This is a genomic window from Galactobacter valiniphilus (assembly GCF_003575975.1).
In the GTDB taxonomy this organism is placed as follows: Bacteria; Actinomycetota; Actinomycetes; order Actinomycetales; family Micrococcaceae; genus Galactobacter; species Galactobacter valiniphilus.
Map to the genome: position 1 here is coordinate 56412 of NZ_QQXK01000009.1, position 57671 is coordinate 114082.

The window sequence follows — 57671 nt, forward strand, 5'->3', positions numbered from 1 at the left end:
TGCCGGCGGTCGGCAGGCCGTAGGCGCGCCCGGCCTCGAGGTTTGAGGTGGTGGTGAAGCCGGCGATGATCGCGGCGCGGGCGGCGGCCACGGCGGCGGACTCGTGCGTGCGGCGCGAGCCCATCTCGATGCACGGGCGGCCGTCGGCCACCGCGATCATGCGGGAGGCCGCGGAGGCCACGGCCGTGTCGAAGTTCAGGATGGAGAGCAGGTAGGTCTCCAGGAGGCAGGCCTCGGCGAAGGTCGACTCGACCTGCAGCAGCGGGGAACCCGGGAAGTAGATCTCGCCCTCGGCGTAGCCCGTGATGGTGCCGGAGAAGCGGAAGTCGGCGAGCCAGTTCAGGGTCTGCTCGTTGACGACCTTGCGCTCGGCGAGGAACTCGAGTTCCTCGGGGCCGAAGCGGAAGTCCGCGAGCCCCTCGAGCAGGCGGCCCGTGCCGGCGAGCAGTCCGTAGCGGCGCCCCTCCGGCAGGCGGCGGGCGAACACCTCGAACACGCTCTTGCGCTGGGCGGTTCCGGCGGCGAGGGCCGCCTCCACCATCGTCAGCTCATAGTGGTCGGTGAGCAGGGACGTGGCCGGTGCCATGCAGGTCCTCCTGGGTGACGAGGCCGCAGCCTCACAGTTCTCGCTTGCGCTCAGCTTATGCTCCCGGCGCCGGGAAGGTGGGCAGGCGGTGGGCGGGCGGCGGTCGGCGAACCCGCCCAGGGCCCGCCCGCGCGGTGGCTTGCCTCACCCCTTCGCCCGCGCCGGGCCCGAAGCGACCTAGAATCGAGGCATGACCGTCACCGCCTCCCCGGTGGCCTCCCCGCGCGAGGACACCGAGCTCTCCGTGCAGCACGAGCGCCCCTATCTGCTCATCGTGTGGGACGACCCGGTGAACCTCATGTCTTATGTTGCCTTCGTCTTCCGCAGCTACTTCGGCTTCAGCGCCGAGCGCGCCGACGAGCTGATGCTGCGCGTCCACCACGACGGGCAGGCCGTCGTCGCCTCCGGTTCCAAGGAGCGCATGGAGGCCGACGTCGTGGCCATGCACGGTTACGGCCTCCAGGCCACCCTGCGGCAGGTGGACGCCTGATGGCGCGCGGCTTCCGGCCCGTGGGCGGCGCCTACATCGCCGAGCTCGACGAGGCCGAGTCCAAGCTCGTGGCCCAGCTGGCGCTGGACGTCAAGGAAATGCTGGACACCCGCGCCGAACTGACGGGGGACCTGGTCCCCGATCAAGAGCACGACGACGCCGCGCCCGGCCCGGATGCCCCCGCGCCCTCCGGCGCGGGGCGGCAGGGCGACGACGCGCCGGGCGCCCCCGCCGCGGGCGGGGAGAAGTGGTGGGAGGAGCTGGGCCTGAGCCCGGCCGATCTCGGGGTGGGCCCCGACGGCGAACTCCTGCCGGACAACGAGGCGCTCCCGGGCGTCGGCGCCCCCGGCACGGGGGGAGAGGCACCCAGGCCCACCACGCGCCGTCGTGCACGTCCCGCCGATCCGGCCCTGGCCCGGCTCCTGCCGGACCTCGTGGCGCACGGCGAGGCCGCCGACGGCGAGGCCGAGCGCCTGCGTGCCCTGACCGAGCCCGGCCTCGTGGCCGGCAAGCGAGCCAACCTGGCCGAGGCCGCCGCCCTGCTCTCCATGGATCCGCTGCGCGTGCCGGCGGCCGACGCCCCGCGCTTCGCCTCGGCCCTCAACGACATCCGGCTCGTGCTGGCCCAGCGCCTCGGCATCGAAACGGAGGAGGACGCAGAGCGCGTCGCCGCCGCCGAGGAGAACCCGGACGACGAGCTCGAGCACTACCTTGCGCTGCTCTACGGTTTTGTTTCCTGGCTGCAGGAATCCCTCATGACCGCCCTGCTGCGCCGCAAGCACTGAACCACCACCGAAACGGAATCCTGTGACCTTCCCCGCCCAGCGCGCCACCGGCGCGGCAGCGACCTCCCACGCACCGGAGGCCGAGGCACCCATCGGCATCTTCGATTCCGGCGTGGGAGGGCTCACCGTGGCGCGGGCCGTCATCGACCAGCTGCCGCACGAGTCGACGCACTACGTGGGTGACACGGGACGCGGCCCCTACGGCCCGCTGCCGCTGGCCACCGTACGTGCCAACGCCCTCGGCATCATGGACGAGCTCGTCGACGCCGGCGTGAAGCTGCTCGTGATCGCGTGCAACACCGCCTCCGCCGCCGTGCTGCACGACGCGCGCGAGCGATACACCGTGCGCTACGGCATCCCCGTGGTGGAGGTCATCCAGCCGGCCGTGCGCCGCGCCGTGGCAGCGACCCGCAACGGCAAGATCGGCGTCATCGGCACGCAGGCGACCATCGGCTCGCGCGCCTACAACGACGCCTTCGCCGCCGCCCCGCAGCTGGAGATCGTCTCCGCCGCCTGCCCGCGCTTCGTGGAGTTTGTGGAGCAGGGCATCACCTCCGGGCCCGAGCTGATTGCCACGGCGGAGGAGTACCTGGCGCCGCTCAAGGCCGCCGGCGTGGACACGCTGGTGCTCGGCTGCACGCACTACCCGCTGCTCACGGGCGTACTGTCTTTGGTCATGGGGGACGACGTCACGCTGGTCTCGTCGGCGGAGGAGACCGCCAAGGACGTCTATCGCTCCCTCGCGCGCCTGGGGCTGGAGACCCCCGACCCGGGCACCGGCGAGCACCACTTTGTCGCCACGGGGGACGCCGCGGCGTTCGAAACCCTGGCCAGGCGCTTCCTGGGCCCCGAGGTGCGCGGCGTCGAACACGCCGACCACGTGGCCCAACACTTCCCGACCGCCGCCCTGCAGCGCATCACGCCCGAAATGATCGCGGCCGCGCGCTCCGAAGGAGACGTTTCGCCATGAAGCTGACCATCATCGGGAGCACGGGCTCCTTCCCTGGCCCGGGTTCCCCCGCGTCGTGTTACCTGCTGACCGCCCACGACGGAACGCGCCCATGGCGCATCCTCATGGACCTCGGTTCCGGTTCCCTCGGTGTGTTGCAGCGCTACATGGACCTGAAGGACATCGACGCGATCTTCATCTCCCACCTGCACCCGGATCACTGCATGGACCTGTGCGGCCTGCACGTGGCGGTGCACTGGGACCCGGCCGGCTGGGGACGCGACCGGATCCTGGTGTGGGGCCCGGCGGCCACGGGCGATCGCATGGCCGACGCGTACGGCCTGCCGCGCGATCCGGGCATGCACGAGGACTTCGACTTCCGCGCCTTCACGCCCCGGGAGACCGTCAAGGTGGGGCCGTTCAAGGTCACGCCGTACCCCGTGCGCCACCCCGTGGATGAGGCCTACGCCCTGCGCGTCGAGGCCACCGAGAAGCTCTACGGGGAGACGGCCACGTCCGTGCTCACGTACTCCGGCGACACGGACTCCTGCGACGGCCTCGTCGAGGCCGCCCACGAGGCCGACCTCTTCCTGTGCGAGGCGGCCTTCCAGGAGGGGCGCGACGACGCGATCGATGGCGTGCATCTGACCGGAAAGCGCGCCGGCGAGGCGGCCCGCGCGGCGGACGTGGAGCGCCTCTTGCTCACCCACATCCCCGTCTGGACCGACGAGGCCACCGTGCTGGAGGAGGCCAGGGGCGAGTACGACGGCGAGCTGGCCGTCGCGGTCTCCGGCGTCACCTACGGCGTGCGCACCGGCAACCGGCTCGAGGCGCCCAAGACGAGCTCGATGTCCCGCATCCCGGTCTCCCTGGCCGAGGCCCTGCGCAAGGCCGGCGGTCAGCGCGATCAGGTGCTCGGCGGCTGAGCCGTGGACCTCTTCCTCGCCGGCGAGCCGCGCCGCTTCGTGCAGATCTGGCCCAGCCTCGAGACGGGGGAGTGGATCGTCCGCGAGGGTCTGCTGGGGCGCGCGGGCAGGCTCACGGAGACGGGGTTGCGACCCGAGGCCGTGCCGCTCGAGGAACTTGCCGCCCCCGTTCTGGGGCGCGGCTTCGCGGAACACGACGATGAGCTCATGGACTGGGTCGTCATCCAGTTCCCGGCCGGGCGGAAGTCGGCGGACGAGGGCCTGCTGCGCCGTGCCGTCGAGGACGTGCAGCAGGCGCTCGAGGAACGCGGGCTCGGCTACGTGGACGGCTGGGACCGGGGCAAGCGCGCGGGAGACGGCGAGCTCGTGTGCCACGTGTTTGCGCGCAGCATGGATGGCGAGCTCGGTGCCGTTGCAGCGATGTCCGCGCTGAAGTGGCGCCGCTCCGATCCGCAGCGCGCCACGATCGCGCACCGGAGCCACGACGGCGAGGAATGGTCCGTGCGCTACGGGCGGGTCAACGGGAAGCTGCCCGGGCCGTTCGTGCTGTAGGGCCCGGCTCGCGCACCTAATGCACGAATATTCCTCCGCGTGATCCGGCGGAGACGCGGTCCCGACGGGCAGGTGCCGTCAGGTCGTTGAACCCACGTTGCAATCGGTCAAGTGCTAGTGCCTCTGCCAACGCCCTCTTCGCAAGATGGCGAGAAATTTCGCGGTGCGCCCAGCTTCGGGCCACGCGACCTCGCGGCAAATGCTGACCAGCCTGGCTGCAGATGGGGTGCGAGAGCGGTGGAAGCGAGGTTGATACGCGGTGCGGCTAGCCCTGGGTGGACTCTTGCATCGGATGGAATCGCGGCGACTCAGGCCTCGGCGTCGGCCGGTGTTGAACGCATGCCTGGTGCGCCAACAAGCCAGGCGGGCGCGCAGTCGGTTTAGGTGCCCGGCGGCGAGCTGTGGCCCGCGGAGAGGTGAAAGTTCATGCGAATACATTGTTATTGTTGTCGGCTGCTTATGGTCTGATAATTTCGTGATGATGCCTGTCTAGTAGGCGTCACCGTTATTGCTTACAGGAGGCGGAATGATGATCAATCGACAGAAGGCGGCGAAGTCAGTAGGCCTGGGCATCGCAATGCTCGCGACGTTGGCGATGGTTGCCTGCAGCCCCGCCGCGACGGATGCTGCTTCCGAAACGTCGCAGACCGCGACGAGCTCCGCGCCGCAGACCTCGGCAGCTCCGAGCACTTCAGCTGCCGCAAGCACTCCGACCCCCACACCGACTCCGGTCGAGAGCACCGAAGAGGCCACGCCGGAACCTGTGGAGACTGCTCCTGTTGGCGACAACAATCTCGGCGATGTGAGCGACCTGTCGCGCAAGGAGCGCATTAAGGCCGCAAAATCGTTGAGTGTTCGCGATCTGAACAAGCTCGTGAAAAAGCCGGACTCGAGCAAGGGCAAGTCGTTCGTGCTTTATGGGCAGGTCACGCAGTTCGATGCCGCCACTGGCGAGTGCGTGTTCCGGGCCAACGTTTCGGAATCGCGGCAGAGCAGCAAGTACAACTACGAGCACAACTCGATGCTGGTTGCTGGTGACACGGAGTCGGATTGCTCAATCCTGGACGACGTTGTTACTGACGACATCGTGAAGGTGCACGCGACGTCCATGGGCTCGTACTCATATGACACGCAGATCGGTGGAAACACTACGGTGCCCATGTTCTACGTTGACAAGATCACCGTGCTCTAGCACCCCACAGCGGGGGCGGGGTCGCGCCCGCCCCCGCACGCCCGAGCACTACGATGGAAACCATGACCAACCCCATCACGCGCGCCGACGGCCGCACCCCCGAACAGCTGCGCCCCATCACCATCACCCGCGGCTGGTCCGCGCAGGCCGAGGGCTCGGCCCTCATCGAGTTCGGCAACACCCGCGTGCTGTGCACCGCCTCCTTCACGGAGGGCGTGCCGCGCTGGCTCAAGGGCGAGGGCACCGGCTGGGTCACCTCCGAGTACGCGATGCTCCCGCGCGCCACCAACACGCGCAACACGCGCGAGGCGGTCAAGGGCAAGATCGGCGGCCGCACGCACGAGATCTCGCGCCTCATCGGCCGCTCTCTGCGCAGCATCATCGACACCAAGGCGCTCGGCGAGAACACCATCGTCCTTGATTGCGACGTCCTCCAGGCCGACGGCGGCACGCGCACCGCGTCCATCACTGGCGCCTTCGTGGCCCTGGCCGACGCCGTGACCTGGGCCCGCGAGCAGGGCCTCGTGAAGAAGAACGCCGAGGTCCTCACGGACACGGTCTCCGCGATCTCGGTGGGCATCATCGACGGCGTCCCCATGCTCGATCTTCCCTACGTCGAGGACGCCCGCGCCGAGACCGACATGAACGTCGTCGTCACGGGTTCCGGCACCTTCGTTGAGGTGCAGGGCACCGCCGAGGGCGCGCCCTTCGACCGCGACGAGCTCAACTCCCTCCTGGACCTGGCCCTCGCCGGCAACGCCGAGCTCGCCTCGATCCAGCGCAACGTGCTGGGCTGGGACAAGTGAGCGAGGCACTGCTGGTCCTGGCCACCCACAACCAGGGCAAGGTCCGCGAGCTGCGCCAGCTGCTCGACGGCGCCGTGCCCGGCCTGGACGTGGAGCGCCACGTCGTGGACGCGGCCGCCGTGGGAGCGCCGGATGTGCGCGAGACCGGCGTGACCTTCCGCGAAAACGCGCTGCTGAAGGCCCGCGAGGTCGCCGAGGCCACTGGCCTCATCGCCGTGGCCGACGACTCCGGCCTCGCCGTGGACGTCCTGGGCGGTGCGCCCGGCTTCCTCTCCGCCCGCTGGAGCGGCAAGCACGGCGACGACCAGGCCAATCTGGACCTGCTCCTGGCCCAGCTCTCCGATGTGGAGGGCGACGAGCGCCGCGGCGCCGCCTTCGTGTGCGCGGCCGCCGCCGCAGTCCCCGGTGGCGAGGACGTGGTGCACTTCGGCGAACTGCGCGGCACGCTCCTGACGGCCCCGCGCGGCGAGGGCGGCTTCGGCTACGACCCGATCCTGATGCCCGCCGGCGAGACGCGCTCCTGCGCCGAGCTCTCCAGCGAAGAGAAGAACGCCATCAGCCACCGCGGTCAGGCCTTCCGCTCCCTGCTGCCGGAGCTCGTGCGGCTGCTCTCCGCCCGCCTCGGCTGAGACGGGCGGACGCCAGCTGAACGACGACGCGCCGGTCACCTCCCGTACGGGAGGTGACCGGCGCGTCGTCGTTCTCTGTCTTTCCCCAGAATCGGAGTGGGGAAGGGGCCAGCTCAGGCGGCGGGCTCGGAATCCTTCTTGGCGGCGCGGCGAGCCTTGAGCAGCTCCACGATGATCGGCACCACCGAGATCAGCACGATCGCGATGAAGATGAGGTCGATGTTCTTGCCGACCCACGGGATCTGGCCCAGCCACACGCCGAGCAGCGTCACGAGGCCGGCCCAGGCCACGCCGCCGATCACGTTGTAGACGAAGAAGCGGCGGGCGTCCATGCGGGCCACGCCGGAGATGACGGGCACGAAGGTGCGCACGATCGGCACAAATCGGGCAAGGATCAGCGCCTTGCCGCCGTGCTTGTCGAAGAAGGCCTGCGCCTTGTCCACGTGCTCGGCCTTGAAGAACTTGGAGTCGGGGCGGTTGAAGATGGCCGGTCCGGCCTTCTTGCCGATGAGGTACCCGCTCTGGTTGCCCACGATGGCCGCCACGATGAAGAGCAGGATCGCGAGCCAGAGCGGGAACTGGATGGCGCCCGTGGCCATGAGCATGCCGGCCGTGAAGAGCATGGAGTCGCCGGGGAGGAAGAAGCCCACCAGGAGGCCCGTCTCGGCAAAGATGATCGCCACCACCACGAAGACGATGGCGGGCCCCAGCGGAGAGTTCTGCAGGAACACATTGGGGTTGAGCCAATCGGGCAGGAGCGAGCCCTGCACCAGGGAAGCGGACGCGGCGGAGGTGAGGGCGTCGAGCCCCGACGCCAGGGAATCAAGCATGGTTCAAAAGGGTACTCGCGTAGACTGGACGCTTCCCGACAGCGGCGCCGTGCGCGCCAGTTTTCCCATCCCGCGGCCACAACCCAAGGAGCACACGAGCCCCATGACCGCACTCATCCTGGCGGGCGTTGCCGCCACGGCGGCCACCGACGACTCGAACCAGTCCTTCCTTCTGCGCATCGCCAATTGGCTCGTGGAGCTGATGGAGATCATCGGTCCCGTGGGGGCCGGCATCGCGGTGGCGCTCGAGAATCTCTTCCCGCCGATCCCCTCCGAGGCGATCCTGCCGCTCGCCGGCATCGCCGCCGGCCGCGGCCTCTTCCCGCTGTGGCAGGCGCTGCTGTGGGCCACCATCGGATCCATCGTGGGCGCCTACGCCCTGTATTGGATCGGCCGGGCCCTGGGCCGTAAGCGCACCCGCTGGGTCTTCGAGCGGCTCCCGCTCGTCAAGGTCGAGGACGTGGACAAGACCGAGGCGTGGTTCGACAAGCACGGCACCAAGGCCGTGTTCTTCGGGCGCATGCTCCCGATCTTCCGTTCGCTGATCTCCATCCCGGCGGGCATCACCGGCATGCATCAGGGCAAGTTCCTGGCGCTCACCGCGGCCGGCTCGCTGATCTGGAACACCATCTTCATCATGGCCGGGTTCTGGCTGGGGGATCATTGGCACATCGTCGAGGACATCTCCGGCCTGCTGCAAAACGTGATCATCGCCGTCGTGGCGCTCCTCGTGCTCGCCTTCATCGGCTGGCGCGTGTGGAGCCTCAACCGCGCGAAGAAGATCGCCCGCACGGGCGGAGAAGACGGTTCGGCCGAGGTGCCGGACACCGAAGGGAAGTGAGCATGGCCGTCGATTTCACGGCCATCGATTTCGAGACCGCCAACGGCTTCCGTGGTTCCGCCTGCTCGGTGGGCCTCGTGAAGGTGCGCGATTCCCGAGTCGTTGACACCGACTATTGGGTCATGCGCCCCCCGGAGGGTTTCGACCACTTCGACGCGCGCAATGTGCAGATCCACGGCATCCGGCCCGAGGACGTGGAGGGCGCGCCGCGCTTCGCCGCGACGTACGAGCGCCTCGCGGCGTTCGTGGGGGACGACGTCCTGCTGGCCCACAACGCGGCCTTCGACGTGGGCGTCATCAAGGCCGGCCTGCAGGCCTCGGGCGCCGCCGGCGTCGCCGTGGACTACGGCTGCACGGTCAAGCTGGCCCGGCGCACCTACGACCTTGCCTCCTATTCGCTGCCCTTCGCCGCCGCGGCGGCCGGCTACGAGCTGACGAGCCACCACGAGGCCCTCGCCGACGCCGAGGCGTGCGCCCACATCGCGATCGACGCCGCGCGTCGTCACGGCGCGGACAGCGTCAATGCGCTGTTCGACGCCGTGGGGCTGGGTTTGGGGCACCAAGACGCCTTCGCGCCGGGCGACCCGGAGTGCGCCGAGCTCGTTGACGCGCGGGGCTGGCGGGCGGCGGGACACGTCCTGCCGAAGCAGCCGGGCAAGCCGTGGCCCACGGAGGGCCCCAACCCGGAGCCCAACGCGCAGGCAGATCCGAGCAATCCGCTCTTCGGCGAGACGCTCGTCTTCACAGGTGACCTCGGCGTTCCCCGCCCGGAGGCCAAGGTGCGCGCGGCCATCGTGGGCGCCCGCACCGCCGACCGCGTCACGCGGGCCACGACCGTCCTGGTGGTGGGCGACGGCTTTGTGCCCGAGGACCTCACGACGGGCCGCCTGACGCGCAAGGCCCGGCACGTCCTGGCGCTGCGCGATCAGGGCCGCAAGATCCATATCCTCTCCGAGCCCGAGTTCCTGCAGGCCGTGGGCGGGTCCTGGCCCGAGGGGCGCTAGGCGCCGTCAAGAGCGGGCCGCGGGCGGCGCTGCCGCCGGCCGCCCGCTCATGCCGATCCCTCCGGCGAGGCGCGGCGAGCCTACGAGCCCAGGGCCGGGCCGAGGGAGTCAGCGAGCAGGAGCGCGGCGGCGTTTTCAGCGTCGCTGACGCGGGCCGCCGGAACCTGACTCGGTCCGGTGAGCGCTCCGGCGAGGGCACCGGCCACGATCGCCGCCGCCTCGTCGTGTTCGCCGGCCGCTGCCAGCGCCCCGCTGAACGGGGAGGAGCCGGCCTCCAGGGCCGTGATGACGTGCCCGACGCCGCGGCGCAGCGCCTCGCGTGCCTCGCCCTCGCTGGGCGCGGCGAGGCTCTCGCGCAGGGCGGCGACGGGCTCGGCGCCGGTGCGCAGGGCCCGCATCAGGACGGCGGCGTCTGCCGCTGCCGCGTGGGCCGCGGGGGCGCCGTGGGAGAAGGCGGCCGACCACGTGGCCAAGCGGCGCACGTCCTCCTCGGTGGCGTGTTCAAGCAGGCCGAGCCCCAGGGCGCGGGCCAGGACACCCGGGCCGTCGGTGGAGGCCAGCTCGGGGACCGTGGCTGCCGGGCGGTTGAAGGGTCGATGCGGCTGGCTCATCTCGGGGGAACGCAGGCCCGCCAGGTTCTGGGCGTCGCCGCCCTCGGCGTCCGCCAGGGCGCCCAGCGCGGAGGCGACGCCGCGGCTGGGAGGCTCCGGCGCGCCGTCGGGCACTGCGCCGTCCACGGCCTTGACCCAGCGCAGGGCACCGAGCCAGAGGCAGGCGACGTCGTCGGCGCCCACGCCGGCCTGCGCCCATTCCACGGCATCCGCGAGCCCGTCGAGGAGGGCCACCTGCAAGGTGGCCTCGGCGCCGGGGCGAGAACCGTCGCTGCCGCGGGCGGCGGCGGAGGCGGCGGCCGTGCCGAGCAGGAGGCCGTGCAGGGCCTCGCGGGAGGGAAGGGGGGCGGGGGAGAAGGCGTTGCTCACCGCCCCAGTCTACGAAAGCCCTTCCCCTCACCGGCCCAGCCCGTGCACCGGCGGCGGGCCGCTGCCTCACGCCGTCGGGGTGCGCCCGTAGGGTGAAGGCATGCGCCTCCTGCACACCTCAGACTGGCATCTCGGCCGCACCTTCCACGGCTCCTCGCTCCTGGCCGAGCAGGAGCTCGCCATGGATCGCGTCGTCGCCGCGGTGACCGAGCACGCGGTGGACGCCGTGCTGATCGCCGGGGACGTCTACGACCGGGCCCTGCCCGCCGTGGACGTGGTCCAGCTCTTCGACCGCACGCTGGCGCGGCTCGTGGAGACGGGCGTCAAGGTCATCGTCTCGAGCGGCAACCACGACTCGGCGGTGCGCCTGGGCTTCGGCGGCCGGCTCATGGAGGCCGCGGGTGTGCATCTGCGCACGCGTCCGGAGGATCTCGACGTTCCTGTGGTGCTGGCCGGCGCCGAGGAGGACGTGCTCGTCTACGCGCTGCCGTACCTCGAACCGCGGCTGGTTGCCGCGCCGCTCGGGGTGAGCGAGCCGGGGCACACACCCGTGGTGCGCGCCGCCCTGGAGCGCGTGCGGGCGGACGCGGCGCGGCGGGCCGAGGCCGCGTCGGGGCGAGCCCAGCGCGTCGTGGTCATGGCCCACGTCTTTGCCGCCGGCGGCGAGGCGAGCGAGTCCGAACGCCCGCTCGCGGTGGGGGAGCTGGACCGCGTGCCCGCCACCCTCTTCCAGGACGTCGACTACGCGGCGCTCGGGCACCTGCACGGCGCCCAGGCGCCCCTGCCGCACGTGCGCTACTCCGGCTCCCCCCTGCCCTACTCCTTCTCCGAGGCGAGCCAACACAAGGTGGGGCTGCTCGTCGATCTGGAACCCGGGGCCCCGGCCCGGGTCACGGAGCTGCCCTGGCCCCCGCCGCGGCCCCTGGCGCGCCTGCGCGGCACCCTGGAGACGCTGCTGAGCGATCCCTCACTGGCGCATGCCGAGGACGCGTGGTGCCAGTTCACGCTCACCGATCCGCAGCGCCCCGAACGGCCCATGGAACGGCTCCGGGCCCGCTTCCCGCACGCGCTCGTGCTGCGCTGGGAGCCCGAACGCGATCGCGAGGACGCGCACCTCGGCTACCGCGAGCGCGTCCGCCGCGACGCCGCCGACCCGGCGCTCGTCGCACGCGGCTTCGTGGACCACGTCCGCCAGCGCCCCGTCAACGAGGAGGAGGACGAGCTCCTCACCTCGCTCGTCACCGCCGCCCAGCTCGAGGAGAACGCCAAGTGAGGCTCCACCGCCTGCGCCTGAACGCCTTCGGCCCCTTCCCCGGCACGGAGGCGGTCGACTTCGACGCCCTCTCCGAGGCCGGGCTCTTCCTGCTGCGCGGCGAGACCGGCGCGGGCAAGACCTCCGTGCTGGACGCCGTCTGCTTTGCGCTCTACGGGACCCTGCCCGGCGTGCGCGCCGGCTCCGAGAAGGGCGTGCGCTCGCACTACGCCACCGAGGACGCGATCCCCGAGGTGGAGCTCGAGTTTTCGGTGCGCGAGCGGCGCTTCCGCATCACGCGCAGCCCCGAATGGCAGCGGCCCAAGAAGCGCGGGACGGGCTTCACGCGCGCCAACGCCTCGGTGGCGCTCGCCGAGCTGGTGGACGGCGAGTACGCGGCGCTCTCCACGCGCCTCGACGAGGTGGGGCAGCAGATCTCCACCGTGCTCGGCATGGACGTGCATCAGTTCACGCGCGTGGCCATGCTCCCGCAGGGCGAATTCGCTGCCTTCCTGCGCTCCGACGACAAGAACCGCGAGGCGCTGCTCAAGCGGCTCTTCGACACCCGCGTCTTCGACCGCACCACGGCCTCCGCCGCCGAGCACCGCCGGCTCACCGAGCTGGCGGCGGGCGAGAAGGGGCAGATCCGCACGGCCCTCGCGGAGGACGCCGCGCGGCACGCGGGCGAGCGGCTCGGCGCCGAGGCCGTCGCCGCGGCGCTGCTTCCGCCGGCGGCGGGGGGCACACCCCGTGGCGGCGATGTGGGCGACGCCGGTGACGCCGGGGGCGGCGAGACGGCCGACCCGGTCGAGGCCGTGGAGGCCGTGGGGGAGGCCGCCGCGAGCGCCCCGGAGCCGGGCGAGGGGGCGTGGTTCGACGCCGTGCTCGGGTTGGCCGGGGAGCGGGAGGCGGCGGCGGCGCGGGCCGCTGCCGAGGGGGACGCCGAGGCCCAACGGCTGGCCGCCGAACTGGGCGCGCTGCGCACGCGCTCCGGGGACGCCATGGCGCTGAGCACCTACGAGGCACGTGCTGCCGAGCTGGCGGCCGGGAGTGAAGCGGCGGCGGAGCGCTCCGCGCGCCTCGCCCTGCATCGCACGGGGCTCTCGGTGCGTTCCGAGCTGGACGCCAGCGCCGTCGCCGCCGAGCGGGCGGGGAAGGCGGCCGAGCGGCTCGGCGCCGCTGCCGCCGCCCTGGCGGAGCTGCCGGCGCGCACCCTCACCGGCGAGGGGCTCGACGCCGAGGCGTGGGCCGATCTGCACGGGCGCCTCCGCGCGGCCTCCGCCGCGTCCTCAGCACCGGGGCAGGCCGCTGACGCCGCGGGTGCTTCAGCGCTTGCCGCGCAACTCGAGCTCTGGCGAGCCGCGGCCGCCGCCCGCGAGGAGGTGGCAGCGCAGGCGCTCAAGTCGGAGGAACGCGCGCGTGCGCTGCGCGGCTCGTCCGCGGCGCTGCAGGCCCAGCTCACCCGCTCGGCGGCCGCCGTGACGCAGACGGCCGCGGCAGTCACAGCAGCCCGGGCCGAGGCCGAGACCGCCCGGCTGGCGGCGCTCGCCCTGCCCGAGGAACCGGGCGCGCTCGAGGCCGCGACGGCCCGCGTGACGGACGCCGAGCGCGTGCTCGCCGCGGCCCAGCGCGCTGAGGAGGCCCGCGCCGCCGAGGCCACGGCAGCGGAGACGGAACGCGGGCGAGACGCCGCCCGCACCGCGGCCAGGGAGGCCGCCTACGCGCTGCGCGTCCGCCGCGAGAAGGCCATGTCGGCGATCCTGGCCAGCGGCCTGAGCGACGGCGCGGACTGCCCCGTCTGCGGTTCGACGGAACACCCGCACCCGGCCACGCAGGAGGGGCTGCAGGAGGTTTCAACCGAGGCCATCGCGGCGGCGGATGCCGCGGTGGCAGCCGCCGAGCGCTCCCACGCCGAGGCGCTGGCCGCGCACGAGGCGGCGCGCACCCTGCTCGGGGAACACGCTGCGGCCGCCGGGGGACTGGCGCCGGAGGCCGCGCGGGCGGTGCTGGATGGCGCGCGCCAGGCGGCGGCGGAGGCGAAGGAGCGCGCCGCCGCGAGGGAACGGGCGATCGAGGCGGAGCGAGCCCACGCCCAGCAGGCCCGCGAGGCCCAGCTCGCCGCCGCGGCGGCAGCCGAGGAGCACGCGCGGCGCGGCGCGGAGGCGGCGGAGGCCGAGGCGGCCGCCACGGCGGCGGAGGCCGAGCACGAGGGGGCGGCCGCGGGGCATGCAGACGTCGCGGCGCGCCGCGCCGCGGTGGCGGACCTTGCCCGCGTCGTCGACGGCGCGGCCCGCGCCCACGAGCAGTTCACCTCGGCCCGTACCGAGGCCGGGGCGGCGGCGCAACGGGCAAGCGCTCGCCTCGCCGAGGCCGGCCTGAGCGCGGAGGAAGCAACGGCGGCCGTGCTGCCCGCGGCCGCCGCCGAGGAGCTCGCGGCCGCCGTGCGTGCCCGCACCGCGCAGGAGGCGGCCGTGCTCGAGGCCTCCACCTCCGAGCCCGTCGTTCGCGCCCTCGCCGCCCGCGAGCAGGGCCTCGAGGTCCCGGGCGAGGACGCCCTCGCGCAGGCCCAGGAGCGCGCCGCCGCGGCGGCGGGGGAGCGCGATGCCCTGGCCTCCGCCGCGACGCTTGCCGCCGACCTGCGCTCCGACCTCGCCGCGCGGCGCGGCGTGATCGAGGGGTTGGACCGCGAGCTGGGCCCGCTCATGGCCAGGGCCAAGGTGGCAAAGGCCATCGCGGACCTGACCTCGGGCAACGGCGAGAACCGGCTCAACATGTCGCTCTCCACCTACGTGCTTGCGGCCCGGCTCGAGGCCGTAGCCGAGGCGGCGACCCTGCGCCTGGATGCCATGAGCGACGGCCGCTACCGGCTCGTCCACGTGGACGAGAAGCGCGGCAACAAGCGCTCGGGCCTCGGCCTGGCCGTGGAGGACGCCTGGACGGGGAGCAGGCGGGCCCCCGAGACGCTCTCCGGCGGCGAAACCTTCATGGCTTCCCTGGCCCTGGCCCTGGGCCTCGCCGACGTGGTGCAGGAGGAGGCCGGCGGCGTGGACGTCGAGACCCTCTTCGTGGACGAGGGCTTCGGCACGCTGGACCCCGAGACGCTCGAGCTGGTGCTGGACGGCCTGGACCAACTGCGCCGCGGCGGCCGCCTGGTGGGCGTGGTCTCCCACGTCGCCGAGCTGGGTCAGCGCATCGGGGCGCAGGTGCGCGTGGACAAGACGCGGCACGGTTCGTCGTTACGCCTCGTGGGCGTGGCCGGGGCGGCAGCCGAGCCGGAAGGGGAAGCGGACTAAGCCCGCTGGCACGGCGAGGTGCCGGCCCGCTCCGCCGCAGGGACGTCGCCTCGGGTGCCGCGCCGTCGCCACCCGGGGATGCCGTCCCGGGCGGAACGCGGCGGCCCCGGGTAGACTGAGCCGGTCATCCTAGGGTCCGGTGCGACGGGAGGCAGGGACGTCGCACGCCGGGCATTCCTGTGCCCGGGGAACTCCGGAGGTCCTTTCGTGGCCCAGTCCTCGCCCGCCCTCGCGGGCCTCTCCTCCCTGCTCCAGGCCGCCGGGCCGAGCTATTTCCTCGTCTCGGCGCTCGCCAGGCTCCCCCTCTCGATGCTTGTCATCGGTGCACTGACCGCCGTCGTCGGCGTCTCGGGCAACGTGGCGGCAGGCGGAGCCGTCGCCGCAATCGCCGGCATCGGCGTGGCCGTGGGCGCACCGCTCAGCGGCCTCGCCTCCGATCGCTTCGGCCAGCGCCCCACCCTCCTCGTCTCCGCCGTGCTCTACGTCGCGGCCCTCATCGCCTTCCTGCTCGCGGCCCCTGGGGCCGAGCGCGGCGTCACGCCCGCCCTCGCCCTGGCCGCCGCCGGCGCCGGTGTCGTGGTCCCGCAGGCCGGTCCCATGACGCGCGTGCGGTGGATCCGCCGCTGGGCCGGGCGCCCAGCAGACGCCCGCTCGCTCGACGCGGCCCAGGGGTACGAGTCCACCGTCGACGAGCTGAGCTTTGTGCTCGGCCCCGCGGCGGTGGGCGTCATCGCCGCGCTCTGGGGCGGCACCGTCCCGCTGCTCGTGGCACTCGTCCTCACGGCGATCTTCATCCCGTGGTTCGCCCTGCACTCCACCTCCGCCTACGGCTCCCGCGCCCACGCGGTGGAGCCGTTGCCCGGCACGCCGGCGCCGGCCGACACGGCGGGGACCGACGCCGCCCGCGCGGACGCCGCCAGCGCGGACGCCGCCGACGGGGACGTCCCGGCGGCCCCCTCCTCGCCGCGGTCCGTCCCGTGGGCGCTGCTCGGCCTCCTGCTGCTCGGCATGCTCAGCATCGGCTCGGTCTTCGGCTCGCTCGCGACGGTCTCCACGGCCCTCGCCGACGAGACGGGGCATCAAGGCACGGGCGGCCTCATCTACTCCACGCTCGGCCTGACCTCGGGCCTCGCGGCGCTGAGCGTGTCGCGTTGGCCTGCCCGCTGGAGCATTCAGGGCCGCTGGCTCGCGTGCGCCGCGCTGCTCCTGCCCGCCCTGGCCCTGCTCTGGCTCGCGCGCGAGCCGTGGCACCTCGCCGTGGCGCTGCTGATCGTGGGCGCGCCCATCGGCCCCGTGCTGGTCACGGTGTTCTCGGCGGCCGGCACCCGCACGCCGGCCCACCGCCTGGGCCTGGTCATGACGCTGCTCAGCGCCGGCATGACGCTCGGCACCTCGCTCGGCAATTGGCTCGGCGGCGAGCTCGCCCTGAGCGGCGGCCACGGCACGGCGCTGTGGGTCACCTTCGGCTCCGGCGTGGCGCTCCTGCTGGCCGGAGCGCTCTTCGCCGTGGCCTCCCAGCGCCGTCGGCGGGGGAGCGAAGTACATGCCGTGGCGGACATGCACACCGTCTCGTAGCGTTCGGCTTGCTACCGTACAGACATGACCATCCCCACTCCTCGTGGCTCAGCCCTTCTGGGCCTCGGCCACTTCCAGCCGAGCCACGTCATGACGAACCACGACATCGAGAAGCTCGTGGACACGAACGATGAGTGGATACGTACGCGCACCGGCATCATCGAGCGCCGCATCGCCACCGACGCCGACGACACGACCACCATGGCGGTCGCCGCCGCGAAGATGGCGCTCGAGGACGCCGGCGTCAGCGACGTCGACCTCGTGATCGTCGCGAGCACCACCTCGGACACGCGCAGCCCCAACGGCGCCGCCCGCGTGAGCGCCCAGCTCGGCTTCACGCGCCCGGCCGTGCTCGACATCAACACGGCCTGCTCGGGCTTCGAGTACGCCGTGGCCCTCGCAGACCAGTCGATCCGCGCCGGCGTGGCCGAGACGGCCCTCGTCATCGGTTCCGAGACGCTCTCGCGCGTCACCGACTGGACCGACCGCGCCACGTGCGTGCTCACGGCCGACGGCGCGGGCGCCGTGGTGCTCGGCGCGAGCGCCGAGCTCAAGGTCTCGCCCGTGCACTGGGGCTCCGTCCCCGGGATGGCCGACGCCGTGGTGGTCGAGGGCAACCCGCCGGTGTTCTCGCAGAACGGCCGCAACGTCATGCGCTGGGCGCTGACCGCTTCGGTCAAGGAGGCCCAGGCCGTCCTGGCCAAGGCCGGCGTCACGATGGACGACATCGACGTCCTGGCCTTCCACCAGGCGAACCTGCGCATCATCGAGCCGCTCGCCAAGGGCCTTGGCGCCACCGAGCGCCACATCGTGCTGCACGACGTCGAGTACTCGGGCAACACCTCCGCGGCCTCGGTGCCGCTGGCCCTGTCCAAGGCCTGGCACGCCGGCGAGCTGCCCCGCGGCGGCCGCGCCCTGCTCTTCGGCTTCGGCGGAGGCTTCACCTTCGCCGGCCAGGTGGTCGAGCTCCCGGCCTGATCCAGGCTCTGCAACCAACGCACCCACCACAAGGAGGGGCACGACGGCGCGTGGGCGCCGTCGTGCCCCTCCTCGCTTGGGTGCCCGGCACGCGTTGGACGGGCCCGCGCGGGGCGCGCGGCTGCGCCCGCCCGCCCGCCTAGACTGTCGCCCATGCCGACCCCCGAGACGCTAGCCCCCCGTGCCGCCGAGCTGTTGGCCGGATTGATCCGGATCCCCACGGTCTCCCGCCCCGAGGGTGAGCCGTACGACACCGCGGCGTTTGACGCCCACGTCGAGGCGCTGCGCAGCGGCTTCCCGCTGCTGGCCGCCGCGTGTGAGCGCGAGACGATCGGCGCGCACGGGCAGCTCTGGCGCTGGCCCGGGAGCGAGCCTGACCGGGCGGTCGTGTTCATGGCGCACCAGGATGTGGTGCCGGCCCTGCCAAGCGATGGGTGGAGCCGGGACCCCTTCTCCGGCGAGATCGCCGACGGGCGCGTGCACGGCCGCGGTGCGCTCGACGACAAGGGCGACCTCGTCGCCACGCTGCTCGCCGCCGAGACCCTTCTCGAGGAGGGCTACGCCCCGGGCCCCGATGTGTACTTCTGCCTCGGCGACAACGAGGAGGTGGCCGGCTCGAGCGCCGTCGCCATGGCCCAGCGCCTGGCCGCGGCCGGCGTGCGCCCCGAGTTTGTCCTGGACGAGGGCGGCGCCGTGGCCGAGGAGGCCTTCCCCGGCGTTAAGCGGCCCCAGGCCATGGTGGGCCTGGGGGAGAAGGGGCTGCTGAGCGTGCGCCTCACGGTCCGCTCGGACGGTGGGCACGCCTCGGCCCCGCCGCGGGTGGGTGCCGTCGACCGGCTCACGGAGGCCCTCGGCCGCCTGCGCCGCCGCCCGTTCCCGGCCCGACTCGCCCCGGTCACCTCGGGGCTGCTGGCCCACCTCGGTTCCCGCGCCACGGGGGCCATGGCGCCCGTGCTGCGCGCCGTGGCAGCGGCCGGGCCGCTCGGCGCCGGCCTCCTGGCCCGCCTGGGCGGCGAACCCGCCGCGCTGGTCCGCACCACGGTCGCCGTCACGCGCCTGGAGGGGTCCGAGGCCAACAACGTCCTCGCCGCGCGCGCGAGCGCCGTGCTCAACCTGCGCCTGGCGCCGTGGGACTCAGTGGACTCCGCCGTGGCCCGATTGCGCCGGGTGATCCGGGACAAGCGCGTGGAGCTGGAGATCCTCGAGTCGAACGAGCCCTCACCGGTCAGCGCTCCGGACGCGGCCCCGCTCGGGCTCCTGCGGGAGGCGCTGTCCGTCTCGCACCCGCACGCCGACCTCGCGCCGTACGTGACGCTCGCCGCCACCGACGCGCGCCGCTTCCACGGCATCAGTCGCAACGTCTACCGCCTGGCCCCACTGGAGATGGATGCCGCCGAGCGCGGGCGGATCCACGGTGTGGCCGAGTCGGTGCGCGTCGAGGCCCTCGGCCGCGGCGTGGTCTTCTACCGGGAGCTGTTCTCCCGGCTCTGAGTGCCGTCCCGACCCGGGCGGCAATAAACCCCTCTTCTTTGACCGGAAGGGCTGTTTCCCGCCCTCCATCAAGGTAGATTTCAGCGGTGATTCGTTCCCAGGCCCCGAGCCCCCGCGCCGGACATGCCGTTCCGTACTCCGTCGTGTCCGCAGTGGTCGGCGCGCTCGTCCTCGTCGAGCTCACCTCGGGCGTGCTCCAGGGCTACTACACGCCGCTGCTCACCGACATCGCCCGGGCCCTGGGCATCACCGACGCCGATGTCACGTGGCTCGAGGCCGTGCAGCTCGCGGTCTCAGCGCTCACCGTCCCGCTGCTCGCCGCGGCGGGCGACCGGGTGGGACACCGGCGGGTGCTCATCATTTCCTCGGTCGTCACGGCGGCCGCGTCGTGGGCCCTCCTGGCCACGGGAGCGCCCGTGCTCTTCTTTGCTGCGTGGGCGCTCCAGGGGCTCTACGCCGTCTGGCTCCCGGCGGAGATCGCCCTGATCCACACGCGCGCCAGGGCCCACGGCGCCCCCGGCGCGGTGACCCGGCGGGCGGCCGGCCTGCTCGTCGGAGCACTGGAGCTCGGCGTCATCGTCGGCGCCCTGGCCGGCGGTCAGCTCATCACCGTGACCGGAAACCTGAGCCTGACCCTCGCGATCCCCGCGATCGTCACGACGCTCTGCGTCGGCGTCATCGCGGTGTGGGTCAAGGATCCGGCCCCGGCTGGCGCGGCGGTGGGCGGCCCGGGGTCCGCTCCCGAGAGCCCAGCCGAGCGCGAGCGCCGCCGCGGCGACATCCTGGGCGCGAGCCTCCTCGCCCTGACGATCGCGGCGCTCATGGGCGCCCTCTCGCTCCTGCGCGTGCAGGGCCTGGGCTGGCCCGTGCTCGCCTTCGTGGCTGTGGCCCTCGTGCTCGGCTACCTCTTTGCCCGCCAGGAGCTGGGCCACGCGAGCCCCACCCTGGACCTGCGCGTGCTCAGCACCAAGCGCCAGGGGCCGGTGCAGCTCACGGCCTTCCTCTTTGGCGCTTCGATCCTCGGCGCCCAGGCGCCGCTCTCGACCTTCGCCCGGACCGACCCGGCCGTCTCAGGGCATGGCCTGGGCCTGAGCTCCGGCCAGGCCTCGTACGTCATCGGCGCGTACGTGCTCTCGCTGGCCCTGGGCGCGCTCGCGCTCGGCCCGCTCACCAAGCGGCTGGCCTTGCGGGACGCCCTGATCGCGGGAGCCCTCCTCACGGCGCTCGGCTACGCCCTCTTCCTCCCGAACCACGCCTCGCTCGCGGGCGTGATCGCGAACATGGCCGTCGCCGGCCTGGGCTCGGGCCTCCTCGTGGCGGCCCTGCCTCCCGCGGCCGCGGCCGCTGCGCCGCCCGAGCGCACCGGCATGGCGACGGGCGCCACGAATGCCATTAAGACCCTCGGCGGCGCCTTCGCCTCGGCCGTCTTTGGACTGGCGCTGGCCCACGGGGGTGCGGGCGCGGACGGCTCGGCCCCGCTCTCGGGCTACCTCACCGTGTGGGGCATCTGCGCCGGCACCTCTCTGCTCGCCGCTGCGCTGCTGTTGCGCGTGCCCCGGGCCTCGCTGCAGGACGCCTGAGCCGACTCGCCCCGAGGCTCCCGGCCGGGCGGTTGCGCACCGCCCGGCCTGCACCGGAAAAAACTTTGCCGCGCGTGATGTGCATCACGCGATCCTGTGGCATGCTGTATCGGTCGCCGTTCCTGACCGAGCGTTCGGTATGGGAACGCGGCATTTCGACACCCGCACCCTCCGGTGCCCCGAACAAGGGACACATCCATGAGCAGCACTACCGCAGCAGTTCCGGTGAGCGCAGAGCGTCGCCGCGAGCAGCGCAAGGTCCTCGCCGGCACGCTGGTCGGTACCTCCATCGAGTGGTACGACTTCTTCATCTACGCGCAGGCCGCGGGCCTCGTGCTCGGCCCCCTCTTCTTTGCCCCCGTCGCGAAGGAGAACCCGGGTCTGGCGACGATCATCTCGTTCGCCACGATCGGCATCTCCTTCCTCTTCCGCCCGCTTGGCGCCATCGTCGCCGGCCACCTGGGCGATCGCCTGGGTCGCAAGAAGATGCTCGTGCTGACGCTGATCCTGATGGGCGCCTCCACGGCCCTCATCGGCGTTCTGCCGACCTACGCCCAGATCGGCATTGCCGCTCCGATCATGCTCATGCTGCTGCGCGTGCTGCAGGGCTTCTCCGCCGGTGGTGAGTGGGGCGGCGCCGCCCTCATGGCCGTGGAGCACGCCCCCAAGGGCAAGCGCTCCTGGTTCGGCGCGTTCCCGCAGATCGGCGTGCCGATCGGCATGATCCTGGCGACGGCCGTGCTGTGGATCATCCAGCAGGTCATCGGCCAGCAGGCCTTCCTCGAGTGGGGCTGGCGCCTGCCGTTCCTCTTCTCGATCGTCCTCGTGTTTGTCGGCTGGGTCATCCGCCGCGCCGTCGAGGAGTCCCCGATCTTCGCCGAGCTGCAGGCCCGCAAGGCCGAGTCCTCCGCCCCGCTGGGCCAGCTCTTCAAGAAGAACACTAAGGAGGTGCTGCTCGCCGCGCTGATCTTCATCTCGAACAACGCCGCCGGATACCTCGTCATCGCGTTCTTCATCAGCTACCTCTCCAAGACGCTGGGCCTGCCCATGCCGTCGGTGCTGCTGACCACGGCCCTCGCCTCCTTCGGCTGGCTCATCTTCACGCTCGTGGGTGGCTACCTGGGCGACAAGTGGGGCCGCAAGCGCACCTTCCAGGTGGGCTACACGATCATTCTGCTGTGGGCCATCCCCATGTGGTTCCTGATCGACTCCAAGGACCTTGGCCTCTACTTCATCGCTGCGTTTGTCCTGACGATCGGCCTGGGCCTGTCCTACGGCCCGCAGGCGGCGCTGTACGCCGAGATGTTCCCGCCGCACATCCGCTACTCGGGCGTCTCCATCGGCTACGCCCTCGGCACCATCCTCGGCGGCGCGTTTGCCCCGATGATCTCCGAGGCCATCCTGAAGTCGACGGGCCAGTCCTGGCACATCGGCATCTACCTGGCCGGCATCACCATCATCTCCCTGATCGCCGTGAGCGTCGTCAAGGAGCGCAAGGACGTTGATCTCGGCGTCACCGCCTGATTCCCCTCGCACCCAACGCACGAGCCCGCCCGGACCGCTGGTCCGGGCGGGTTCGTGCGTTGGGTGGTCTCCAGAGAAGGGCCAGCGCACGACGGCGCGTGGCCGGCTTGTGCACACAAGTCGTCGCCGCGGTGGGGCGGCTGGGGCCCGGCTCGGCACAGTCGAGGGGCAGGCGGCGCTCAAGGGCCCGGGCGCCGCGCTGGCGATCCGCCGGCCCCCGACGACCAGCAGCTGCCCTCCGGGACGAGCAAGAAGAAGACCCTCGTCATCGGCCTGGACGGTGCTCGCTGAGCCAGATCACGGAGGCCACCGCCCAGAGCATGGCCAGGTTCGCCGCGACCGGCCTGAGTGCGGCGTCGGACCTCTACTCGACGCCCATGGCGCAGACCGTGTCCGGCGCCGGCTGGTCCACGATCGCGACGGGAGCCTGGCCCGACAAGCACAACGTCGTCGACCATTCCTTCGCCAAGCCCAACGACGAGTACTACCCCGACTCTATGTCGCGGCTCGAGGCGGCCAGCCCGCGCTCCTCCATGCTCGTGGTCGGCACGTGGAACCCGATCCCCGACACGATCTTCGGGAAGGCCACCGACCTGCGCGTGCGCGGCGGCAACGACGCAGACACCACGGCCAAGGCCGCCGATGACCTCAAGAACGGCAACCCGGACGCCACCTTTGTGCACCTTGACGACATCGACGGCGCCGGCCACAGCGCCGGCAGCTCCTCGGCCGCCTACGCCACGGCCCACACCACGGCGGCACCTCGGCGCTCGAGCGCCAGACCTTCGTCATCGCCAGCGGCAAGGGCATCAAGCCCCCGAGCCGCCAGGACGTCACGATCGTGGACCTCGCCCCCACTGGGTGGTCCATTGACAACACCCGCATGCCCGCCGGCGGCGTGACCGAGTGGGCCGGCTGGTCCTTCACGAACGACGACTTCTTCACGGCCGCCGCGCCCGGCCGGGGCCGTGAGGGCAACGTCCGCTCCCGCAATGTCTTCGCCGTGGCGGATGCGGACGAGTGGGACGACAAGGCCCTCGGTGCCGGCGAGTTCGACTCGACGCTCATCTCGGAGGCCGTGAAGCTCAACGGCGCCAAGAGCCTGCGCGTGGACTTCGTCTCCGACTACCTCGTGGACGGACCGCAGTCGGGCCAGGTGCTCGCCTCCTGAGACGCCGCGGCCCCGCAGCTGCTGAAGTCCTCCACCAAGAGCTTCAACGGCACCGAGTCGCGCGTGGTCAAGGCGCCCAGGGGCTCCTCCTCGGCCCGCGTGCACTTCCGCGACACCGGCACCAACTCGGCCTTCTGGGCCGTTGACCAGGTGAAGATCACGGCGCAGAAGAAGGCCTGATCCGACGAACGGCGCCCCTCGTCTCACCGGGACGAGGGGCGCCGTTGCGCTGCGTGCGGCGGCGGGGGAGGTGGGCCCTAGTGGGGCAGGACCACCCCGCCGGTGGAGGTCGGCGGCTCGGCCGCGTGGCGCCCGCGCGAGGGGCGGGGCAGGCCCGTGGCCAGGTCGATCGTGCCGGTCCAGGCCTCCTGCAGCGCGGCGAGGGCCTCGGCACTCGCGGATCCGGGGCCGGCCGGGGCAGGTTCGCCGCCGGCGGGCCCGCCGCCCAGGCCGAGCGAGGCGTCGTCGAGCCCGTCCGGCTCCGGGCCCTCGCCCGCGAGGCGCTTGCGCTCGCGGCGGGACTCGAGGAGTCGGTAGAGGACCGGCACCAGGATGAGCGTGAGCAGGGTCGAGGAGACGAGGCCGCCGATCACCACCACGGCGAGCGGGCGCGAGATGAAGCCGCCGGAGCCCGTGAGGCCGAGGGCCATGGGGATCATGGCAAAAATCGTCGCGAGCGCCGTCATGAGGATGGGGCGCAGGCGGCGGCGGGCGCCGTGCTCGATCGCCTCGTCGAGGCTCATCGCCGCGCGGCCGGGGGCCGGCTTGCGGTACTGGTTGATGAGGTCGATCAGCACGATCGCGTTCGTCACGACGATGCCCACGAGCATGAGCATCCCGATGAGCGAGGCGAGGCCGAGCGGCACGCCCGTGATGAGCAGCGCGGCGATGGAACCGATCGCGGCGAAGGGGATCGAGACGAGCAGGATGAGCGGCTGCATGAGCGACTTGAACGTCGCGACCATGATGACGTAGACGATCGCGATGGCGGCGATGAGGGCCAGGCCCAGTTGCTGGAACGACTCGGCCTGCTGGGTTGCGGCGCCGCCGAGCGTGGCCGTGGCGCCGTCTTTCAGGGAGAGCGCGTCGAGGCGCTTCGTGACCTCGGCAGCCACCTTGCCGAGCTCGGTCTCGATGGGCGTGATCGTGACGGTGGAGACGCGGTCCGTGTTCTGCGAGGTGATGGAGACCTCGGCTTCAACGCGCTTCACCGTGGCGATCTCGGAGAGCGGTACGGGCCCGCCCTGCGTCATGATCTCCAGGTTCTCCAGCTGCTCGAGCCCGTTGAGCTGGGTGCCCTCGCCGATCTTGACGTCCAGCGTGGTGAAACCGAAGGTCAGCTTGCCGGCGGAGAGCGGGTTGAGCGTCCCGTTGACGAGCGCCGCGATCTGCTCCTGCGAGAGCCCGGCCTCCGCCGCCTTTTGACGGTCCACCGTGACGAGCACCTGCGGCTGCTTGGAGGTCAGGTTGGACTCGACGCTCACGGCACCGGGAATGTTCCGCATGGCCTCCATGACCGCCGAGTTGGCAGTCTCCAACGTGTCGGGATCTGCCGCCTTAACGTCGATCGTGATGTCGGAGCTGAAGCCGCCGCCCTGCGTGGCGCTGAGCTCCAGCTCGCCAGCCAGGTCGAGCTTGGCGACCTCCTCGCGCGCCGCGGCGAGCACCTGCTCCACGTCGCGACCCTCGGCGGTCGTGGCCGTGAAGCTCGCGGTGTCGGCGGAGGAGGGGCCCATCATCATGACGAAGTTGGAGTCGGAGGGGCCCATGGTGACCTGGACGTCCTTGACGCCGTCGACCGAGCGCAGGGCCTCCTCGTAGCGCTTCGCGGCGGTGTCGGTAGTGCGCAGCGACGAGCCGGCCGGCATGGTCAGGGTGCCGCTGAAGGCCTCCTGCCCCATGCCGCCGAGCAGGTTGGTCTTCATGAGCATGCCCAGCGGGACGGTGGCCAGCAGGATGAGCACGGAGGCCACCAGTGTGATGACGGGATGGGCCTGCGTCTTGCGCAGCACGGGCACGTACCCCCGCTGCAGCCACGAGCGGCTCTCCTCGTCCTCCGCCGCCTCGCGGGCTGCCCGTTCGGTGGCCGCGGCCGAGGCGGCCGCCACCGGCACGGGGGCCAGGGCCTCGGTGCCCGACGCCGCGGCGTCGGGCCGGGTGCCCTCGCCCGCCTGGGCGGGGGCCGGCTGGGAGGAGGCCGCGCCGTCGGGCACTGCGGCGGCTTGGGCGGCCTTGGCCGCCTTCTTGGCCTCGCGCTTGGCGCGCGCCTTCGAGGCGCCGGCCAGGAACCAGTAGGCGAGCACCGGCACGATGGTCAGGGCGACCAAGAGCGAGGCGATGAGGGCGACGGCGACCGTGAGCGCGAAGGGGCGGAAGAGCTCGCCGGCCAGACCGCCCACGAACGCGACGGGAAGGAAGACCGCGACCGTGGTCAGAGTGGAGGCGGTGATGGCCCCGGCCACCTCGCGCACGGCGTCGATGATCGCCCGGCCCCTGGGCTGCCCGTAGCTCAGGTGCCGCTTGATGTTCTCGATGACCACGATCGAATCGTCGACCACGCGGCCGATCGAGATCGTGAGGGCGCCGAGCGTGAGCATGTTGAGCGAGAAGCCGAACGCCCACACGCCGATGAACGTCACCAGAAGGGACAGCGGGATGGAGATCGCCGTGACGAGCGTCGAGCGCATCGAACGCAGGAAGAGCAGGATCACCACGATCGCCATGACCAGGCCCATGAGGCCCTCGACCGTGAGGTCGTGGATGGCGTTGGTGATGGAGGGCGCTTGATCGAAGACGAGCGTGAAGGTCGCGCCGGACTGCTCGGCGAGGGCCGGAAGGGCGTCGCGGACGGCCTCGGAGACCCGGACCGTGTCGGCGTCGGGCGTCTTCGTCACGGACAGCGCGAGCGTTTCCTTGCCGTTGGTGCGCGTGATGGACGTGGTCGGGTTGTCAGCCACCTCGACCTTGGCGAGCTCGCCGAGCTGATACGTGCCGCCGTCCTGGGTGGCGACGGGCAGCTGGCGCAACTCCGCCACGGAGGCCGGCGCGCCGTTGGTCTGGATGGGCAGCGTGTAGGAGCCGTCCGTGAGCGATCCGAGGCTCGCAGCCCGGCCCGCGTTGGCGATGGCCGCCTGCAGCTCAGCGGGGGAGGCGAAGGGCTCCTCGTCCGAGGCTTCGTGGGGGGTGATGCGGATGTATTGGCTGCCGGCGCCGGAGACGTCAACACCCCGCACGCCGTCGAGCTTGCTGAGGGCCGGGACCACATCGGCGTTGAGCTTGTCGGCCGTCTCGGCCAGGCTTCCCTCGCCAGAGACCGCGTAGTACACCACCGGGATGTCCGCGACGGAGCCGGCGAAGGTGTTCGGCTGCACGCCGTCCGGCAGGAGCTGCGAGACATTGGAGATCGCGCGGTCCACCTGGTTGCGCGCGCGGTCGAGGTCGGTGCCGTAGGTGAAGGTCAGCGACACGACGCTCATGCCGGTCGTGGACGTCGACGAGCTCGACTCGAGGCCCTCCACGCCCTGCATGGCCGACTCGAGCGGGCGGCCCACCTGCTCGTCCATGACGGCGGGGCTCGAGCCCTGCTGCGTCGCCATGACGGTGAGCCGCGGGAATTCGACGCTGGGGATCAGCTCCTGCTTCAGGCGCGTCATCGAGATCACGCCGAAGACGCAGACGAAGAGGCACACGAGCACGATGAGTGCCCGGTTGCGCAGCGAGAGGCGAGCGAGGAGGTGCATGAACCGTCATCCTAGGGTTGGCTGGCGAGCGCCGGGTCTTTCGAGGATACGACGCGACCGCGGACGAGGGGCTCGTCCGCGGTCGCGTCGCAGGGGTGAATCAGGCCAGCTTGAGGACCTGATCCGTGCTCGCCTTGACCTCGTGGTAGAGGTCGGCGTTGGAGTCAAGGGAGGTGCCGAGCGTCGGCACGATCTCCTTGAGCTTGCCCTCCCAGGCCGAGTACTGGTTCGGGAAGCAACGCTTGAGCAGGCCAAGCATGATCGGCGTGGCCGTCGAGGCGCCCGGGGAGGCACCCAGCAGGCCGGAGATGGAGCCGTCGGCCGAGGCAATAACCTCGGTGCCGAACTGCAGCACGCCGCCCTTCTTGGGGTCCTTCTTGATGACCTGCACGCGCTGGCCGGCGGTGATCATCTCCCAGTCGTCGGGGTTCGCGGCGGGGTAGTACTCGCGCATCGCGTTCATGCGCTTGGAGTTCGTGGCCGTGAGCTCGGTGAGCAGGTACTTCACGAGGTCAAGGTTGTCCTTGGCGACGTTGAGCATCGGCAGCAGGTTGCCGGGGCGAACGGAGCCGGGGAGATCCCACAGCTTGCCGGTCTTCAGGAACTTCGGCGAGAAGCCGCCGTACGGGCCGAACATGAGGGCCTTCTTGCCGTCCACGTAGCGCGTGTCAAGGTGCGGCACGGACATCGGAGGGGCGCCCACGGCCGCCTGGCCGTAGACCTTTGCCTCGTGGCGGGCGATGACCTCGTCGTTGGTGGAGCGCAGGAAGACGCCGGAGATCGGGAAGCCACCGAAGCCCTTGATCTCGTCGATGCCCGACTTCTGCAGCAGCGGCAGGGCGCCGCCGCCCGCGCCGACGAACACGAACTTGGCGTCGACCTCGAAGGTCTCGCCGGAGGCGTGGTTCTTCACGGTCAGGCGCCAGCCGGAGCCGGTCTTGACCAGGTTGGTGACGCGGTGGCCGAAGCGCACATCGGCGCCGCGGGCGGCCAGGCCGTCCACGAGCTGCTTGGAGAGCGAGCCGAAGTCAACGTCGGTGCCGCCGACCACGCGCGACGCTGCGACGGTGCGCTGCGTGCGGCCCTCGGCGACGAGCGGGGTCCACTCGGCGATCTGGTCGAGGTCCTCGGTGTACTCCATCGTGTCGAAGAGCGTGTGGGCGCTCAGCGACTCGTAACGAGCCTTGAGGTAGCGCTGGTGCGCCTCGCCCTGGACGAAGCTCATGTGCGGCAGCGGGTGGATGAAGCTCTTCGGGTCCTTCACGAGACCCTGGTTGACGCTCCACGCGAAGAACTGGCGGGTGAGCTGGAACTGCTCGTTGATCCCGAGCGACTTCTTCGGGTCAACCGTTCCGTCCGGCGAGGCCGGGGCGTAGTTGAGCTCGCAGAGCGCGGAGTGGCCGGTACCGGCGTTGTTCCACGGACCGGAGGACTCGAGGCCGGCGGCCTCGAGGTTCTCGAACAGGCCGATGCTCCAGCCGGGTTCGATCTGCTGCAAGAGCGTGCCAAGCGTGGCGCTCATGATGCCCCCGCCGACGAGCGCGACGTCGAGCGAGAGGGTGGGGGTAGCTGCGGACACAGTGACTCCATCTCAGATGCGGATGTCTATCTTGGCCAGGCTACCGCCGTGCGGGCGTGCCCTTGAAATCGGTGGCGCCGCATGCAACGCGCCGCCGCAGGTGCGCGACGGCGTGTGGGCGCTTGCCCTAGGCGAGGGTCACGGAGCACAGTGGCTCGTCGAGCACCGGGCTGGTGGGGTAGGAGCTCACGCGCGGGGCCACCGCGAGCGCGGAGATGGGGTAGACAAGCGGCACCAGCGGGGCCGCGACCGTGACCAATTCCACGATGTCGGCGTAGGCCGCCGCACGCTCCTCGCCCGCCGGGAGGGCGCGCGCCGCGCGCACGCGGCGGCGCACCTCGGGCGAATCGAAGTTCAGCTGGGCAGTGGCCCGGGCGAAGAGGCGACCGATGAAGTTCTCGGGGTCGCGGTAGGTGCCCTGGGCGCCGAGCAGGTGCAGGCCGTGGTGCTTGCCGGATTGCACCGCCTCGAAGTAGCCCTCGTCCCACGCGATGCCCACGGGGGTGACGGCGATGCCAACGGCGCCGAGCTGGCCAGCGACGGCGGCGAAGACGCGTTCGGGCAGGGCCAGGTAGGGGCGGGCAACGTGCGTGGGGTAGAGGAACTCGATGGGCTCGCCTTGGTAGCCGGACTCGGCGAGGAGCCGCTTGGCCTTGGCCGGGTCGTGGCCGTAGGGGGAGCTCGGATCGGCGACCCCGAGCGAGGGGGGCAGCGGCGAGGCGGCCGCCTTGGTCCCGGTGATGTAGAGCCCGTCGACGAGACCGTTCTTGTCGATGGCGTGCGCGATGGCGCGCCGCACCCGCTCATCGGCCAGCCACGGGTTGGCCTGATTCATGCCGAGGTAGGCCACGGAGAACGGATCGCGCTGCAGGACCTGTTGGGTGTCCTGGGCCAGGGTCTTCATGGTGTCGACCGTGACGAGGTCGAAGCCGTCGCACGTGCCGCGCACGAGCTCCCAGGCGCGGCGGGTGGCCGAGGTCTGCGGCGTGAGCCTGACCTCGTCCACGGACGGAGCCCCCAGGAAGTGATCGGTGACGGCGCTCAGCACGATCGAGTCGCCGTCCTCGCCGGGGCGGAAGGCACCGGTTCCCGCGTCGGCGCGGCGCAGGCCGTCGCCGCTGGCCCGGCCCTCGAGGGCGCCGGCGCTCTTGAGCTGGGCGGGGGAGACGATGGAGAAGCACGGGTGCGTGAGCGCCTGGATGAGCGGCGTGATGCGGCGCGTGAGGACGAGGCGCACCGTGAACTCGGACTCGGCGCTGACGGAGGCCACGGGGGAGCCGACGAGCGCGGTCGGCTGGCCCAGGGGGTCGGCCTGGGTGGTGTTCGGCGTGGGCGCGGGATCCTGGCTCGCGGGCTGCTCGCCGTCGGCCGGGGCGGAGGCGGAGGGCGTCGGCTCGTCGTCGGTCTGCTCGGGGGCTACCTCGCGCTCCTTGGCGTCCTTGACCGCGTCGAAGAGCGTGGCGACGGTGGAGACGGCGGGGTCGTCAGAGCCGCCCAGGGCGATCCAGCGGCGAACATTGGTGGCGACGGCCGAGCCGTTGCAGGGTGTTCCGTCGTGGAAGGAGACGCCTTGACGCAGCACGAATTCGTACACGAGCCCGTCGTCGGAGACGCTCCAGCTCTCGGCGAGCCCCGGGGCCGGGGCGCCGGAGGCCCCGTCGAGTCCGAGCAAGGTGTCGTAAGCCTGCCGGACCACGCGCTGGGCCTCGAGGTCCGAGGCCTCCACGGGATCCCAGCTGCCGGACGGCGCGGGCGTGAGCAAGCGCAGGCTGCGCTTGGTCGGGGTGGAGGACGTCCCGGTGGGTGCGGGCTCGGAGACGGTGCAACCGGCCAGGAGCAGGCCCAAGGTCCCTCCGACGCCGGCCAGGACCGACCGGCGGGTGGGGGTGGCGACGGCCTTGTGCATCCCTGACGTCCTCCTGTGCTCCGCGGCGGCGGGTGGTGCCGCCGCGGCCTGTCCTTCAGTGCGGGCGGGGGGACTTGAACCCCCACGTCAATAGACACTGGAACCTAAATCCAGCGCGTCTGCCAATTCCGCCACGCCCGCGTGGGCCGGTGAGACCGAAGTGCAGTCTAACCGGGCGGGACGCACGGCCGCGGGATCAATCCCGCGCACCGCGCGCCGCAAGGAGGGGCTACGAGGCGAGCCCGAGGTCGCGGCGCAGCTTGGCCACGTGGCCCGTGGCGCGCACGTTGTACTGGGCCAGCGACAGCGTGCCGTCCGGCTCCACGACAAAGGTGGAGCGGATCAGGCCCTCGTAGACGCGGCCGTAGTTCTTCTTCTCGCCCCAGGCCGCGTAGGCGGAGGCCACCGCATGGTCCTCGTCGCTGAGCAGTTCGAAGGGCAGGCCCTCCTTGTCGGCGAAGGCCCGCAGCTTGGCCACCGGGTCGGGGGAGAGGCCCACCACGGTGTAGCCGTCGGCCTTGAGCGAGGACAGGGAGTCGCGGAAGTCGCAGGCCTCCTTGGTGCACCCGGGCGTGGAGGCGGCGGGGTAGAAGTACACGATGACCTTGCCCTGCTGGCGGAGCTGGTGCAGGGAGACCTCGCGACCGTCCTGATTGGGGAGCGTGAAGTCGGGGGCGGTGGCGCCCACGCTCAGGCGTTCGGTCGGCTGGCTCATGCGTTCCTCCTCGGCGTGACCGGGGCGCGCTGACCCCGGAGGCATTGAAGGGCCCCGATCACGCATGATCGGGGCCCTTCCGTGGTGCACCCCCCGGGACTTGAACCCGGAACCCATTGATTAAGAGTCAATTGCTCTGCCAATTGAGCTAGAGGTGCTTATCGCTGTTCAAACATTCACTTTGTGGTGTCCGTTTGTTCAACGAGGAACAGCTTACATCCTCCGTTCCGGATCACCAAAACGGGGAGCGGGCCGCTCCGAGGTAGGCCGAGGCCCACCCCCAAGCAAAGACCCCCTCCGTTCCCGGAAGGGGTCTTCTCCTTGGTGCACCCCCCGGGACTTGAACCCGGAACCCATTGATTAAGAGTCAATTGCTCTGCCAATTGAGCTAGAGGTGCTTACCGTCTTCCGCGTTGATCGCCTTTGGCTCGGCGCGCTTTCGACTCGCATAAGTTTACCCGCCGCCGCCGTTGATGCCAAATCGGGGCGTCGCCCTGTGGCGCAGTTCACCGCGCCGGCTCGCCTACTGCGCCGAGTCGGCGGCCGCGGCGGCCTCCACGATGGAATCCAGGTGGTCCATGAAGCCCTCGAGGAAGGCGTGCAGCTCGCGGCAATCGTTCTCTTGGCGCAGCTGCACCTGGACCTTTTGCCCGTCCTTGTGCAGGTACAGCGTGGGGGTGGGTGCCACGTCGAAGCGGAAGACCCGGCCCGTGCTCAGGCCAAACTCGTAGCCGGCCTCGCGCAGCTGGGCGAGGTGGGAGACGTTGGTCAGGTCGATGCTCGTGGCCGGCTCCAGCGCGGTGTGCGTGCGCGGGTCGACCGGGGCGACGATGAGCTCCAGCGGCTGGGCGCGGAAGCCGAGAACAAAGGAGCCGCCCGCGCCGGAGTCGCCGGAGGCGTACACGAGGTTGTAGCCCCCAAAGTTGGGGATCTGCGAGTCGAAGGCCTCGTGCAGGCGATCCTTGAGCAGGGCGTCGAGTTCCTCGTTCTGCCTGGGGTCCATGCGGCCCACCCTACGCGGACTGGCCCACGCAATGGTCGGGTCCGGGCTAAAACGTCATCCGTTCGCAATGAGCGCGGGACCGGGGCCGACCCCACAACGCCCCCGGCCGCCACCGCGAAAGCGGTGACGGCCGGCGGCGTTCGGCGGATCGGCGCGGGCCGAAGCTGCGTCAGGCGTTCTGCGGGGACGTCATGCGGTAGAGCGCGTCGATGTCGCGCACGGCGCCCTTGTCGGCGCTCGTGGCCATGGCGGCGTAGGCGCGCAACGCCGCGGAGACCTCGCGCTCGCGGCCCACGGGGTGGTAGCCCGTCGTGGCCTCGAGGCGCTCGCGGCGCGCGTCCAGCTCGGCCTCGTCCACGAGCACCTTGATGGCGCGGGTGGGGATGTCGATGTGGACCAGGTCGCCGTCCTGGATCAGGGCAATCTCTCCGCCCGAGGCGGCCTCGGGGGAGATGTGGCCGATCGAGAGGCCCGAGGTGCCGCCGGAGAAGCGTCCGTCGGTGATGAGGGCGCACTTCTTGCCGAGGCCGCGGCCCTTCAGGAAGGACGTGGGGTAGAGCATCTCCTGCATGCCGGGGCCGCCCTTGGGGCCCTCGTAGCGGATGACCACCACGTCGCCCTCCTTGACGGTCTTGTTCAGGATCTTCTCCACTGCCTCGTCCTGGGACTCGCACACCACGGCGGGGCCCTCGAAGGTCCAGATGGACTCGTCCACGCCGGCGGTCTTGACGACGCAACCGTGGCGGGCGATGTTGCCGTGCAGCACGGCGAGGCCGCCGTCCTTGGAGTAGGCGTGCTCCACGGAGCGGATGCAGCCGGCCTCGGCGTCGGTGTCGAGCGAGGTCCACTCGTTGGACTGGGAGAAGGCCGTGGAGGAACGCACGCCGCCCGGGGCCGCGTGCCACAGCGCCTTGGCCTCGTCGGTGGCCTTGCCGCCGCGGATGTCCCAATCGTTCAGCCAGGACTCGAGCGACTCCGAGTGCACCGTGTTGACGTTGGTGTGCAGCAGGCCGCCGCGGTGCAACTCACCCAGCAGGGCGGGGATGCCGCCGGCGCGGTGCACATCCTCCATGTAGTAGGTCTTGTCGTAGGCCACGTTCGGCGCCACCTTGGCCAGGCAGGGCACCTGGCGCGAGCGCGCGTCGATGTCGTGCAGGTCGTAGTCCACGCCGGCCTCGCGGGCCGCTGCCAGCAGGTGCAGGATCGTGTTGGTGGAGCCGCCCATGGCCACGTCGAGGGCCATGGCGTTGTCGAAGGCCTCGTGGGTGGCGATCGAGCGCGGCAGCACCGAGGCGTCGTCGTTCTCGTAGTAGCGGCGGGTCAGCTCCACGACGGTGGAACCGGCGCGCTCGTAGAGCGCCTTGCGGGCCGTGTGGGTCGCGAGCACCGAGCCGTTGCCGGGCAGGGACAGGCCGATGGCCTCGGTGAGGCAGTTCATGGAGTTGGCGGTGAACATGCCGGAGCAGGAGCCGCACGTGGGGCAGGCGTTCTCCTCGATGAGGTTGATGTCCGTATCGGAGATGGACTCGTCCACGGCGTCGGAGATGGCGTTCACGAGGTCGAGCGAGCGCACCGAGCCGTCGGTCAGGGTCACGCGGCCGGCCTCCATGGGACCGCCGGACACAAACACCGTGGGGATGTTCAGGCGCATGGCGGCCATGAGCATGCCGGGGGTGATCTTGTCGCAATTGGAGATGCAGACGAGGGCATCGGCGCAGTGAGCGTTGACCATGTACTCGACCGAGTCGGCGATCAGGTCGCGGCTCGGCAGCGAGTAGAGCATGCCGCCGTGGCCCATGGCGATGCCGTCGTCCACCGCGATGGTGTTGAACTCGCGGGCCACGCCGCCGGCGGCGTGAATCGCCTCGGAGACGATGCGGCCAACGGGCGCGAGGTGCGTGTGGCCGGGGACAAACTCCGTGAAGGAGTTGGCCACCGCGATGATCGGCTTGCCGATATCGGAGTTGGCGACGCCGGAAGCGCGCAGGAGGGCGCGGGCGCCCGCCATGTTGCGGCCGTGGGTGATGGTGCGGGAACGAAGCATGGGCATGCATCAAGTATGGGGTGGCTCACGTCCGCCCGGGGTCCGTGGGCCGGACGCCGCTGATACTAGTAGTGAGAGTGCTAGTTTTGGCGGGTGAGCAGTAACGAGGCAGCACGCAAGGAACTCGGGGCCTTCCTGCGTACCAAGCGCACCGCGGCGGATCGCGCGGACTACGAGCTTCCGCCCGTGGCCCGCGCCCGCACCAAGGGCCTGCGCCGCGAGGAGATCGCGTTCCTCTCCGGCGTCTCCGTCACCTGGTACACGTGGCTCGAGCAGGGCCGGGACATCAACCCCTCGCGCCAGGTGATCGACGCCGTGGCGCTGAACCTGCGCCTGAGCCGCGCCGAGCACGACTACGTGCTCGGCCTCGTCGGCTTCTCGCCGAGCCCCCGCGTGGTCCCACTCGCCCCGGCTCCCGTGCCCCCGCACGTGCAGCACCTCCTTGACGCCCTGGAGCCGGCGCCGGCCTTCGCCCTGACCCCGCATTGGGACATCGCGGCGTGGAACCGCTCCTACGCCGGGCTCTTCCCGGGGGTGCTCGCGGCCCCGGCCGAGGAGCGGAACCCGCTGCTCTTTGTCTTTACCGACGACTACGTCCGCGCCATGCTCCCGGATTGGGAGCTCACGAGCCGGCAGTTCCTCGCGGAGTACCGCGCGGAGACGGGTTCCCGCGTCGCCGGCCCGGCCCACGTCCGGCTCCTGGAGCACCTGCGCGCCGTGAGCGAGGACTTCTCCCGCGCCTGGGACGAGCACGCGGTCCTGCGCTTCGCCTCGCGCCAGCGCACCTTCCTGCATCCGGAGGCGGGCGAGCTGGACTTCGAACAGCTCGGCCTCGTCCCGCAGGACGCGCCCGAGCTCAGCGTGGTCGCCTACCTGCCGCGCGAGGGGACGGGCACGGCGGCGCGGCTGCCGCTCTTGCTGCGCTGAGTCCCGGCGCGGGGGAGAGGCCCGACGGCGGGTGGTTCGGTGGGAAGCGCAGGCCGGGACGGCCTCCTCGCTAGAGCAGCGGCGCCAGCATCGCCACCACGTTGTGCACAAGGCGCCGGGGGAACGACCACGCGCTCACGGCCTCCAGCGCTACGGGTGAGGAGGCGTCGAGGTAGCTCTGCTGCCTGGCCCGCACATCCGCCGTCACCGCCGCGCTCGCGATCACCACGTTGTTCTCGTAGTTCAGCTCCAGGCTGCGCCGGTCCATGTTGGCGCTGCCCACGAGGGCGAGCTGGCCGTCCACCGTGATCGTCTTCGAATGCAGCAGGCCCAGGGGGTACTCGTACAGGCGCACGCCGGCCTCGAGCAGGCGCTCGTACGCGCTCTCGGCCGATTGCGCCACGAGCCAGGAGTCGTTGCGCGCGGGGACGATGAGGGTCGTGTCCACGCCGCGGCGCGGCGCGGCGCACAGCGCGGCCAGGAGCGGCTCGTCCGGCACGAAGTACGGGGTCGTCACCACGAGCTCGTCGTGCGCGGAGCCGATGACGGCCACGAAGGCCTCACTCATCGCGCCAGCGCGCACGGTGGGCCCCGTGCCAAACGCCACGGCGGCCACGCCACGCTCGCCTTCCGCGGCGGAACCGGACCGGCCCGACGACGCCTGGGGCGCCCGGGCGGGGACCCGCGCCGCCGCGTCGTCGGGCTGCTCCGTGAGCCACGTGGTCAGGAAGAGCCATTGGTGCTGGGCCACGAGCGGACCGGTGCAGCGGAAGAAGACATCAACCCACGGGGCAAACTTCGGCTTGACCCGGAACTCGGGGTCGGCGCAGTTCTGGCTGCCCATGTACGCGATGGCGTCGTCGATGACCACGATCTTGCGGTGGTTGCGCAGATCGGGACGGCCCACGGCCAGGCGACCCCAACGCGGGACGTCGCGCAGGCCAGCGACGCAGTGGGCGCCTGCCGCGCTCATGCCTGCCCACTGCTTCGAGGAGAGGAAAGCGCGCGAGCCGAGGGCGTCGACCATGATGCGGCACGTCACGCCGCGCGCCGCCGCGCGGGTGATGGCGTCGGCCACCTTGGTGCCGTTGTTGTCGGCGAGCCAGATGTAGAAGCTGATGTGGATGGTGGAGCGCGCGGCGTCGATGTCGGCGACGAGCGAATCGACCGCGGCGTTGGAGTCGGCCTGCAGGGCGATCGAGTTGCCCTCCGTGGGCTCGAAGCCGTTGACCGAGGTGGCCAGCTTCATGATCGCCTCGGCGCTCGCCGACAGCGCCGGCGCGTGCGGCGGGCGGGGGAGCGGCAGCGAGGCCTCGGCGGCGGCCATGCGTTCCTCGCGCCCGCGGCCGATGCTCGTCTCGCCCAGGAAGAGGTAGACGATCACGCCGAGCAACGGGAGAAAGAGGAGCACGGCGACCCAGGCCACGCGCGAGGCGGCGGCGCGGTGCGGGCGGGTCAGGGCCCGGATGATCACGGCGAGGTGCAGCAGCACCAGGCCGAGGCCGATGAGGAGGCCCCACCAGGTTCCATTGCCGAACCAGAGCAATTGCATGTTTCCCCCTCGAAGCATCCTGGGAGCCTCCCCGTGGCGACCATCCTGACACCCCCGCCCGCGCGCTGGGCCGACGGCCCGCCGTCGTGCGCGCGAAAGTGGCGGTTTCCTGCGTGGCGCGAGCGCCTCGCGCGCCGCCGTCGGCCGCCCCAGGCGCGCGGATCGTGGGCGGCGGAGCCGGTGCTTCCTTGGACGTCCACGCATCTGCTGCGGGGGCCGGGTTGTCCATTTTGCGGACCGTGGTCCAAATAATGAGACGGCGGCTCGTAGCATTTGCGTGCGCGCCAGCCCCCTGTTTGAGTTGAGTCATTCACGCACTCGAAGGAAGGTGGAGCAGATGGGACAGGCACCCAACGCCACCCCGTCCACGGTGGCCCGCGCCGTGTCCAAGCCGAACCCCGCCGCGCCCCTGGCCGGCCTGCCCGTTCCCGGGCTTGGCCGGGTTGTTGAGCCGACGGAGATGAAGGGTTCGGCGGCGATTATCCGCTCGCTCGAAGAACTGGGCGTCAAGGATGTCTTTGGCCTTCCGGGCGGCGCCATCCTCCCCACCTACGATCCGCTGATGGCCTCCGAGACCATCAATCACGTGCTGGTGCGCCACGAGCAGGGTGCAGGTCACGCCGCTCAGGGCTACGCCATGGTCACGGGCGAGGTCGGCGTCTGCATCGCCACCTCCGGCCCCGGCGCCACCAACCTCGTGACGGCCATCGCCGACGCCCACATGGACTCCGTGCCCATGGTCGCGATCACGGGCCAGGTGAACTCCGCGTTCATCGGCACCGACGCCTTCCAGGAGGCGGACATCGTCGGCATCACCATGCCGATCACCAAGCACTCCTTCCTCGTCACCAAGGGCGAGGACATCCCGCGCGTCCTGGCGCAGGCCTTCTACCTGGCCGGCACCGGCCGCCCGGGCCCCGTGCTCGTGGACATCACGAAGGACGCCCAGGAGAAGCCCACGGTCTTCTCGTGGCCGCCGGTCATGGACCTGCCGGGCTACCGCCCCGTCACCAAGGGCCATGCCAAGCAGGTGCGCGAGGCGGCCAAGCTGCTTACGGCCTCGCTGCGCCCCGTCATCTACGCCGGCGGCGGCGTCCAGAAGGCCCACGCCTCGCGTGAGCTCATGGCCTTCGCCGAGGCAACGGGCGCACCCGTCGTCACCACGCTGACGGCCCGCGGCGTCTTCCCCGACTCCCACGAGCAGCACGTCGGCATGCCCGGCATGCACGGCACGGTCTCCGCCGTCGCCGCGCTGCAGCAGAGCGACCTCGTGATCGCCCTGGGTGCCCGCTTCGACGACCGCGTGACGGGCCAGCTGGCGTCGTTCGCTCCGGGTGCCAAGGTGATCCACGCCGACATCGACCCGGCCGAGATCTCCAAGAACCGCACGGCCGACGTGCCGATCGTCGGCTCCCTGGAGGAGGTCCTGCCGGATCTCACCGAGGAGTTTGCGCGCCGCAAGGCCGAGGGCCTGGCCCCCGATCTGTCCCCGTGGTGGGCCACGCTGAACCGCCTGCGCGAGACCTACCCCATGGGCTTCACCCCCTCCACGGACGGCGCCCTGACCCCGCAGCACGTAATCCAGCGCCTCGGCGAGCTGACCGGCCCGGAGGCCGTGTACGTCGCCGGCGTGGGTCAGCACCAGATGTGGGCCAGCCAGTTCGTCAAGTACGAGCGCCCCCACCAGTGGCTGAACTCCGCGGGCCTCGGCACCATGGGCTACGCCATCCCGGCGGCCATGGGCGCCAAGGTCGGCGAGCCGGACCGCGTGGTCTGGGCCATCGACGGCGACGGCTGCTTCCAGATGACCAATCAGGAGCTCGCCACCTGCGTGATCAACAAGATCCCGATCAAGGTGGCCCTGATCAACAACTCCTCGCTCGGCATGGTGCGCCAGTGGCAGACCCTCTTCTACGACGGCCGCTACTCGAACACCGAGCTGAACACGGGCGCCGACTCGATCCGCGTTCCCGACTTCGTGAAGCTCGCCGACGCCTACGGCTGCGTGGGCATCCGCGTGGAGCGCGAGGAGGACATGGACGCGGCGATCCAGCAGGCGCTGGAGATCAACGACCGCCCCGTGATCATCGACTTTATCGTCTCGAAGGATGCAATGGTGTGGCCGATGGTGCCCGCCGGCGTCCCGAACGACGCCATCCAGATTGCCCGGGGCATGACCCCCGAGTGGAACGAAGAGGACTGAGACATGGCACGTCACACCCTTTCGGTGCTCGTGGAGGACGTTCCCGGCACCCTGACCCGCGTCGCCGGCCTGTTCGCCCGCCGCGCCTTCAACATCGACTCGCTCGCCGTGGGTCCCACCGAGGTCCCGGGGCTCTCCCGCATGACCGTGGTCGTGGACGCCGAGGGCGATCTGCTGGAGCAGGTGACCAAGCAGCTCAACAAGCTCGTGAACGTCATCAAGATCGTGGAGCTCGCCCCCGAGTCCTCGGTGCAGCGCGATCACGTGCTCATCAAGGTCAAGGCCGACGCCGCGACCCGCCTCCAGGTCACCCAGGCCGCCGACTTCTTCCGGGCCCGCGTTGTCGACGTCTCCCCGGACGCCGTGGTCCTCGAGGCCACGGGTAGCTCCGACAAGATCGAGGCGCTGCTGGCCGTGCTCGAGCCCTTCGGCGTTCGCGAGATCGTCAAGGCCGGCACCCTGGCCATCGGCCGCGGCCACAAGTCGATGTCGGAGCGCGCGCTCCGCGCCGTCTCCGCCTAAGCCGGCCCCGCGCCGTCGGGCCTTGAGGGCCTGACACCGAGGCGACACACTTGCGCGGTTCTCGCCGCGCAGCAGACACACTTTCCTAGAACCACCACGCATTCCAAGAAAGAGGAATCTTCCGTGACTCAGATGTACTACGAGGACGACGCCGACCTGAGCTTCCTGCAGGACAAGAAGGTCGCCGTGATCGGCTACGGCTCGCAGGGCCACGCCCACGCGCTGAGCCTGCGTGATTCCGGCATCGACGTGCGCATCGGCCTGGCCGAGGGCTCCAAGTCGGCCGCCAAGGCCGAGGCCGAGGGCCTGCGCGTCCTCTCCGTCGCCGACGCCGCCGAAGAGGCCGACGTCATCATGATCCTGACCCCGGACCAGGTCCAGGCCAAGGTCTACGAGGAGTCCATCAAGGATCACCTGAAGGCCGGCGATACCCTGGCCTTCGGCCACGGCTTCAACATCCGCTACGGCTTCATCAAGCCCCCGGCCGATGTCAACGTCATTATGATCGCCCCCAAGGGCCCGGGCCACGTGGTTCGCCGCGAGTTCGAGGCCGGCCGCGGTGTGCCGGACCTGATCGCCGTGGAGCAGGACGCCACGGGCGACGCCAAGCAGATCGCCCTGGCCTGGGCCAAGGGTGTCGGCGGCACGCGCGCCGGCGTCATCGAGACCACCTTCACCGAGGAGACCGAGACCGATCTCTTCGGTGAGCAGGCAGTGCTCTGCGGCGGCGCCTCGCAGCTCGTCCAGTACGGCTTCGAGACCCTGACCGAGGCCGGTTACAAGCCCGAGATCGCCTACTTTGAGGTGCTCCACGAGCTGAAGCTGATCGTCGACCTCATGGTCGAGGGCGGCATCTCCAAGCAGCGCTGGTCCGTGTCCGACACGGCCGAGTTCGGGGACTACGTCTCCGGCCCGCGCGTCATCACCCCCGAGGTGAAGGAGAACATGAAGGCCGTCCTGGCCGACATCCAGAACGGCGCCTTCGCCGATCGCTTCATGAACGACCAGGCCGCCGGTGCCCCGGAGTTCAAGGAGCTGCGCGCCAAGGGTGAGGCTCACCCGATCGAGGAGACGGGCCGCGAGCTGCGCAAGCTCTTCTCGTGGATGAAGTCCGACGACGACTACACCGAGGGCGCCGTCGCTCGCTGAGCGCGCCACGCCTGAGATACGCAAGCGCCCCCGCCCCCTTTTCGAAGGGGACGGGGGCGCTCGTGTCATATGTCACAATTTTTGTGAAATTGTGACCGGCTGGGGGCCGGATGAGCGCTTCGGGGGAGGCGCGGCCGGGTACGGTGAGGTTGATCACACAGTGGCAGATGCAGGGGGAGCAGATGAACGACGGCGCACGCTTGCGTTCGCTTCCCGCCTTTCGTGGGCTGTGGCTCGCCAATGCCGGTTCGGACGCGGCGCGGCTCATCGCCGTCTTTGCCATCCAGGTCTCCATGACCCTGACGCTGCACGCGAGCACGTTCGAGGTGGGGCTCGTCTCGCCCTTGTCCAACGCGGGCGCCTTGGCCCTGGGCCTCGTGGCGGGTGTCTACGTCGACCGGTGGGGCGCCAAGCGCACCATGCTCGCGAGCGTCTGGCTGCGCGTCCTGGCCTACGGGGCGCCGGTGCTTCTGTGGTGCGCGGATCTGTTGGCGCCGTGGCAGCTGCTCGTGTGCGTGGTCTTGGCCTCCGTGGCGGACACCTTCTTCAGCACCGGCCACCAGGCCGTCCTGCCCGCCCTGGTGGGGCGGTCCCGCGTTCCGGACGCCGCGGCGTCCCTCATGGCGACCGACCAGGTCATCACCCTCGCGGGGCCGGCGGCCGGCGGCCTCCTGACCCGCCTCATGCCGGCGCCGCTCGTGCTGGGCATCTCCACCCTCACGCAGTTCCTGGCCATCGGCGGCCTGACCCGGCTTCCCGCCGATCCCCCCGCGGCGCAGCGGCCGCGCGAGCGGGTGTGGCCGTCCATGCGCGAGGGCTGGGCCTATCTGCGGGGCACGCCCCTGCTCGCCGCGATCATGGCAGCGGCGACCCTCAACAACTTTGCCGCCGGCTTCTATCAGTCGGCCGAGACCGTCTTCATCCTGCGCGAGCTGGGCATGGACCCTGTGGTGTTCGGCCTGGTGTGGTCCCTGAGCGCCGTGGGCGGCATCGGCGGAGCCATCCTGGCGCCGCGCGCCGGGCGACGCTTCGGGGCGCTGCGCGTCATGTTTGCCGCCTGCTGCGTGATGCCCCTGAACTTTGCGCTCATCCCGGCCGCCTCGTGGGTGCCGCACGCGGCGCAGCCGCTCATGATCTTCGCGTCGTTCTTCCTCTTCGGGGCCTGCATCGGCTTCATGGCCGTGAGCTCCTCCGGCGTGGCGGCGGCACTCACGCCCAACGAGCTCCTGGCCCGGGTGTCCTCGGTGCGGCGTACGCTCACGCAGGGCGCCACCGTGGTGGGCGGCCTGCTCGGCGCGGCCCTGGGGGCGCTGGCCGGCGTGGGATGGACGCTCTGGTTCGCCGCCACCCTCGCCGTCCTCCAGGTGCTGCCGCTCATCCGCGTGGGGGTGCCGCGCAAGGCCGCGCCGGACGAGGCGGAACTCGCGCTGGGCGGCGAGTAGGCGGCGTCGGGCGCTGGGCTGGCCGGGTGGGCCGGCCCGAGAGAGTCCGCAAAGCAGGCCGCCCGGCCGTCCGGGCCCGCCGGGTCCGCCGGGCCGCGTCAGCGGGCCGCGGCGGCGTTCAGGCGGGCGCGCATGAGCAGCGTGAAGCCGATGCTGAGCGCCAGGATCGCGCAGCCGAGCAGGCCGGCGCCCTGGAGGCCTCCGGCGTCGAGGGCCAGGCCGCCCAGGGCGGCGCCGCCGCCGATGCCCAGATTGCACGTCACGTTGATCCACGCGCCGGCCATCTCGGGGTTCTCCTTGCCGACGCGCACGAGCACGTTCTGGAAGGTCGAGTTCACGGGGGCGAAGCAGGCGCCCCAGAGCCCGGCGATGATGAGCGTGGGCCACAGGATCGGCATGGCCAGGACCGTGGCGGCGAGGCTGAGAAGAATGCTCACGGGCATGAGGATCATCCAGCGCACGGGGTGGGCGTCCAGGCGCGGCGCGACGGCGCGGATCGCGAAGAGGCCGGCCACACCGAAGAGCACCAGCACGGGGCTCAGCCACACGGGATCCAGCCCCGTGGACAGGATGAGCGGCGAGACAAAGGTGTACAGGCAGTAGTGGCCAAGGAACGTGGTGCCGGCCAGGCCGGCCACGAGCAGGAGGGAGCTCCCGCCGGGCACGAGGGTGCGGGAGGCGGCGGCGTCGTGCTTCACCGAGGGCAGCAGGACCAGCGCCACGACAAACGCGATCGCGGTGAGCGCGCCGAGGGCTCCAAACGTGAGGCGCCACCCGGCGACCTCGGCGAGGGCCGTGCCGGCGGGCACACCCAGGATGAAGCCGGCCGAGGCGCCCATGCTGGTCATCGCCATGGCCTTGCCGACCGCGCCCGGTGGGGCGATGCGGGTCGCGTAGCCGATCGCGAGTGCGAAGAAGAGGGCGTGCGCCATGCCTCCCACGGCGCGGGCCACGACGAGCCACACGAACGACGGCGCGGTGGCAGCCAGGATGTTGGAGGCGGTGAAGATCACGAGCGTCGAGAGCAGGACCGGCTTGCGCGGCAGGGAACCCGTGAAGCGCGTGAGCGGGACGGCCGTGAGGGCCACGAGGCCCGCGTACAGGGAGACCAGCATGCCGCCCACCGACTCGTCGAGGCCGAAGTCCTGCACCACGCGAGGAAGGATGCCGATCGGCACCACCTCGGTGGTGATGACGGCGAAGATCGCGACGGCCAGCAGGATGAGACCGGCCCAGCTGGAGCGGGAGGCGGGCACCGAGGCGGGGGAGGGCGACAAGCGAGGGACTCCAGGGAGGCGAGGTGGGGCTGGGCGCGACGCTGGGCCCGTGGCGCCTCCAGCCTACGGGGTCGGTGTGTGACGCGGCTTGCTCCGTGCGTGTCCGTCATGTCCGCGACACGGATGCTGGGGCATCCGGGCCGTGCCGATAGCGTGAACGTGCGCGGTGACGCACCGCAGCACCCGAACACACCACAGCGTCCAGCAAAGGCTTTCACGTGTCGCAGACCAAGCCCGTCGTCCTCCTTGCCGAGGAACTCTCGCCCGCCACCGTCGAGGCCCTCGGCCCCGACTTCGAGATCCGGTCCGCGGATGGTGCCAACCGTTCCGAGCTGCTCTCCGCCATCGCCGACGTGGATGCCATCCTCGTCCGCTCCGCCACGCAGGTGGACGCCGAGGCCATCGCCGCGGCGAAGAACCTCAAGGTCATCGCCCGCGCCGGCGTGGGCCTCGACAACGTCGACATCAAGTCGGCCACGCAGGCCGGCGTCATGGTCGTCAACGCCCCCACCTCCAACGTCATCTCTGCCGCCGAGCTGACCGTGGGTCACATCGTTGCCGCCTCCCGCAACATCGCCGCCGCCTCCGCCTCCCTCAAGGCCGGCGAGTGGAAGCGCTCCAAGTACACGGGCGTCGAGCTCTTCGAGAAGACCGCCGGCATCATCGGTCTGGGCCGCATTGGCGCCCTCGTGGCCGCCCGCCTGCAGGGCTTCGGCATGAACGTGGTGGCCTACGACCCCTACGTCACCCCGGCCCGCGCTCAGCAGCTGGGCGTCAAGCTGCTCGGCCTGGATGAGCTGCTCGGCACCGCCGACTTCATCACCATCCACATGCCGCGCACGCCGGAGACCACCGGCATGATCTCCACGGCGCAGTTCGCCAAGATGAAGCCGAGCGCCTTCGTCTTCAACGTGGCCCGCGGCGGTCTGATCGACGAGGACGCCCTGTACGAGGCGCTCGTCAACAAGACCATCGCCGGCGCCGGCATCGACGTCTACGTCAAGGAGCCCGCCACCGACGTGCGCTTCATCGAGCTCGACAACGTCACGGCCACGCCGCACCTGGGTGCTTCCACGGAGGAAGCCCAGGAGAAGGCCGGCATCGCCGTCGCCAAGTCCGTGCGCCTCGCGCTGGCCGGCGAGCTCGTGCCCGACGCCGTCAACGTCGCCGGCGGCGTCATCGACGAGAACGTCCGCCCGGGCATCCCGCTCGCCGAGAAGCTGGGCCGCATCTTCTCCGCACTGGCCTCGGGTGAGCGCCTCGAGTCGGTGGAGCTCAACGTGGCAGGCGAGATCGCCGTCAAGGACGTCACCTCGCTGAAGCTGGCCGCCCTCAAGGGTGTCTTCACCGACGTCGTCTCCGATCAGGTCTCCTACGTCAACGCCCCCGTGCTCGCCGAGCAGCGCGGCGTCGACTACCGCCTGACGACCACCGAGGTCTCCGAGGACTACCGCAACCAGCTCACCGTCTCGGGTGCCCTCGCCAACGGCGACCAGCTCTCCGTGGCCGGCACGCTGACGGGCCCCAAGCAGATCCAGAAGCTCGTGGGTGTCTTCGGCCAGGAGGTCGAGATCCCGCTGACCGAGCACCTGCTGGTGCTCAAGTACACGGACCGCCCCGGCGTCGTTGGCACCCTGGGCCGCGCCCTGGGCGAGGCCAACGTCAACATCGCCGGCATGCAGGTCTCCCGCGCCGATCAGGGCGGCGACGCCGTGGCCGTCGTGACGATCGACAACGCCCTCCCCGAGGGCGTCCTGGAGGCCGTGGCCTCCGCCGTCGAGGCCTCCACGGCCCGCGAGGTCAACCTGGAGGACTGAGCGCCTCGGCACGCCGCACGCGCAAGGCGTCATCCCGCTGGTCGGGATGGCGCCCTGCGCGCTTCTCGGATCACCTGTCGTGGCCGGGCAGCCGGTAGAGTTGATCGGGTGAGCGATTCCCCGGAAAAGAAGTCCTTCTACATCACCACGGCCATCTCGTACCCGAACGGCGATCCGCACATCGGGCATGCCTACGAGTACATCGCCACGGACGCGATGGCCCGCTTCCGCCGCCTCGACGGCGCCGACGTCTTCTTCCTGACGGGCACCGACGAGCACGGCCAGAAGATGCTGCAGACGGCCCAGAAGGAGGGCATCACGCCCGCCGAGCTGGCCCGCCGGAACTCGGATCGCTTCCAGGCCACGCAGGACGAGCTGGGCATCAGCTACGACCGCTTCATCCGCACCACGGACGCCGACCACCACGCCGCGGCGCAGGCGCTCTGGAAGCGCATGGAGGCCAACGGCGACATCTACCTGGACAAGTACGCCGGCTGGTACTCGGTGCGCGACGAGGCGTACTACACCGAGGAAGAGACCGAGGTCCGCGACGGGGTGCGCTACTCCATCCAGACCAACACGGAACTGACCTGGACCGAGGAGGAGAGCTACTTCTTCCGCCTCTCGGCCTACCAGGACAAGCTGCTCGCGTACTACGCCGAGCACCCCGACTTCGGCGCGCCGCGCTCGCGCTTCAACGAGGTGATCCGCTTCGTCGAGGGCGGCCTGCAGGACCTCTCCGTCTCCCGCACCACCTTCGACTGGGGCATCCCGGTGCCGGGCGACCCCAAGCACGTCATGTACGTGTGGGTCGACGCCCTCACCAACTACCTCACCGGCGTGGGCTTCCCTGACACCGACTCGGCGACCTTCCAGCGCTTCTGGCCCGCCGATGTTCACGTCATCGGCAAGGACATCTCGCGCTTCCACGCGATCTACTGGCCCGCCTTCCTCATGTCCGCCGGCATCGAGCTGCCGCGCCGCGTCATGATCCACGGCTTCCTCAACAACAACGGCGAGAAGATGTCCAAGTCCTTGGGCAACGTCGTCTCCCCGCAGGACTTCGTGGCCCGCTACGGCCTGGACGCCTCGCGCTTCTTCTTCCTGCGCGAGGTGCCCTTCGGCGCCGACGGCTCCTACAGCCACGAGGCCATCGTCAACCGCATGAACGCGGACCTGGCCAACAACCTCGGCAACCTCGCCCAGCGCTCGCTCTCCATGGTCGCCAAGAACCTGGACGGCATGGTGCCGGAGCCGGGCGAGCTCAGCGACGCCGACCGCACCCTGCTGGCCGCCGCTGGTGCCCTGCTGGAGACGAGCCGCGATCACTACTCGCGTCAGGAGTTCTCGCTCGCCCTGGAGGCGACGTGGAAGGTCCTGCACGAGGCCAACGCGTACTTCGCCGAGCAGGAGCCGTGGGTCCTGCGCAAGACGGACCCGGCCCGCATGGCCACCGTGCTGTGGGTGACCATGGCCGTGGTGCGCCGCGTGGACCTGCTGATCCAGCCCGTCATGCCTGATTCGGCCTCCGCGCTGCTCGACGCGCTCGGCGTGCCCGCCGGTGCAGCCCGCACCTTCGCCGCCTTCGACGACGAGCTCGCCGCCGGCACGGCGCTGCCCAAGCCCACCCCGGTGTTCCCCAAGTTCGAGGAGCCCGAGGCCGAGTAGCCCCGGCCGCCTTCGCTTGTCCCGAGCACACGACGAGGGGCCCCGCTCACTGAGCGGGGCCCCTCGTTCTTGCTACACGGCTACTCGACCGCGAGTCCCTCCACGGGGGACATGCGGGCCGCGCGGCGCGCGGGCCAGACGCTGGCCAGGACCGCCGCACCGACCGAGACCACCAGCACCACGGCGAGCCAGAGCCACGGGATGCCCGGGGTGAAACCGCCCAGCGCGCTCGTCGCCGCCTTGGCGCCGGCCAGGCCGTACAGCGAGCCGAGGAGCACGCCCAGCACGGCCGCCGCCCCGGCGATGAGCGCCGCCTCGAGGGCCAGCATGCCGCGCAACTGCTTCTTGGTCAGGCCCAGGGCCCGCAGGAGCGAGTTTTCCCGCGTGCGCTCGATGACCGAGAGCGAGAGGGTGTTGCTCACGCCGATCAGGGCGATGATCACGGCCACGGCCAGGAGGGCGGAGACCACCATGAGCAGCGTGTCGATGATCTGTGAGGCGATGGTACGGATGGGCAGGGCCCCGTCCAGGTTGCCTTGATCCACGCCGGCGGCCTTGGCCACCTCGCTCATGAGCGTGCCCGTCGCCACGGTGTCATCGGCCTTGAGCCACAGCTGCGGTCCGGGACCCATGTAGCCATCGGCCTCGTCCTGCGTCTTCGTGGTGGTGGGCAGGCCGAGCTTGGTGCGGGTCTCTTCCGTCATGACGATCCGCGTAGCGGGCGCCGCCGCCTCCGTGTCGATCGGCACGGTCACGGTGCGGCCGGCCCCGTCGCTGAGCGTGACCTCGGTGGGCACCGCGCCGTCGGGGCTCTGAAGCGCATACTCGCCGACGGCCACCATGCCGAGGCGGGGAGCCTTGGCTCCGTCGGTGCCCACGGCCTGCAGCGCCGCCTCGTCGCCGGCAACGGCGAAGGCGCACGTCGAGTTCGCCTGCTCCTGCTCGCTCCCGTAGCCGGGGCAACCGGGCGTGGCGCCGGCGGGGGTGAGGTAGGCGGTGCTCTCAACCCCGTTGACCGCGGCGACGGCGTCCTGGAGTGACGCGGGCAGCGGGTTCTCGGCGCTGCTCGATATCACCAGGTCGACCGGGTACTGCTTGGCCAGCTCGGAGTTGAGCGTACTGCGGGCGCTCGTGGCACCCACGAGCATGAGCGCCACGAGCGTGACGCCCAGCAGGAGGGCGGTGCCGATGGCCGAGGTGCGCTGCGGGTGTCGGAGGGCGTTGAGGCCCGCGAGACGCCCGGACACCTTGGCCCCGAAGGGGCGGGCCAGCTGCCGCACGGCCCACGGGATGAGCAGCGTGCCGAGCACGAGGACGCCGATGAAGCTCACGAGGCCGCCCAGGAAGGCCATCCCGAAGGAGGTCTGGAACGCATCGGATCCGCCGTCGTTGGGCAGGATGCCGTAGATGAGGGCCGCTGCGCCGACGAGCAGGAGGAGCAGGCCGATGACGACGCGCGTGGTGCCGGCCTTGGAACGCACCGTCACGGTGTCGCTGGGGCGCAGGGCGGCCAGAGGGGAGACCTTGGTGGCGGCGAGGGCCGGGCGCAACGACGCGGCGACCGTCACCAGCAGGCCCACGAGCAGGCCGACGATCACGGGGGCCCACGTGAATCCGAAGGTCACGTAGGGCAGCTTGAAGGCGGAACGCACCACGGCCGCGCCACCGGCCACCACGCCCGTGCCGATGAGCACGCCGAGCACGCCGCCCACGATGCCAACGATCACGGCCTCGCCCAGCACCATGCCGCGGATCTGACCGCGTCGGGCACCCAGCGTCCGCAGGAGCGCGAGCTCACGGGTGCGCTGAGCCAGGATGACGGAGAAGGTGTTCGCCACGACGAGGACCGTCACCACGAGGGCGATGCCGGCAAACGCGCCGAGCACCCACGTCAGGGCGTCGACGCCACCGGAGAGCTGGGAGATCTGCTCGGTGACCCGCTGTTCGGCGGTCCCTACCTGGGCCCACGGAAGCCCCTCCTCGGTGAAGAAGGCGCCGAGCTGATCCACGAGCCCGGCGGTGTCGGTGCCGGGCTCGACGCCGACCAAGATGGTGGCGGGAGTGAACGTGAGGCCGAGCGCCTCGGCGCCCTGCTTGCTCAGCTGCAGATTGGAGTAGCCGGCGGAGGAGGGGTCCTGCGGATCCTGGCGCAGGCCTGAGATCGTGAGCTCCTTGGTGACGGGCTTCCCGCCCTCCGGCATGACCTGAACCGTGAGCGTGGAACCCACCGTGAGCCCGGCTTTCGCGGCGGCGCTGCTGTTCAGCGTGGCCTCGCCAACACCGGGCGCCTTGCCCTCGGTCAGGCCGGTGCCGAGGAGGGCGGTATCGCCGTCGGTGACGGTGACGTGGACCGACTCCTGGCCTCCGGCCAGTTCGGCGCCAAGCATCGTGTTCTCGTAGGCGAGGGTCGCCCGTACGCCGGAGGCGGACTTCACGTGCTCCACGGCCTGGGCCGGGGTGAGCTTGGGCGGCTCCTCCGCCTTCCAGAAGTCTGGTGTGACGACGAGGTCGGCCTTTTGGTACGCCTGTCCCACGCTGGCACCCAGCGTGGCCCGGACGGAGGAACCGACATAGAGCGTGGCGGCGAGGAAGGCGACGCCGATGGTGATGGCGGCGATGACGGCGGCATAGCGCCGCCGGTACGCCACCACATTGGCTTTGACGAGCGAGTTCACGAGGCGGCCCCCAGGCGGGCCAGCGCGGAGGAGACCTGCTCCACCTGCGGGGCGATGATTTCGCCGGCCAGGCGGCCGTCCTTGAGCAGCACCACGCGATCCGCCGAGGCGGCCGCGACCGGATCGTGCGTGACCATGATGACCGTCTGGCCGTCCTCGTGCGCGCTGCGCTGCAGCAGGCGGAGCACCTCGGCGCCGGAGCTCGAGTCGAGGTTGCCCGTCGGCTCGTCGCCGAAGACCACGTCGGGGCGGGGGAGGAGGGCGCGGGCCACGGCCACGCGCTGCTGCTGCCCTCCGGAGAGCTCGTGCGGCTTGTGCTTCAGGCGGGACCCGAGGCCGAGGCGCTCCACGAGCTCGGCCATCCACGCGGCGTCGGGCTTCTTGCCCGCCAGCTCGAGCGGAAGCACGATGTTCTGCTCAGCGCTCAGCGTGGGAACCAGGTTGAAGGCCTGGAAAACAAAACCGACGCGATCGCGGCGCAAGGTGGTCAATGCGTCGTCGTCCAGCCCGTCCACGCGGCTGCCGCCGAGCGTCAACGCGCCCGAGGTGGGGGTGTCGAGGGTGGCGAGGCAGTGCATGAGCGTTGACTTGCCGGAACCGGAGGGGCCCATGATGGCGGTGAACTTGCCGCGCTCGAAGCCGACGCTCACGTCGTCGAGCGCCGTCACGGCCGTGGGGCCGGTGCCGTAGGTCTTCGTCAGGTTCTGGGCGGCGACGGCCAGCGCGGTCGCCTCGGGTGCTTGGATGCTCATGGCATCAAGCCTAAAAAGCAGCCGAGGCCGCGGCATCAGGCGGGGGTCCCAAGCTGAACGGTGCGCGGGTCAGACCCTGGTATGACCTTCCCCCGCCGACGGCGTGAGGCTACGGGGTGACGACGCCCGTTTCGTAGGCGATCAGCACAGCCTGGACGCGATCGCGTGCCTCGAGCTTGGCGAGGATGCGGCCCATGTGCGTCTTCACCGTGGCCTCGGACAGGAAGAGATCCGAGGCGATCTCGGTATTGGAGCGGCCGGCCGCGATGTGCTCGAAGACCTCGCGTTCGCGTGCGGTGAGGGAGTTCACGCGCGCGAGCGCCTCGGGCGAGCCGGTGCTGGTGCGCCGCAGGAGCGGCGCCATGTGGTCGAGCAGGCGCCGCGTGGTGGTCGGCGCCACCACGCCGCCGCCGTGGAAGACGGTGCGGATGGCGCCGAGCAGCTCCTCGGGCGGCGCGTCCTTGAGGAGGAAGCCGCTCGCGCCGGCCTTGACGGCGTCGAGGGCGTACTCGTCCAGGTCGAAGGTCGTGAGGATGAGGACGCGAGGGTGACCCTGGCTCGCCGGAGCGGAGAGGATCCGCTGGGTGGCCTCGATGCCGTCCATTTCGGGCATGCGAATGTCCATCAGCACCACATCGGCGTGCGACACCGCCGGGCTCTGAACGGCCTCGCGGCCGGAGGCCACCTCGGCCACGACCTCGAGGTCCGGCTGGGAGTCGATGAGCATGCGGAAGCCGCTGCGCACGAGCGTCTGATCGTCCACGAGGGCAACGCGGATGGGGGAGGACTCGGTCATCAAATCTCCTGATAGGGAAGGAACACGGTGACGGCGTAGCCGCCACCGCCGCGGGGCCCGAAGGTTGCGCTGCCGCCGTAGAGGGCGGCGCGCTCGCGCATGCCTTGCTGCCCGCGGCCGAGGCCGTCGGAGGCGGTGGCACCCCGCCCGGTGTCGGTGACGCTGAGCGTCAGGCCGCGGGAGGTCCAGGTGAGGTCGAGCGTGGCCGCGGCGTGGGGCCCGGCGTGCTTGAGCACATTGGTGAGCGCCTCCTGGGCGGCGCGGAAGGCCGTGAGCCCCGCGCCGGCCGGCAGGGGGCGGAGGGGTTCGCCCCGGTGGGTGAGGCTCACGCTGAGGCCGGCGCGGCGCGTGTTCTCGACGAGCTCGGGAATGCGCGCGAGGTCGGGGGCCGGGGCCTTGGGGGCAGCCTCGTCCTCGTCGGCGCGGAGCACGCCAAGCAGGGACCGCATCTCCCGCAGCGCCTCGCGCCCCGTCTGGGCGATCGTGCCGAGGGTGCGCGGAGCCACCTCGGGATCGGCCGCGGCGGCGTACCGCGCGCCGTCGGCCTGGGCGATGATCACGGAGAGGGAATGCGCGACGACGTCGTGCATCTCGCGCGCGATCCGTCGCCTTTCGTCGGCGGCGGCGAGGGCGCGTTCCTGCTCCTGCTCCTGTTCAAGCCGCCGCGCGCGGTCGGCCACGGCCTCGAGCGCGAGGCGTCGGGTGCGGGTGAGGTCGCCAGCGACCCAGGCGACGGTGCAGATCAGCACGTGGAAGATGAGGACGGCCACGTAGGTGGGCAGATCGTGGGCGAAGGTCAACCCCGTGAACTTGAGCGTGGCAAGCACCGAGCCGATGGCCGAGAATGCGAGCGCCCAGCGTGCATCGACCCGGGCCCCATAGGCCGTGATCGAGTACAGCAGCACGGGGACAAAGAGGTTCATGGGGATGGGCTCGCCCGGCACCACGACCTGCACGAGGCAGGAGGCGACCGACACCCAGAGCGCGCGTCGCGGGTGGGTCCGGCGTTCGGAGAGGGCCCAGGCCAGCGCCGCCCCGACGAAGAGTGCGGAGGCCTCCTTGGCGAGGTTGCTGGTGCGGGAGCCGGTGAGCACGCTCACGCCGACGCCGAGCAGGAGCGGGGCGGCCGCGAAGATCACGAACGCCGTGATGGCGACGATGGCGTCCACCCGACCAGGGTGCGAGCGCACCCATGCGTCGAGTCTGCGATGCCACTTCATGGGGGCAAGCCTAGGCGGCCACAGGAAAGTGGAGATCAGACCGCGGTCTGAGTTCCGGGGTGAGGCGCGTCTCTTGGTCCGCTGGTCCGCGAGCGTGTGGTTCATATAGTGAGATGGTTTGCCCATCATTCGGACTCCCTTTCTAGGATGGACCCATGACGCGAAACATCGACCTGGCAGTGATCCCCGGCGACGGCATCGGACCGGAAGTGGTGGCCCAGGCCGTGCGCGTCCTCGAGGCATCCCTGCACGGCAGCGACACCGGCGTGAGCCTGACCGAGTACTCCCTTGGCGCGCACCACTGGCTGGAGACGGGTGAGACGCTGTCCGCCGAGACGCTCGAGTCGATCCGCTCGCACGAGGCGATCCTCTTCGGTGCCGTGGGTGCCGCCCCCGGCGATACCCGCATCCCGTCCGGCCTGATCGAGCGCGAGCTGCTGCTCAAGCTGCGCTTCAGCCTCGATCACTGTGTCAATCTGCGTCCCTCGCGCCTGTACCCGGGGACCGGCTCCCCGCTCGCAGAGCCGGGCGACATCGACTTTGTGGTGGTCCGCGAGGGGACCGAGGGACCGTACGTCGGCAACGGCGGCGTCATCCGTCAGGGCACGGAGCACGAGATCGCGACCGAGGTCTCCCTGAACACCGCCCACGGCGTGGCCCGCGTGGTCCGCGACGCCTTCGAACGCGCCGCCGCCCGTCCGCGCAAGAAGCTCACGCTCGTGCACAAGCACAACGTCCTGGTCCACGCCGGTCATCTGTGGCGCCGCACCGTGGATGCCATCGCGGCCGAGTTCCCCGAGGTGTCCGTCGATTACCTGCACGTCGATGCTGCAACGATCTTCATGGTCTCCGACCCGGCCCGCTTCGATGTGATCGTCACCGACAACCTGTTCGGAGACATCCTGACCGACCTGGCCGGCGCGGTCACGGGCGGCATCGGCCTGGCCGCCTCCGGCAACATCAACCTGGACGGCACCGCCCCCTCCATGTTCGAGCCCGTGCATGGTTCGGCCCCCGACATCGCCGGGAAGGGGATCGCCGACCCGTCGGCCGCGATCCTCTCCGCGGCCCTGTTGCTGCACCACCTTGGCCTCGACGCAGCGGCCGAGCGCATCGAAGCGGCCGTGGAGCAGGACGTCCAGTCCCGTGCCGGCCAGGGCCAGCGCAGCACCTCCGAGGTGGGGGACGCGATCGTCGGCGCCCTACTGGGTGCCACCGTGTGATCTCTCGCATAGTCTTGACGGGTCAGCGCGTGACGCCGGCCCGCCACAAGCAGCGGCCGCTAGGTGCCGCACCAACACCCCCGACTCACCGGCCGGGACACAGCAAAGGAAACACCCCGTGAGCACTGTGGAGTTCGCCCGCCATCTGTCCGAGCATCCCGCGACGGCCGAGCGCCGCGCCGAGATCCTGAAGGACCCCGGTTTTGGCAACTACTTCACCGACCACACCGTCGTCATCGACTGGACCGAGGGCGTCGGTTGGCACGACGCGCGCGTTGAGCCGTACGGCCCCATCGCCCTCGATCCCGCCGCCTCGGTGCTGCACTACGGCCAGGAGATCTTCGAGGGGCTGAAGGCCTTCCGTCACGCCGACGGCTCCGTGCAGACCTTCCGCGCGGAGAAGAACGCCGAGCGCCTCAACGCCTCGGCCCGCCGTTTGGCCCTGCCCGAGCTGCCCGTTGAGTCCTTCGTCGAGGCCGTCAAGCTGCTCGTTCAGGTCGACGAGGCCTGGGTTCCGGAGGGCGACGGCGAGGCCCTGTACCTGCGCCCCTTCATGATCGCCACCGAGGCGTTCCTGGGGGTTCGTCCCTCCCGCGAGGTCAGCTTCCGCGTCATCGCCTCGCCCGCCGGCAACTACTTCGGCGGCGAACTGCACGCTGTGCCGATCTGGCTCTCCGAGCACTTCTCCCGCGCCGGCCACGGCGGCACGGGCGAGGCCAAGTGTGGCGGCAACTACGCCGCCTCCCTGGCCGCGCAGCTGGAGGCTCAGGACCACGGCTGCGCCCAGGTTCTCTTCCTCGATCCGACCGACGACTTCGCCGTCGAGGAGCTCGGCGGCATGAACGTCTTCTTCGTGCTCGAGGGCAACCGCCTGGTCACCCCGCGCCTGAACGGCAACATCCTCCACGGCGTCACCCGTGCCTCGGTGCTGCAGATCGCCGCAGATCTGGGCCTGAGCGTCGAGGAACGCAAGTTCACGATCGACGAGTGGCGCGAGGCCGTGGCGGAGGGCACCCTGCGCGAGGTCTTCGCCTGCGGCACCGCCGCGGTGATCACGCCCGTCTCCGAGCTGCGCAGCGAGCAGGGCACCATGACCTTCCCGGGGACCGGGGCGGACGCCGTGTGGGCCCGCATCCGCGAGCAGCTCCTCGGCGTGCAGACCGGCGCCGTGGCCGACACCCACGGTTGGCTGACGAAGCTCGTCTGAGCGCGTCTTTACTTTGTGCGCATGCCCCCGATCGTTAGGATCGGGGGCATGCGTGTTTTGACGACCGGCGGCGCCGGATACATCGGTTCTCACACCGTGCTGGCCTTGGTTGAGGCGGGGCACGAGCCCGTCATCCTCGACAACTTCGATAACTCCTCTCCCGAGGCCGTGCGACGCGTCTCGGAGCTGGCCGGGCGCGAGATCGAGCTGATCGAGGCCGATCTGCTGGATGCAGCGGCCGTGGACCGGATCATGGCCCAGGGCAACTTCGACGCCGTGATCCACTTTGCCGGGCTCAAGGCGGTGGGCGAATCCGTGGCTCAACCGCTGAAGTACTACCGCACCAATCTCGTCTCCACCATGAACCTGTTGGACGCGATGCAGGCCCACGGCGTGCGCACCCTGGTCTTCTCCTCGTCCGCCACGGTCTACGGCACGGCGGGTGTCTCGGTCTGCACCGAGGACGTGAGCCTCGGGACCACGAATCCGTACGGCGCGACCAAGCTCTTCATCGAGCAGATCCTGGACGACGTCGCGGTCTCCGATCCGAGCTGGCACATCGCCAAGCTGCGCTATTTCAATCCGGTGGGCGCCCATTCCTCCGGTCGCATCGGCGAAGATCCCCGGGACATCCCGAACAACCTCATGCCGTACGTGTCGCAGGTGGCGGTGGGACGCCGCGAGAAGCTGAGCGTGTTTGGCGGCGACTATCCGACGGCCGATGGTACCGGTGTGCGCGACTTCATCCACGTGGTGGATCTGGCCGCCGGTCACGTTGCGGCGCTCGAGGCCTTGCCCGCGCACCCCGGTGCGCGCGCCTGGAACCTCGGCACCGGTGAGGGAAACAGTGTGCTGGAGGTGGTGAGGGCCTTCGAACGGGCCAGCGGTCGCGAGATTCCCTACGAGATCGTGGACCGCCGCCCCGGCGACGTCGCGGAGCTCGTGGCCGACCCGAGCCGCGCCCGCCTCGAACTGCATTGGAAGGCCGAGCGTGGACTTGAAGACGTGGCCCGCGACGGGTGGCGGTGGCAGAGCCAGAACCCGCTGGGTTACCCGGACGAAGACACCGAAGAAAGCGCGTGAGCCGATAGGCTAGGCATCATGCGTATTGCCCGTTGTGTCCTGGATGCCGAACCCTTCTATGCAGTGGTGGAGGGGGATGAAGTCGTCGCCCTGAGCGGTGATCCGTTCTTCCACGGCATCCAGCCCACGGGCACCCGTCACGCGCTCGAGGACGTGCGCCTGGTCGCGCCGATCATCCCACGTTCAAAGATCGTGGGGTTCGGCCGCAACTACGCCGAGCACGCGGCCGAGCTGGGCAACGAGGTCCCGCAGACCCCGCTGATGTTCTTCAAGCCGAACACCTCGGTGGTGGGTCCGGGCGAGCCCGTGCGCTTGCCCGCGTTCTCGGAGGAGGTCTCCTACGAGGGGGAGCTCGCCGTGGTCATCGGCCGCATCTGCAAGGACGTGCCGGCCGAGTCCGCCGAGGACGTCATCTTCGGCTACACCTGCGCCAATGACCTCACCGCGCGCGACGCCCAGCGCACCGACGGCCAGTGGGCCCGAGCGAAGGGCTGGGACGGAGCCTGCCCGCTGGGCCCGTGGATCGAGACGGAACTCGATCCCGATGACCTGGCGCTGCAGACCGAGCTGGACGGCGAGCTGGTGCAGGACGGCTCCACCTCGGACATGATCCACGGCGTGCGAGCGCTCGTGGCGCAGGCCTCGGCCGCCTTCACCCTGCTGCCCGGTGACGTGCTCCTCACCGGAACGCCGGCCGGGGTGGGGCTGGTCAGGGAAGGGCAGCGCACTGACATTTCCATCGAGGGGATCGGGACGCTGACGACGCACTTTGTGCGCGACTAACGCAGACCACGGGGGCACTCATGCCTTCGACTCAGACAGGAATGTAGATCCTGTCGCCATTCAGTATTCTTAACCTGACTTGTGCGAATACCTCGTATCAGTCTTGAGTGTTGTTAACTAAGGATTTTCCCAGCGTGAAAAGTAGACGTTCAGCGGGACGCGTGGCGCTCAGAACCTGGGTCGGCTGGCCAGGTGTGGTCGTTGCGCGAACCCTGGCCATTGTTTTCGTGAGCATCGTACTGTTTGCTCTGGTGGCGCCGCGACCCCAACTGAACGAACTCCGGCCCGCGTGGGTGCTCGGATTTCTCACCGCGTTTGCCCTGATCGCGTTGAGCGTGCGCCGTTGGGGGGCGCGGCTGGGCCGATGCATACCAGTGCTTGGCCGTGCGTGGTTCGCGTGGGCAGTGGGTGCGCTCACTGCCCTGACCGGTGCCGCGTGGGGCTATGCGCTCTGTGTTAACAACGGCTGGGATGTGGGGGTGGCGCGAGATACGGCGATGGCGCTCGCCCGTGGCGAGCAGCCAAATGTGTACGAGTACTTCTCGAACTATCCCAACAACATTTCGCTGGTCGCGCTAGACCGAATCTTTGTAGCCCTTAGCGGTTGGTTGCACGTCCCGTTCGACGTAGTGGTCGTTGGCTTCAACGCAATCATGCTGGGGGTGCTTTCCATGTCCGCTAGCCGGCTCGCGCGCGCTGCTGGGGGGAAGGGCGCTGGCCTGCTCGCACAGCTCTTTGTTCTGTTGTTCCTTGCTACCAGCCCGTGGATGGCCGTGTCGTATACCGACGTTCCCGTCGCTGCCTTCCTGACGGCCGGGCTGGCACTCGCCTTGGTTCCCAGGACGCCAGCTTGGACCGTGCGTGTGTGGATTCGCTGGATCCTCGCGGCGGTGCTGATCGGCCTGGCGGCCGCGCTCAAGCCCACGGCCTGGATCGTTGTGATCGCCCTGGTGT

At 70.8% G+C, this 57671-nt stretch carries 46 protein-coding genes and 3 tRNA genes (2 of these 49 cut by a window edge); 31 read left to right on the forward strand and 18 right to left on the reverse strand.

Translation table 11 applies throughout. From position 1 onward, the window contains the following. Positions 1-586, reverse strand: the beginning of a protein-coding gene (locus DWB68_RS05980; RefSeq protein ID WP_119424238.1) for a nicotinate phosphoribosyltransferase. Its footprint begins 725 nt before the window's first position; 586 of the gene's 1311 nt are visible here — the first part of the coding sequence; it begins with the start codon at positions 584-586; its stop codon lies beyond the left edge, outside the window. Between the two features lie 190 nt (positions 587-776). Here DWB68_RS05980 and clpS point away from each other — a divergent pair, with 190 nt between their 5' ends. The 8 genes from clpS to rdgB all read left to right on the forward strand — a co-directional run bounded on the left by clpS (position 777) and on the right by rdgB (position 6915). Next, positions 777-1076 (forward strand): ATP-dependent Clp protease adapter ClpS, encoded by a 300-nt coding sequence (gene clpS / locus DWB68_RS05985; protein WP_119424239.1) that lies wholly within the window; start codon positions 777-779, stop codon positions 1074-1076. Continuing rightward, complete coding sequence (locus tag DWB68_RS05990) at positions 1076-1861, forward strand: DUF2017 family protein (RefSeq protein ID WP_119424240.1); 786 nt, start codon at positions 1076-1078, stop codon at positions 1859-1861. Before clpS ends, DWB68_RS05990 begins: the two co-directional genes overlap by 1 nt. Before the next feature lie 22 nt (positions 1862-1883). Beyond that, on the forward strand, positions 1884-2831 hold the full coding sequence (murI, locus tag DWB68_RS05995) for a glutamate racemase (RefSeq protein ID WP_119424241.1): 948 nt from the start codon (positions 1884-1886) through the stop codon (positions 2829-2831). After that, positions 2828-3736: an MBL fold metallo-hydrolase gene (locus DWB68_RS06000; protein WP_119424242.1), complete on the forward strand. Its 909-nt coding sequence runs from the start codon at positions 2828-2830 to the stop codon at positions 3734-3736. Before murI ends, DWB68_RS06000 begins: the two co-directional genes overlap by 4 nt. Before the next feature lie 3 nt (positions 3737-3739). Beyond that, complete coding sequence (locus DWB68_RS06005; protein ID WP_119424243.1) at positions 3740-4288, forward strand: hypothetical protein; 549 nt, start codon at positions 3740-3742, stop codon at positions 4286-4288. Between the two features lie 526 nt (positions 4289-4814). After that, positions 4815-5480 carry a hypothetical protein gene (locus tag DWB68_RS15965; RefSeq protein WP_147391602.1) on the forward strand — a complete coding sequence of 222 codons (666 nt, stop codon included), beginning with the start codon at positions 4815-4817 and terminating at the stop codon, positions 5478-5480. A gap of 62 nt (positions 5481-5542) precedes the next feature. Beyond that, positions 5543-6286, forward strand: a complete 744-nt coding sequence (gene rph / locus DWB68_RS06015; protein ID WP_199700395.1) for a ribonuclease PH — start codon at positions 5543-5545, stop codon at positions 6284-6286. After that, positions 6274-6915 (forward strand): RdgB/HAM1 family non-canonical purine NTP pyrophosphatase, encoded by a 642-nt coding sequence (rdgB, locus tag DWB68_RS06020; protein ID WP_119424246.1) that lies wholly within the window; start codon positions 6274-6276, stop codon positions 6913-6915. The genes rph and rdgB overlap by 13 nt, the downstream gene beginning before the upstream one ends. 113 nt (positions 6916-7028) lie before the next feature. Here rdgB and DWB68_RS06025 read toward each other — a convergent pair whose 3' ends face one another. Next, positions 7029-7745 (reverse strand): VTT domain-containing protein, encoded by a 717-nt coding sequence (locus DWB68_RS06025; RefSeq protein ID WP_119424247.1) that lies wholly within the window; start codon positions 7743-7745, stop codon positions 7029-7031. Positions 7746-7848: 103 nt separating this feature from the next. On the opposite strand from DWB68_RS06025, the gene DWB68_RS06030 reads away from it, so the two are divergent. Together DWB68_RS06030 and DWB68_RS06035 are read left to right on the forward strand one after the other, a co-directional pair. Then, positions 7849-8586: a DedA family protein gene (locus DWB68_RS06030; RefSeq protein WP_119424248.1), complete on the forward strand. Its 738-nt coding sequence runs from the start codon at positions 7849-7851 to the stop codon at positions 8584-8586. A gap of 2 nt (positions 8587-8588) precedes the next feature. Then, the gene (locus DWB68_RS06035; RefSeq protein WP_119424249.1) at positions 8589-9590 is read left to right on the forward strand and encodes an exonuclease domain-containing protein; all 1002 of its coding nucleotides are present in this window, start codon (positions 8589-8591) and stop codon (positions 9588-9590) included. An 80-nt stretch (positions 9591-9670) separates the two neighbouring features. Here the strand turns inward: DWB68_RS06035 and DWB68_RS06040 are convergent, their stop codons facing one another. Beyond that, on the reverse strand, positions 9671-10570 hold the full coding sequence (locus tag DWB68_RS06040) for an ADP-ribosylglycohydrolase family protein (protein ID WP_119424250.1): 900 nt from the start codon (positions 10568-10570) through the stop codon (positions 9671-9673). A gap of 100 nt (positions 10571-10670) precedes the next feature. Between DWB68_RS06040 and DWB68_RS06045 the strand changes: the two genes are divergently transcribed. The 9 genes from DWB68_RS06045 (at position 10671) to DWB68_RS06085 (ending at position 23434) form a co-directional block, all read left to right on the forward strand. Beyond that, positions 10671-11843 carry an exonuclease SbcCD subunit D gene (locus DWB68_RS06045; protein ID WP_119424251.1) on the forward strand — a complete coding sequence of 391 codons (1173 nt, stop codon included), beginning with the start codon at positions 10671-10673 and terminating at the stop codon, positions 11841-11843. Continuing rightward, entirely contained in the window at positions 11840-15115 is a 3276-nt protein-coding gene (locus tag DWB68_RS06050; protein WP_119424252.1) for an AAA family ATPase, read from the forward strand. The genes DWB68_RS06045 and DWB68_RS06050 overlap by 4 nt, the downstream gene beginning before the upstream one ends. Before the next feature lie 207 nt (positions 15116-15322). Further along, positions 15323-16690 carry an MFS transporter gene (locus DWB68_RS06055; RefSeq protein ID WP_119424253.1) on the forward strand — a complete coding sequence of 456 codons (1368 nt, stop codon included), beginning with the start codon at positions 15323-15325 and terminating at the stop codon, positions 16688-16690. A 24-nt stretch (positions 16691-16714) separates the two neighbouring features. Beyond that, on the forward strand, positions 16715-17668 hold the full coding sequence (locus tag DWB68_RS06060; RefSeq protein WP_119424254.1) for a beta-ketoacyl-ACP synthase 3: 954 nt from the start codon (positions 16715-16717) through the stop codon (positions 17666-17668). A gap of 153 nt (positions 17669-17821) precedes the next feature. After that, positions 17822-19159, forward strand: a complete 1338-nt coding sequence (locus tag DWB68_RS06065; RefSeq protein WP_119424255.1) for a M20/M25/M40 family metallo-hydrolase — start codon at positions 17822-17824, stop codon at positions 19157-19159. A gap of 86 nt (positions 19160-19245) precedes the next feature. Further along, positions 19246-20739 carry an MFS transporter gene (locus DWB68_RS06070; protein WP_233548644.1) on the forward strand — a complete coding sequence of 498 codons (1494 nt, stop codon included), beginning with the start codon at positions 19246-19248 and terminating at the stop codon, positions 20737-20739. A 198-nt stretch (positions 20740-20937) separates the two neighbouring features. After that, entirely contained in the window at positions 20938-22263 is a 1326-nt protein-coding gene (locus DWB68_RS06075) for an MFS transporter (RefSeq protein ID WP_119424256.1), read from the forward strand. A 320-nt stretch (positions 22264-22583) separates the two neighbouring features. Continuing rightward, the gene (locus tag DWB68_RS06080; protein WP_119424257.1) at positions 22584-23165 is read left to right on the forward strand and encodes an alkaline phosphatase family protein; all 582 of its coding nucleotides are present in this window, start codon (positions 22584-22586) and stop codon (positions 23163-23165) included. Continuing rightward, positions 23147-23434 (forward strand): hypothetical protein, encoded by a 288-nt coding sequence (locus DWB68_RS06085; RefSeq protein ID WP_119424258.1) that lies wholly within the window; start codon positions 23147-23149, stop codon positions 23432-23434. Before DWB68_RS06080 ends, DWB68_RS06085 begins: the two co-directional genes overlap by 19 nt. 257 nt (positions 23435-23691) lie before the next feature. Here the strand turns inward: DWB68_RS06085 and DWB68_RS06090 are convergent, their stop codons facing one another. From DWB68_RS06090 to ilvD, 9 genes are all read right to left on the reverse strand, one after another. After that, complete coding sequence (locus DWB68_RS06090) at positions 23692-27174, reverse strand: efflux RND transporter permease subunit (protein ID WP_119424259.1); 3483 nt, start codon at positions 27172-27174, stop codon at positions 23692-23694. A 100-nt stretch (positions 27175-27274) separates the two neighbouring features. After that, positions 27275-28753 (reverse strand): malate:quinone oxidoreductase, encoded by a 1479-nt coding sequence (locus tag DWB68_RS06095; RefSeq protein ID WP_267896942.1) that lies wholly within the window; start codon positions 28751-28753, stop codon positions 27275-27277. 127 nt (positions 28754-28880) lie between these two features. After that, complete coding sequence (locus tag DWB68_RS06100) at positions 28881-30659, reverse strand: ABC transporter substrate-binding protein (protein WP_119424260.1); 1779 nt, start codon at positions 30657-30659, stop codon at positions 28881-28883. 59 nt (positions 30660-30718) lie between these two features. Further along, positions 30719-30800 (reverse strand) — tRNA-Leu (locus DWB68_RS06105). A gap of 88 nt (positions 30801-30888) precedes the next feature. Continuing rightward, on the reverse strand, positions 30889-31374 hold the full coding sequence (gene bcp / locus DWB68_RS06110; RefSeq protein WP_119424261.1) for a thioredoxin-dependent thiol peroxidase: 486 nt from the start codon (positions 31372-31374) through the stop codon (positions 30889-30891). Between the two features lie 82 nt (positions 31375-31456). Continuing rightward, positions 31457-31532, reverse strand: a tRNA-Lys gene (locus DWB68_RS06115). Positions 31533-31696: 164 nt separating this feature from the next. After that, positions 31697-31772, reverse strand: a tRNA-Lys gene (locus DWB68_RS06120). A gap of 125 nt (positions 31773-31897) precedes the next feature. Continuing rightward, a complete protein-coding gene (locus tag DWB68_RS06125; RefSeq protein WP_119424262.1) occupies positions 31898-32377 on the reverse strand; it encodes a hypothetical protein in 480 nt (159 codons plus the stop codon). A 169-nt stretch (positions 32378-32546) separates the two neighbouring features. Then, positions 32547-34427, reverse strand: a complete 1881-nt coding sequence (gene ilvD, locus DWB68_RS06130; RefSeq protein WP_119424263.1) for a dihydroxy-acid dehydratase — start codon at positions 34425-34427, stop codon at positions 32547-32549. A gap of 87 nt (positions 34428-34514) precedes the next feature. On the opposite strand from ilvD, the gene DWB68_RS06135 reads away from it, so the two are divergent. Further along, positions 34515-35348: a helix-turn-helix transcriptional regulator gene (locus DWB68_RS06135; RefSeq protein ID WP_119424264.1), complete on the forward strand. Its 834-nt coding sequence runs from the start codon at positions 34515-34517 to the stop codon at positions 35346-35348. Positions 35349-35418: 70 nt separating this feature from the next. Here DWB68_RS06135 and cls read toward each other — a convergent pair whose 3' ends face one another. Next, positions 35419-36900, reverse strand: a complete 1482-nt coding sequence (cls, locus tag DWB68_RS06140) for a cardiolipin synthase (RefSeq protein WP_119424265.1) — start codon at positions 36898-36900, stop codon at positions 35419-35421. A gap of 337 nt (positions 36901-37237) precedes the next feature. On the opposite strand from cls, the gene DWB68_RS06145 reads away from it, so the two are divergent. The 4 genes from DWB68_RS06145 to DWB68_RS06160 all read left to right on the forward strand — a co-directional run bounded on the left by DWB68_RS06145 (position 37238) and on the right by DWB68_RS06160 (position 42216). After that, positions 37238-39103: an acetolactate synthase large subunit gene (locus DWB68_RS06145; protein ID WP_119424266.1), complete on the forward strand. Its 1866-nt coding sequence runs from the start codon at positions 37238-37240 to the stop codon at positions 39101-39103. 3 nt (positions 39104-39106) lie between these two features. After that, on the forward strand, positions 39107-39625 hold the full coding sequence (gene ilvN / locus DWB68_RS06150) for an acetolactate synthase small subunit (protein ID WP_119424267.1): 519 nt from the start codon (positions 39107-39109) through the stop codon (positions 39623-39625). Between the two features lie 132 nt (positions 39626-39757). Continuing rightward, complete coding sequence (ilvC, locus tag DWB68_RS06155) at positions 39758-40774, forward strand: ketol-acid reductoisomerase (protein ID WP_394159875.1); 1017 nt, start codon at positions 39758-39760, stop codon at positions 40772-40774. Between the two features lie 167 nt (positions 40775-40941). Continuing rightward, positions 40942-42216 carry an MFS transporter gene (locus DWB68_RS06160; protein WP_158588222.1) on the forward strand — a complete coding sequence of 425 codons (1275 nt, stop codon included), beginning with the start codon at positions 40942-40944 and terminating at the stop codon, positions 42214-42216. A 98-nt stretch (positions 42217-42314) separates the two neighbouring features. On the opposite strand, the gene DWB68_RS06165 is transcribed toward DWB68_RS06160, so the two are convergent. Next, positions 42315-43493, reverse strand: a complete 1179-nt coding sequence (locus DWB68_RS06165) for an MFS transporter (protein WP_119424270.1) — start codon at positions 43491-43493, stop codon at positions 42315-42317. A 218-nt stretch (positions 43494-43711) separates the two neighbouring features. On the opposite strand from DWB68_RS06165, the gene serA reads away from it, so the two are divergent. Together serA and metG are read left to right on the forward strand one after the other, a co-directional pair. Further along, positions 43712-45310 carry a phosphoglycerate dehydrogenase gene (gene serA, locus DWB68_RS06170; protein ID WP_119424271.1) on the forward strand — a complete coding sequence of 533 codons (1599 nt, stop codon included), beginning with the start codon at positions 43712-43714 and terminating at the stop codon, positions 45308-45310. A 108-nt stretch (positions 45311-45418) separates the two neighbouring features. Continuing rightward, positions 45419-46978, forward strand: coding sequence for a methionine--tRNA ligase (gene metG / locus DWB68_RS06175; RefSeq protein ID WP_119424272.1), 1560 nt, complete (start codon positions 45419-45421; stop codon positions 46976-46978). Between the two features lie 80 nt (positions 46979-47058). Here the strand turns inward: metG and DWB68_RS06180 are convergent, their stop codons facing one another. The 4 genes from DWB68_RS06180 to DWB68_RS06195 form a co-directional block, all read right to left on the reverse strand. Then, a complete protein-coding gene (locus tag DWB68_RS06180) occupies positions 47059-49653 on the reverse strand; it encodes an ABC transporter permease (protein WP_119424273.1) in 2595 nt (864 codons plus the stop codon). Further along, a complete protein-coding gene (locus tag DWB68_RS06185) occupies positions 49650-50405 on the reverse strand; it encodes an ABC transporter ATP-binding protein (RefSeq protein ID WP_119424274.1) in 756 nt (251 codons plus the stop codon). The genes DWB68_RS06180 and DWB68_RS06185 overlap by 4 nt, the downstream gene beginning before the upstream one ends. Before the next feature lie 109 nt (positions 50406-50514). After that, entirely contained in the window at positions 50515-51201 is a 687-nt protein-coding gene (locus DWB68_RS06190) for a response regulator (RefSeq protein ID WP_119424275.1), read from the reverse strand. Continuing rightward, the gene (locus DWB68_RS06195; protein WP_158588223.1) at positions 51201-52421 is read right to left on the reverse strand and encodes a sensor histidine kinase; all 1221 of its coding nucleotides are present in this window, start codon (positions 52419-52421) and stop codon (positions 51201-51203) included. The genes DWB68_RS06190 and DWB68_RS06195 overlap by 1 nt, the downstream gene beginning before the upstream one ends. A 155-nt stretch (positions 52422-52576) precedes the next feature. Here DWB68_RS06195 and DWB68_RS06200 point away from each other — a divergent pair, with 155 nt between their 5' ends. The 5 genes from DWB68_RS06200 to DWB68_RS06220 all read left to right on the forward strand — a co-directional run. Next, positions 52577-53644: a 3-isopropylmalate dehydrogenase gene (locus DWB68_RS06200; RefSeq protein WP_119424276.1), complete on the forward strand. Its 1068-nt coding sequence runs from the start codon at positions 52577-52579 to the stop codon at positions 53642-53644. A gap of 127 nt (positions 53645-53771) precedes the next feature. Continuing rightward, positions 53772-54851 (forward strand): branched-chain amino acid aminotransferase, encoded by a 1080-nt coding sequence (locus DWB68_RS06205; RefSeq protein ID WP_119424288.1) that lies wholly within the window; start codon positions 53772-53774, stop codon positions 54849-54851. A gap of 48 nt (positions 54852-54899) precedes the next feature. Continuing rightward, on the forward strand, positions 54900-55934 hold the full coding sequence (gene galE, locus DWB68_RS06210) for a UDP-glucose 4-epimerase GalE (protein WP_119424277.1): 1035 nt from the start codon (positions 54900-54902) through the stop codon (positions 55932-55934). Between the two features lie 18 nt (positions 55935-55952). Continuing rightward, the gene (locus DWB68_RS06215) at positions 55953-56717 is read left to right on the forward strand and encodes a fumarylacetoacetate hydrolase family protein (RefSeq protein ID WP_119424278.1); all 765 of its coding nucleotides are present in this window, start codon (positions 55953-55955) and stop codon (positions 56715-56717) included. 161 nt (positions 56718-56878) lie between these two features. After that, positions 56879-57671, forward strand: partial view of a glycosyltransferase family protein gene (locus DWB68_RS06220; RefSeq protein WP_147391603.1) — the 5' portion only. Its footprint extends 788 nt past the window's final position; the window shows 793 of its 1581 coding nt (coding positions 1-793); its start codon is at positions 56879-56881; its stop codon lies off the right edge, out of view.

What these genes read in the sequence shown, in the direction of transcription:
- ilvN (WP_119424267.1), top strand. Translation starts at nt 39,107, where the DNA reads ATGGCACGTCACACCCTTTCGGTGCTCGTGGAGGACGTTCCCGGCACC.
- clpS (WP_119424239.1), top strand. Translation starts at nt 777, where the DNA reads ATGACCGTCACCGCCTCCCCGGTGGCCTCCCCGCGCGAGGACACCGAG.
- DWB68_RS06100 (WP_119424260.1), bottom strand. Translation starts at nt 30,659, where the DNA reads ATGCACAAGGCCGTCGCCACCCCCACCCGCCGGTCGGTCCTGGCCGGC.
- cls (WP_119424265.1), bottom strand. Translation starts at nt 36,900, where the DNA reads ATGCAATTGCTCTGGTTCGGCAATGGAACCTGGTGGGGCCTCCTCATC.
- DWB68_RS05990 (WP_119424240.1), top strand. Translation starts at nt 1,076, where the DNA reads ATGGCGCGCGGCTTCCGGCCCGTGGGCGGCGCCTACATCGCCGAGCTC.
- DWB68_RS06160 (WP_158588222.1), top strand. Translation starts at nt 40,942, where the DNA reads ATGCAGGGGGAGCAGATGAACGACGGCGCACGCTTGCGTTCGCTTCCC.
- DWB68_RS06195 (WP_158588223.1), bottom strand. Translation starts at nt 52,421, where the DNA reads ATGAAGTGGCATCGCAGACTCGACGCATGGGTGCGCTCGCACCCTGGT.
- DWB68_RS06215 (WP_119424278.1), top strand. Translation starts at nt 55,953, where the DNA reads ATGCGTATTGCCCGTTGTGTCCTGGATGCCGAACCCTTCTATGCAGTG.
- bcp (WP_119424261.1), bottom strand. Translation starts at nt 31,374, where the DNA reads ATGAGCCAGCCGACCGAACGCCTGAGCGTGGGCGCCACCGCCCCCGAC.
- rph (WP_199700395.1), top strand. Translation starts at nt 5,543, where the DNA reads ATGACCAACCCCATCACGCGCGCCGACGGCCGCACCCCCGAACAGCTG.
- DWB68_RS06125 (WP_119424262.1), bottom strand. Translation starts at nt 32,377, where the DNA reads ATGGACCCCAGGCAGAACGAGGAACTCGACGCCCTGCTCAAGGATCGC.
- DWB68_RS06060 (WP_119424254.1), top strand. Translation starts at nt 16,715, where the DNA reads ATGACCATCCCCACTCCTCGTGGCTCAGCCCTTCTGGGCCTCGGCCAC.
- DWB68_RS06025 (WP_119424247.1), bottom strand. Translation starts at nt 7,745, where the DNA reads ATGCTTGATTCCCTGGCGTCGGGGCTCGACGCCCTCACCTCCGCCGCG.
- DWB68_RS06190 (WP_119424275.1), bottom strand. Translation starts at nt 51,201, where the DNA reads ATGACCGAGTCCTCCCCCATCCGCGTTGCCCTCGTGGACGATCAGACG.
- DWB68_RS06080 (WP_119424257.1), top strand. Translation starts at nt 22,584, where the DNA reads ATGGCCAGGTTCGCCGCGACCGGCCTGAGTGCGGCGTCGGACCTCTAC.
- DWB68_RS06145 (WP_119424266.1), top strand. Translation starts at nt 37,238, where the DNA reads ATGGGACAGGCACCCAACGCCACCCCGTCCACGGTGGCCCGCGCCGTG.
- ilvC (WP_394159875.1), top strand. Translation starts at nt 39,758, where the DNA reads ATGTACTACGAGGACGACGCCGACCTGAGCTTCCTGCAGGACAAGAAG.
- DWB68_RS06045 (WP_119424251.1), top strand. Translation starts at nt 10,671, where the DNA reads ATGCGCCTCCTGCACACCTCAGACTGGCATCTCGGCCGCACCTTCCAC.
- galE (WP_119424277.1), top strand. Translation starts at nt 54,900, where the DNA reads ATGCGTGTTTTGACGACCGGCGGCGCCGGATACATCGGTTCTCACACC.
- DWB68_RS06035 (WP_119424249.1), top strand. Translation starts at nt 8,589, where the DNA reads ATGGCCGTCGATTTCACGGCCATCGATTTCGAGACCGCCAACGGCTTC.
- DWB68_RS06090 (WP_119424259.1), bottom strand. Translation starts at nt 27,174, where the DNA reads ATGCACCTCCTCGCTCGCCTCTCGCTGCGCAACCGGGCACTCATCGTG.
- DWB68_RS06000 (WP_119424242.1), top strand. Translation starts at nt 2,828, where the DNA reads ATGAAGCTGACCATCATCGGGAGCACGGGCTCCTTCCCTGGCCCGGGT.
- DWB68_RS06200 (WP_119424276.1), top strand. Translation starts at nt 52,577, where the DNA reads ATGACGCGAAACATCGACCTGGCAGTGATCCCCGGCGACGGCATCGGA.
- DWB68_RS06065 (WP_119424255.1), top strand. Translation starts at nt 17,822, where the DNA reads ATGCCGACCCCCGAGACGCTAGCCCCCCGTGCCGCCGAGCTGTTGGCC.
- DWB68_RS06030 (WP_119424248.1), top strand. Translation starts at nt 7,849, where the DNA reads ATGACCGCACTCATCCTGGCGGGCGTTGCCGCCACGGCGGCCACCGAC.
- DWB68_RS06185 (WP_119424274.1), bottom strand. Translation starts at nt 50,405, where the DNA reads ATGAGCATCCAAGCACCCGAGGCGACCGCGCTGGCCGTCGCCGCCCAG.
- DWB68_RS06085 (WP_119424258.1), top strand. Translation starts at nt 23,147, where the DNA reads ATGCCCGCCGGCGGCGTGACCGAGTGGGCCGGCTGGTCCTTCACGAAC.
- DWB68_RS06075 (WP_119424256.1), top strand. Translation starts at nt 20,938, where the DNA reads ATGAGCAGCACTACCGCAGCAGTTCCGGTGAGCGCAGAGCGTCGCCGC.
- ilvD (WP_119424263.1), bottom strand. Translation starts at nt 34,427, where the DNA reads ATGCCCATGCTTCGTTCCCGCACCATCACCCACGGCCGCAACATGGCG.
- DWB68_RS15965 (WP_147391602.1), top strand. Translation starts at nt 4,815, where the DNA reads ATGATGATCAATCGACAGAAGGCGGCGAAGTCAGTAGGCCTGGGCATC.